The 57671-nt window shown below is 49.4% G+C and carries 47 protein-coding genes, 1 pseudogene, 1 riboswitch and 1 other annotated feature; of the genes and pseudogenes, 13 read left to right on the plus strand and 35 right to left on the minus strand.

All coding sequences use genetic code 11. The features are described 5' to 3' along the window. Positions 1 to 434 precede the first annotated feature (434 nt). The 4 genes from PLA01S_RS16685 to PLA01S_RS16700 form a co-directional block, all read right to left on the minus strand. Positions 435 to 1046: an SRPBCC family protein gene (locus tag PLA01S_RS16685; RefSeq protein ID WP_127593204.1), complete on the minus strand. Its 612-nt coding sequence runs from the start codon at positions 1044 to 1046 to the stop codon at positions 435 to 437. 80 nt (positions 1047 to 1126) lie between these two features. Next, on the minus strand, positions 1127 to 2140 hold the full coding sequence (locus PLA01S_RS16690; protein ID WP_246059621.1) for a helix-turn-helix transcriptional regulator: 1014 nt from the start codon (positions 2138 to 2140) through the stop codon (positions 1127 to 1129). Positions 2141 to 2398: 258 nt separating this feature from the next. Continuing rightward, a complete protein-coding gene (locus PLA01S_RS16695) occupies positions 2399 to 3322 on the minus strand; it encodes an NAD(P)-dependent alcohol dehydrogenase (protein WP_127593205.1) in 924 nt (307 codons plus the stop codon). A 168-nt stretch (positions 3323 to 3490) separates the two neighbouring features. Continuing rightward, complete coding sequence (locus PLA01S_RS16700; RefSeq protein WP_127593359.1) at positions 3491 to 6286, minus strand: winged helix-turn-helix domain-containing protein; 2796 nt, start codon at positions 6284 to 6286, stop codon at positions 3491 to 3493. Positions 6287 to 6508: 222 nt separating this feature from the next. Between PLA01S_RS16700 and PLA01S_RS16705 the strand changes: the two genes are divergently transcribed. Together PLA01S_RS16705 and PLA01S_RS16710 are read left to right on the plus strand one after the other, a co-directional pair. Beyond that, positions 6509 to 7381 carry a helix-turn-helix domain-containing protein gene (locus PLA01S_RS16705; RefSeq protein ID WP_127593206.1) on the plus strand — a complete coding sequence of 291 codons (873 nt, stop codon included), beginning with the start codon at positions 6509 to 6511 and terminating at the stop codon, positions 7379 to 7381. Between the two features lie 166 nt (positions 7382 to 7547). Then, a complete protein-coding gene (locus PLA01S_RS16710) occupies positions 7548 to 8618 on the plus strand; it encodes a right-handed parallel beta-helix repeat-containing protein (protein ID WP_246059623.1) in 1071 nt (356 codons plus the stop codon). Positions 8619 to 8703: 85 nt separating this feature from the next. Here the strand turns inward: PLA01S_RS16710 and PLA01S_RS16715 are convergent, their stop codons facing one another. From PLA01S_RS16715 to PLA01S_RS16825, 23 genes and pseudogenes are all read right to left on the minus strand, one after another. Then, positions 8704 to 9804 (minus strand): NAD(P)H-dependent flavin oxidoreductase, encoded by a 1101-nt coding sequence (locus PLA01S_RS16715; RefSeq protein ID WP_127593207.1) that lies wholly within the window; start codon positions 9802 to 9804, stop codon positions 8704 to 8706. 377 nt (positions 9805 to 10181) lie between these two features. Further along, a complete protein-coding gene (gene tyrS / locus PLA01S_RS16720; RefSeq protein WP_127593208.1) occupies positions 10182 to 11441 on the minus strand; it encodes a tyrosine--tRNA ligase in 1260 nt (419 codons plus the stop codon). Between the two features lie 91 nt (positions 11442 to 11532). Then, positions 11533 to 11763, minus strand: a binding site (T-box leader). Between the two features lie 117 nt (positions 11764 to 11880). Next, positions 11881 to 12696, minus strand: coding sequence for a tetracycline efflux ABC transporter Tet(58) subunit B (tetB(58), locus tag PLA01S_RS16725; RefSeq protein WP_127593209.1), 816 nt, complete (start codon positions 12694 to 12696; stop codon positions 11881 to 11883). After that, positions 12693 to 13724, minus strand: coding sequence for a tetracycline efflux ABC transporter Tet(58) subunit A (gene tetA(58) / locus PLA01S_RS16730; RefSeq protein WP_127593210.1), 1032 nt, complete (start codon positions 13722 to 13724; stop codon positions 12693 to 12695). Before tetA(58) ends, tetB(58) begins: the two co-directional genes overlap by 4 nt. Positions 13725 to 14030: 306 nt before the next feature. Then, a complete protein-coding gene (locus PLA01S_RS16735) occupies positions 14031 to 14978 on the minus strand; it encodes an ArsR/SmtB family transcription factor (RefSeq protein WP_100538681.1) in 948 nt (315 codons plus the stop codon). A 247-nt stretch (positions 14979 to 15225) separates the two neighbouring features. Beyond that, a complete protein-coding gene (locus PLA01S_RS16740) occupies positions 15226 to 16623 on the minus strand; it encodes a family 43 glycosylhydrolase (RefSeq protein ID WP_127593211.1) in 1398 nt (465 codons plus the stop codon). A gap of 89 nt (positions 16624 to 16712) precedes the next feature. Beyond that, entirely contained in the window at positions 16713 to 18455 is a 1743-nt protein-coding gene (locus PLA01S_RS16745) for a glycoside hydrolase family 2 protein (protein WP_127593212.1), read from the minus strand. 66 nt (positions 18456 to 18521) lie between these two features. Further along, positions 18522 to 19526: an aldose 1-epimerase gene (locus PLA01S_RS16750; RefSeq protein ID WP_127593213.1), complete on the minus strand. Its 1005-nt coding sequence runs from the start codon at positions 19524 to 19526 to the stop codon at positions 18522 to 18524. A gap of 11 nt (positions 19527 to 19537) precedes the next feature. Then, on the minus strand, positions 19538 to 21316 hold the full coding sequence (locus PLA01S_RS16755) for a glycoside hydrolase family 2 protein (RefSeq protein ID WP_127593214.1): 1779 nt from the start codon (positions 21314 to 21316) through the stop codon (positions 19538 to 19540). Positions 21317 to 21365: 49 nt separating this feature from the next. Then, positions 21366 to 22301, minus strand: coding sequence for a carbohydrate ABC transporter permease (locus PLA01S_RS16760; protein WP_127593215.1), 936 nt, complete (start codon positions 22299 to 22301; stop codon positions 21366 to 21368). Positions 22302 to 22316: 15 nt separating this feature from the next. Continuing rightward, a complete protein-coding gene (locus PLA01S_RS16765; protein ID WP_127593216.1) occupies positions 22317 to 23288 on the minus strand; it encodes an ABC transporter permease in 972 nt (323 codons plus the stop codon). Positions 23289 to 23317: 29 nt separating this feature from the next. Further along, positions 23318 to 25051, minus strand: a complete 1734-nt coding sequence (locus PLA01S_RS16770) for an extracellular solute-binding protein (protein WP_127593217.1) — start codon at positions 25049 to 25051, stop codon at positions 23318 to 23320. Between the two features lie 603 nt (positions 25052 to 25654). Continuing rightward, the gene (locus tag PLA01S_RS16775) at positions 25655 to 26608 is read right to left on the minus strand and encodes a glycoside hydrolase family 43 protein (RefSeq protein WP_127593218.1); all 954 of its coding nucleotides are present in this window, start codon (positions 26606 to 26608) and stop codon (positions 25655 to 25657) included. 294 nt (positions 26609 to 26902) lie between these two features. Further along, positions 26903 to 27553, minus strand: a pseudogene (locus PLA01S_RS16780) (formylglycine-generating enzyme family protein). A 60-nt stretch (positions 27554 to 27613) separates the two neighbouring features. Next, complete coding sequence (locus PLA01S_RS16785) at positions 27614 to 27982, minus strand: DUF4180 domain-containing protein (protein ID WP_127593219.1); 369 nt, start codon at positions 27980 to 27982, stop codon at positions 27614 to 27616. A gap of 2 nt (positions 27983 to 27984) precedes the next feature. Further along, complete coding sequence (locus PLA01S_RS16790; protein WP_127593220.1) at positions 27985 to 28644, minus strand: TetR/AcrR family transcriptional regulator; 660 nt, start codon at positions 28642 to 28644, stop codon at positions 27985 to 27987. A 288-nt stretch (positions 28645 to 28932) separates the two neighbouring features. Beyond that, entirely contained in the window at positions 28933 to 30390 is a 1458-nt protein-coding gene (locus PLA01S_RS16795; protein ID WP_127593221.1) for an ABC transporter substrate-binding protein, read from the minus strand. A gap of 70 nt (positions 30391 to 30460) precedes the next feature. Further along, on the minus strand, positions 30461 to 31357 hold the full coding sequence (locus PLA01S_RS16800; RefSeq protein WP_127593222.1) for a carbohydrate ABC transporter permease: 897 nt from the start codon (positions 31355 to 31357) through the stop codon (positions 30461 to 30463). Next, positions 31357 to 32283: an ABC transporter permease gene (locus PLA01S_RS16805; protein WP_127593223.1), complete on the minus strand. Its 927-nt coding sequence runs from the start codon at positions 32281 to 32283 to the stop codon at positions 31357 to 31359. The genes PLA01S_RS16800 and PLA01S_RS16805 overlap by 1 nt, the downstream gene beginning before the upstream one ends. A 30-nt stretch (positions 32284 to 32313) precedes the next feature. Then, the gene (locus PLA01S_RS16810) at positions 32314 to 33579 is read right to left on the minus strand and encodes a Gfo/Idh/MocA family protein (RefSeq protein WP_371860425.1); all 1266 of its coding nucleotides are present in this window, start codon (positions 33577 to 33579) and stop codon (positions 32314 to 32316) included. 34 nt (positions 33580 to 33613) lie between these two features. Further along, positions 33614 to 34705 carry a DUF4832 domain-containing protein gene (locus PLA01S_RS16815; RefSeq protein ID WP_127593225.1) on the minus strand — a complete coding sequence of 364 codons (1092 nt, stop codon included), beginning with the start codon at positions 34703 to 34705 and terminating at the stop codon, positions 33614 to 33616. Beyond that, on the minus strand, positions 34668 to 36011 hold the full coding sequence (locus PLA01S_RS16820) for an acyltransferase domain-containing protein (RefSeq protein ID WP_127593226.1): 1344 nt from the start codon (positions 36009 to 36011) through the stop codon (positions 34668 to 34670). Before PLA01S_RS16820 ends, PLA01S_RS16815 begins: the two co-directional genes overlap by 38 nt. Next, the gene (locus tag PLA01S_RS16825; protein ID WP_127593227.1) at positions 35989 to 37353 is read right to left on the minus strand and encodes a DUF4832 domain-containing protein; all 1365 of its coding nucleotides are present in this window, start codon (positions 37351 to 37353) and stop codon (positions 35989 to 35991) included. Before PLA01S_RS16825 ends, PLA01S_RS16820 begins: the two co-directional genes overlap by 23 nt. Positions 37354 to 37709: 356 nt before the next feature. Between PLA01S_RS16825 and PLA01S_RS16830 the strand changes: the two genes are divergently transcribed. Then, positions 37710 to 38732 carry a LacI family DNA-binding transcriptional regulator gene (locus PLA01S_RS16830; protein WP_127593228.1) on the plus strand — a complete coding sequence of 341 codons (1023 nt, stop codon included), beginning with the start codon at positions 37710 to 37712 and terminating at the stop codon, positions 38730 to 38732. Positions 38733 to 38944: 212 nt separating this feature from the next. Continuing rightward, positions 38945 to 40927 (plus strand): DUF4832 domain-containing protein, encoded by a 1983-nt coding sequence (locus tag PLA01S_RS16835; RefSeq protein ID WP_127593229.1) that lies wholly within the window; start codon positions 38945 to 38947, stop codon positions 40925 to 40927. 137 nt (positions 40928 to 41064) lie between these two features. Here the strand turns inward: PLA01S_RS16835 and rpsN are convergent, their stop codons facing one another. The 3 genes from rpsN to PLA01S_RS16850 are packed head-to-tail and all read right to left on the minus strand — an operon-like array spanning position 41065 to position 42555. Further along, positions 41065 to 41334 (minus strand): 30S ribosomal protein S14, encoded by a 270-nt coding sequence (gene rpsN, locus PLA01S_RS16840; protein WP_127593230.1) that lies wholly within the window; start codon positions 41332 to 41334, stop codon positions 41065 to 41067. Between the two features lie 27 nt (positions 41335 to 41361). Continuing rightward, a complete protein-coding gene (locus PLA01S_RS16845; protein ID WP_127593231.1) occupies positions 41362 to 42174 on the minus strand; it encodes an AAA family ATPase in 813 nt (270 codons plus the stop codon). Between the two features lie 48 nt (positions 42175 to 42222). Next, positions 42223 to 42555, minus strand: coding sequence for a DUF3024 domain-containing protein (locus PLA01S_RS16850; protein ID WP_127593232.1), 333 nt, complete (start codon positions 42553 to 42555; stop codon positions 42223 to 42225). A gap of 422 nt (positions 42556 to 42977) precedes the next feature. Between PLA01S_RS16850 and PLA01S_RS16855 the strand changes: the two genes are divergently transcribed. From PLA01S_RS16855 to PLA01S_RS16870, 4 genes are all read left to right on the plus strand, one after another. Further along, positions 42978 to 43685: a response regulator transcription factor gene (locus PLA01S_RS16855; RefSeq protein WP_127593233.1), complete on the plus strand. Its 708-nt coding sequence runs from the start codon at positions 42978 to 42980 to the stop codon at positions 43683 to 43685. Positions 43686 to 43690: 5 nt separating this feature from the next. After that, on the plus strand, positions 43691 to 45142 hold the full coding sequence (locus PLA01S_RS16860) for a HAMP domain-containing sensor histidine kinase (protein ID WP_127593234.1): 1452 nt from the start codon (positions 43691 to 43693) through the stop codon (positions 45140 to 45142). A 96-nt stretch (positions 45143 to 45238) separates the two neighbouring features. Further along, positions 45239 to 46003, plus strand: coding sequence for an ABC transporter ATP-binding protein (locus tag PLA01S_RS16865; RefSeq protein ID WP_127593235.1), 765 nt, complete (start codon positions 45239 to 45241; stop codon positions 46001 to 46003). A gap of 6 nt (positions 46004 to 46009) precedes the next feature. Further along, positions 46010 to 48391 carry an ABC transporter permease gene (locus tag PLA01S_RS16870; protein ID WP_127593236.1) on the plus strand — a complete coding sequence of 794 codons (2382 nt, stop codon included), beginning with the start codon at positions 46010 to 46012 and terminating at the stop codon, positions 48389 to 48391. A gap of 85 nt (positions 48392 to 48476) precedes the next feature. On the opposite strand, the gene PLA01S_RS16875 is transcribed toward PLA01S_RS16870, so the two are convergent. Next, positions 48477 to 48785, minus strand: a complete 309-nt coding sequence (locus PLA01S_RS16875; protein WP_174819226.1) for a DUF5946 family protein — start codon at positions 48783 to 48785, stop codon at positions 48477 to 48479. Between the two features lie 61 nt (positions 48786 to 48846). Here PLA01S_RS16875 and nikA point away from each other — a divergent pair, with 61 nt between their 5' ends. The 5 genes from nikA to PLA01S_RS16900 are packed head-to-tail and all read left to right on the plus strand — an operon-like array spanning position 48847 to position 53724. Continuing rightward, a complete protein-coding gene (nikA, locus tag PLA01S_RS16880; protein ID WP_127593237.1) occupies positions 48847 to 50376 on the plus strand; it encodes a nickel ABC transporter substrate-binding protein in 1530 nt (509 codons plus the stop codon). After that, on the plus strand, positions 50377 to 51324 hold the full coding sequence (nikB, locus tag PLA01S_RS16885; RefSeq protein ID WP_127593238.1) for a nickel ABC transporter permease: 948 nt from the start codon (positions 50377 to 50379) through the stop codon (positions 51322 to 51324). Continuing rightward, entirely contained in the window at positions 51321 to 52169 is an 849-nt protein-coding gene (gene nikC, locus PLA01S_RS16890) for a nickel transporter permease (protein WP_127593239.1), read from the plus strand. Before nikB ends, nikC begins: the two co-directional genes overlap by 4 nt. Beyond that, positions 52166 to 52966, plus strand: coding sequence for an ABC transporter ATP-binding protein (locus tag PLA01S_RS16895; RefSeq protein WP_127593240.1), 801 nt, complete (start codon positions 52166 to 52168; stop codon positions 52964 to 52966). The genes nikC and PLA01S_RS16895 overlap by 4 nt, the downstream gene beginning before the upstream one ends. Continuing rightward, on the plus strand, positions 52963 to 53724 hold the full coding sequence (locus tag PLA01S_RS16900; RefSeq protein ID WP_127593241.1) for an ABC transporter ATP-binding protein: 762 nt from the start codon (positions 52963 to 52965) through the stop codon (positions 53722 to 53724). The genes PLA01S_RS16895 and PLA01S_RS16900 overlap by 4 nt, the downstream gene beginning before the upstream one ends. Before the next feature lie 89 nt (positions 53725 to 53813). Here PLA01S_RS16900 and PLA01S_RS16905 read toward each other — a convergent pair whose 3' ends face one another. The 4 genes from PLA01S_RS16905 to PLA01S_RS16920 all read right to left on the minus strand — a co-directional run bounded on the left by PLA01S_RS16905 (position 53814) and on the right by PLA01S_RS16920 (position 57566). Then, positions 53814 to 54005 (minus strand): aspartyl-phosphate phosphatase Spo0E family protein, encoded by a 192-nt coding sequence (locus tag PLA01S_RS16905; RefSeq protein WP_127593242.1) that lies wholly within the window; start codon positions 54003 to 54005, stop codon positions 53814 to 53816. 196 nt (positions 54006 to 54201) lie between these two features. Beyond that, positions 54202 to 54296: riboswitch (cyclic di-GMP riboswitch) on the minus strand. A 145-nt stretch (positions 54297 to 54441) separates the two neighbouring features. Beyond that, a complete protein-coding gene (locus PLA01S_RS16910; protein WP_371860426.1) occupies positions 54442 to 55098 on the minus strand; it encodes a YitT family protein in 657 nt (218 codons plus the stop codon). A 178-nt stretch (positions 55099 to 55276) separates the two neighbouring features. Beyond that, positions 55277 to 56143, minus strand: a complete 867-nt coding sequence (gene comA, locus PLA01S_RS16915; protein WP_127593243.1) for a phosphosulfolactate synthase — start codon at positions 56141 to 56143, stop codon at positions 55277 to 55279. Between the two features lie 112 nt (positions 56144 to 56255). Next, positions 56256 to 57566 (minus strand): MFS transporter, encoded by a 1311-nt coding sequence (locus tag PLA01S_RS16920; RefSeq protein ID WP_127593244.1) that lies wholly within the window; start codon positions 57564 to 57566, stop codon positions 56256 to 56258. Between the last annotated feature and the right edge of the window lie 105 nt (positions 57567 to 57671).

Genomic DNA, 57671 nt, shown 5'->3' on the forward strand with positions numbered 1-57671 from the left:
TGCAGATATTGCAGATATTGCAGATATTGCAGATATTGCAGATATTGCAGTTCTTGCAGTTCTTGCAGTTCTTGCAGTTCTTGCAGTTCTTGCAGATATCCAAGAGACGAATAAACAAACTAATGGACACTAGATCCGTTATTTCGAAAAAAACAGCCACTTTAGCCGAACTTCCGGACTCAGAATCCGCTATTCACTTTAAATAACACGAATTATCGCCATACTCTATGTAATAGCGGATCTTGTGTCCTCATTTAACCCCAAACCCACCAATCGAGACGTAATAGCGGATCCTCTGTCCTCAAATCATTGGAACAGTCAACACGCTCATGCAGGCGCCTGGTATTCCGCGGACAAACAAATCTCGCCCTATCAATACAATCAATACAATCAATCCAATCAATTCACCCTTAGAACCAAATAACTGAATCTGTTCATTTGGGCACCATCACCTGGCTTTGTAAGGTAGTCAGCATCTCATCCCAATAGCGCCTCATGATCTCTCTCATATAAACGTCATCCAGCATCTCCTGGTGAATTGCAATGGTCGTGTTTCCCGTTTTCGTGGACAACACATAGATTTGAAGCCGGGATGGGTTGTCCCACTCCTTGCGTTTCCAAGTTAAGCGCAGCTTATGGTAAGGTACGACCACCGTGATTTTGCCGGACACGCCTTCCTTCGACTCATACTCATGCCCGACCTGCAGCTCCAGAGAAGAGACATCTCCGATCCATAACGGCAGTCCATCAGAAGACGTGAGGAAATCCCACACTCTCTCTTTCGTCACGGCCATTGTCTTTCTGACCCCGATCTGCACCCCGGCATCTTTGGATACGCCGACCGGCACACGCCCCATGATCTGCTCATACATGACAGCGATCCATTCGCCCCATTCATCGGATACCCGATGCTCCTCAACGATATGGTTTCGGATCTGCTCGTGTGACCAGAGTGTGCCCACTTCCTGCCCAAGGACCACGATCCATTCTTCCCACGAACGTTCCGTCGCCTTCATCACTTCTTGTTTAAAAATAGAGCCTGCCATTGTGCTTTCTCCTCCCTGACGCTTTCTGATGGAGTTTATTATATAATACAAACACTGACAAAGAAGGTCAGTGTTTATGCTTAGGATTGATAATATTTTAATAGGGACTCCGTAATGTCGATCATGCCTGATTTCAGTTCCTCGGGCCCGATGATTCGAATCTTCCCGCCAAACGACAAAAGATAGTAGGCAACTTGCGTGTATAACGTATGCTCATCCAGCCTGAACACCGCATCCTCCGCCGTACGTTCGACGAGGGCTTGACTGAGCAGCCAATGCGCGCATAGATCGTCCAAAGCTTGAGGAATCCCTTGGATATGCACGGAAACCAAATGAGGATTGGATTCGGTGCCTTGCCCCGACAGTAAGCTCTCCAATACATACTCTCGCGGGGAAAACGGCACCGGACGTTCAAACGCGTTGTCGGTATGCCGGATATCGCTCATACGGTCGACACGGAAACAGCGAATTTCACCGCGCAAATGGCAATAGCCCACCGCATACCATTTGCTTTTCCAATGGACGAGCCCATATGGATCTATGGTACGTGTTTGCCTGACACCTTCATAGCCTGTTGCGTAATTGATCACGAGACTGGTTTGCCGGTCGATCCCCGCCTCGATCTCATGCAGCATGGAGGTAAGCCCGGATGCTGCGGGCGGATGGATGGCCTCGATGCTGTTCTCGTGAAGCGCCAATCGCTCCAGCTGCTCCGGATTCGTATATCGTTTTATTTTGGAAACGGCTCGATTCAGCGGCTCTTCGGACGGATACCCCGCTTCCCGTGCGAATGCGGCTGCATGAAGAAGCGCCTTTTGCTCATCGGCATCAAAAAACAGGGGCTCCCGCTTGATATGCTCAGGAATGTAGTACCCTCCATCGCGTCCAATCTCCGAAATGACGGGTACACCCGAAATGCATAGGGCATCGATATTCCGGTAAATCGTTCGGATATGCACGCCCAGTTCCTCCGATAGCTGTTTTGCCGTGATTCTTTTTCGCGATTTCAGCAGCCATAGAATAGCCAGCATATTATCCGCTTTGGACATCGTGTGCAGCAGTCCTTCCCTTGGAATTGCTCTATTTGATCCCATTATATATCACTTCCTGTGGAAGGTTCAGAGATTTCTTCCTGCTCTAATCTGGATGGTAATCACCGATTCCCCACATTCCGATGAGAAAAGCCGACCCTCTCCAGGATCGGCTAGTCAATGAGTACATCGTGTGGCACTGCCCCCTGTGCCAGTTTACCGTGAGTGGTCCGGGGGCATGCTTGGATGGCTGTCTATATCCTTGAATGATGCCTTGCTTCATCTGCTGTCATAATCATGCCCCGCAATGATGACTTTTCCTCAATGATCATGCCCCACCGTGATGACAACGCTGCCCCTCTTACGTCCTTCATCCACGTACCGGTGCGCCTCAGCCATTTGCTCCAATGCATACCTTCTGTCGATGACCGGCTTGATCTTCCCTTTTCCCAGCAGCTCCGCAAGCAATCTCAGATCCTCCATCAGCACCTTGGCCACCCCTTGCCCTTCAACGGTTACATAGCTCCCGCCCGGGGTGAGCAAATGCTTGCATCTGGATTTCGGCAGTTTACCGACCGCATCCAGGATGATGTCGTATCGCGCTCCGCTTGTGGTCAAATCCTCTTTTGTATAATCAATGACCCGATTGGCTCCGAGCGACCTCACCAGCCCCACATTAACGGTACTGCAAACGCCGGTAACAACTGCTCCATAGTGCTGCTTAGCAAGCTGTACGGCTAACGTCCCCACCGCACCGGACGCTCCATAAATCAGAACCTTGTGCCCCTGCCGGATGTTCCCTTTTCTAAGAAAATGCAGGGCCGTCGTTCCTCCGAAAGATACGGCGGCGGCATCGTCATAAGTCACATGATTGGGCTTCATCAGCAAGAATGAGTCTTCGCGCATGCAGATATACTGGGCATACGTACCGAATCGCATTCCCCTGAATGCCAAGACCTGATCGCCTACCTTGAATCGCGTAACATCCTTGCCTATCGCTTCTACTTCACCCGCCAGCTCCACCCCGAGTATCGGTTGTCTTGGCTTTCTCAGACCCAGCACCAATCGCATGGGAATCTTATACAAAAGAGGACTGCGTAATCCCCGTACTCGGCAATCCCCCGAATTGACGGTGGTGGCGTAAATTTTGATCCGAATTTCGCGCTCCTTTGGGATAGGCTTCTCTACCTCTTGCAGCTTTAAAACATCCGGTGATCCATAAGCGGTGCATACCATTGCTTTCATGGGTTTCCTCCAAACTCGCATTTGCAATCAGTATATCTGCCGTCAGGTAGTGGAATGTAGATACTTAAGTATGGTTTTCTTATGAACAGCAGTATGGTTTTCTCATGAACAGCGGTATTGGAAGGGAAATAGCTATCGATGAATATCCATTCTGCGACCGACCGTCACCTACAGTAAACCCAGCTCTCGTGCGCGCGCTACAGCTTCGGTACGGCGCGTGGCCTGAAGTTTATCGAAAATCATCCGGTTATGCCCTTTCACAGTGCTGAGGGCAACAAAAAGCCTCTCGCTAATCTGACGATTCGATAGTCCATCGGCAATAAGCCGCAGAACCTCCAATTCCCGCCGGCTTAGCGGCTCAATCAGAGACTTTGCAGGCTGAACAAACCCTGGAACGAATACTGATGCAACTCTACTTTCTAGTCCTTCAACAATAAATGCATGCAGCAGCCGCTCCAGATAATCATGCATCGGTTTCTTTATAGCTTCTTTTAACAGCTTCTGCTTCGGTTTGTTTACGGCTTCCCTTAACAGCTTCTGCTTCGGTTTGCTCTCGGCTTCCCTAAATAGCTTCTGCATCGGTTTGCTCATAGTTGCTGCGCTTAGTAACTCCCGCATCGGCTGCCCTTCATCGATAAACAACCGGATGAAACCGCCCGGCTCGCTCATCCCCAGCACATCCGCAATAATCTGTGCGGCTTTCAGCTTTTCACCATGGGCTTGAAGGGCCAAAGCCTGCAGCACTTTCACTTTGAGCTGTTCGTCCGCCCATCCCTTAACTTCAAAATCTGCTCGTAAATGTTCAAGTATTACCGGTGCTGCCGCCGTATCCCCCTGTGCGAGCAGCACTCTGGCTTGGCTGAGTTTGAGATCAAACTTCTGGGCAAGCTGCAACGCTGAACTGACATCCCCTTGCTGCAGCAGGGCAAGCACCTGTGCCTCGGCAATATGGGGCAGCTGATGCGTGAAATGATGCTGACGGGCGAAGTGATCGGCCTTGGCTAACATGGCAGCCGCTTCGCTCACAGCTCCCCGTGTAAGCTTCAGCCTTGCGAGAAACACCTCGCAGACCACGCCCCTGTCGATATGCTCGAACTGCCCGGCCAAGCGGAGGGCCTGCTGCCCATGCTGTTCCGCGGCATCCAGATCATTCCACTCGCTGCATATTCGGGCCAGTCCCAGATACGCTTCGCAGGCAGCCGGCAGCGGAGGATCACCCGCCAAATCCAGAACGCGGCGATACGTCTCGGCCGCTGCAAATAATTGATTTTCCGCTTCCTGAATCATTCCGAGTCCGAGCGTCGCCATCATGTTGATCGTGATGTGCCCAATCTTCTGACTGATGGTTACGGCTTCCTGATACGCCTTGCCAGCCGCGGCTCGATCCCCCTGCAGCTGGTAGGCGTATCCCAGCGTCCATATCGTGGCAGTACGGACGGGCAGATTATGCGGACTCAAAAATTCCAAGGCCCGGCGCGTTTCCGCCATGATGGTTTCCGTCTGATGTTTACTGACAGCAATCGTGGCACGAATGGAGGCGATATGCCCTATAAGATCCCGGGTATAATCGTCCTCCGCAGCTTGCAGATAGGTTTCGGCGGCTTGAAGTTTAGGTTCGATACCGGTCATTTGACCGACTATTAACATGGCGGAAGCATGCATGACATGTAGCGCGGGCCTTGCATCCATCTCCTCCTTAGGCAAGGAATCCAACCAATGGAGCACAGGTCCAATGGCTCCACGGAAGATCAAAGGTATCCCCTCCCCTTCAATGAGGCGTGCGGCGCGATCCACATCCTGAGCGGCAATCGCATGCTGGAAAGCTTCCAGCAGAAGATCATGACGTTCATGCCATTCACTTGCACGACGATGCAATTCGGATACATCCCTCTCTCCGTCAACCGCAGAAGTGCCCTTTCGAGATAGACGCTGCCGCAGCGCATCCGAGAACAAGTGGTGATATCGGTACCAGCGCCTCTCCTTGTCGAGCGGAACAATGAATAAGTTAACGCGCTCCAGGTACTCCAGGGTCTCTTGCCCGGAGATGGCGTTCATCGGAGAATTACGCCCTTCGCTCCGAAGAACGTATTCGCACAATGAACCGCACAGCCGGTCAAGGATGGAAGTGTACAGCAAAAAATCCTGAATGCCCTCAGGCTGCTGCTGCAGCACTTCTTCAACCAGATAGTCCAGTACATCACGGTGCTTGCCGCCGAAGGATCGGATGAAGGTGGCCGCGTCTTGATGGCCCTGCAAGGACAACGCCGCTAACTGCAGGCCGGCAATCCAGCCCTCCGTGCGGGATTCGAGGAGCGCAGCATCCTCCGCTGACATATCCAGTCCCATGACGTGGCGCATGAATTCAGAGGTTTCAGCGGATGTGAAGCGCAAGTCCGATGTCCGCACTTCCGTCAACTGGTCCCGGGCACGCAGCCGGGCCAAGGGCAGATCGGGATCTTGGCGGCTGGCGATAACCACATGCATCTGCGGCGGCATCCGCTCAATGAGAAAGCCAAGAGCACTGTCGATCGGTTTGGAATCCATCACATGGTAATCATCAAGAACCAGAATGAAACGGTCCGGTAGGACCGCAATGTGATTAAGGATGGCCGTGACGATAGCTTCAACCGGCAAAGGGAGAGGGGACGGAGTTTGAAGTTTGCTCATGACGCCCTCTCCGATATCAACCCCGATGGTTTGCAGGGCAGCCGCAAGATAAGCCAGGAATCTTGCCGGCTCACGGTCTCCCTCCTCCAATGACAGCCAGGCGGCGGGCAGCGGGGAGCCTTCGATCCATTGGCTGAGCAGCGTGGTTTTACCGCAGCCTGCAGAGGCGGAAATCATAGTCAGCTTTCGTTGCAGAAGCAGCCCCTCGTTCAAACGCTCGATCAAGCGGGGACGAAGAACAGCCTTTGATCGGGGAGAAGGTATATACAGTTTTGTTGACAAAATAGGCGTGGACATCATAACCCCCGTTATGCCGTCATTGCAGCATTTTTTAACATATATATTATGATAAAATGTTCGACGGCTTCCCGAAATTCCCTCTTGTACGTTAAATCCATTCGCTTAGGGTTGAGTATCAGAAGCATGATTTAAAGGGTTAGGCATACGATGTATCCGAAATGCTTGAGGCCCTATAATTGAACCTATCATCCCTATCATTCATGCAAAAGGAGGTTTCAGATGAAAATTCACCATTCGATTCCCTGGCGTGACAATCTGTATCTGTTCAACTATCGAAGCGTACATACAGAGCCGGTGGAATATTTTCATTATCATGAAGGATTGGAGATCCTGTACATTCACGAGGGCGCCGGAAGATATATCGTGAATAATCAAACGTACTCGCTGAAGCCCGGCACCCTGGTGTTGATTAAACCTTTTCAAATTCACCATATTAATGTCATCGTACCGCCGAATTACATTCGCAGCCTGCTGAAAATCAAAGCGTCCGTCATCGAGCGTTTCCTCACCGCACTTCCACAGCTGACAACCGCTGTTTCACAATTGCTGGAGCATCCGTGGTCCAATCAGGTGTTTCATCTGTCGTCCAAGAATGCCTTATATTTGGAAAATCAGTTTTTGCAGCTGCATGAGATGCTGGCCAGCGTTCCGACCAAGGTTCAGAAGGAAGTTGTCGCCTTGTTTTTATTTCATTTCTTCACCTACTTCAATAGCCATATTTACCCGCCGGATTGCAGCGGGGGCTTCAAGTATCATACAGCCGCTGGTTCGATCGAGCCTGTCGGCGCCATGGTAAGGTGGATTGCCAAGCACTATCATCTATCCTTCACGATTAACGAAATGGCTGCGGAGCTTCATTTCTCCCCCAGTTATTTGTCCAAGCTGTTCAAAGAGCAGATGGGCATGACCATCATCGAATATACAAACAACAAGCGTTTGGATGAAGCCAGAACGCTTCTTAGCTTGCCGACTCTGACAATCGAAGACATCAGTAAACAGACCGGATTTAACTACCCCTCGTATTTTATCGCTATGTTCAAAAAAAAGTACGGCATGACGCCCCTTCAGTATCGAATGCAGACGAAATTATGATATTTTCAAGCAGCAATGTGGTATGGGGATTGGATTATAATTAGAGCGCTTAAACAATGATTCTGATCCTTATCAAGCGGGGTGATGTGTTTCGCACAGAAAGAATGCAAGGCAAAAAATGCGACTGTACGATGAATAGTGTCCAAAATAGCGAGGAGGTTTCATGATGATCAAGCCATCATTCAAGTTTGGCATGGTATCCTTATTTTGTTTCATGCTTGTATTCGCATTCTACCCTGGTCATATTGTAAAGGCGGCAACCAAAACGGTCCCCGCCGGTGACGTTGCGACGCTGCGGAGCTACTTAGCCAGTGCGAATCCCGGCGACATTATCGAAGTGTCCGGGACCTACTCGGTGTCGGATGGAACCATTGCAACCTCCAGGAGCGGATCGTCAGGCAATTACATCACGATTCGCGGCACGGGCGGCGGGGCTACATTTCATTTCACCGCATCGGCGGGAAATGCCGCATTCCATATCAAAAACAGCTATTACAAGCTGGAGAATGTGACGATTAACTCCAATGCCAAATCGAACAAAGGTCTTCTGATTGAGGCCTCTCACGGCTACGTTACCAACGTAACGGTCAAAAATACGACGGCTGAAGCGTTCAAAATTCGGAAAAACAGCCAATACTGGCTTGTCTCGAACAGTACCGCACAAAGTGCGGGGCAAGGCGGGAAATTCGGCGAGGGCTTCTATGTGGGGGATGCCGATCAGAACTGGACCACACTGCCGAATCCGGATCGAAGCGGTTATATTACATTCCTGAACTGCAGCGCCATACAAACCAAAAACGACGGCTTTGATTTCAAAGAGGGCACGCATCATATCAAAGTGATCGACAGCACGGTTGACTTTCAGAATACGGTGCCGGAATCAACCGTGGGCAACAACGGAATATTCATGCGGGCCAATGATGTACAGATTATCAACACCACGGTCAAAAACAATGCAGCCACGGGCCAGGCGTTCAGAACAAGCAAAACCACGGCCTCGGACGGAGTGTCCTACGGAAGCAATTTGGAGCTTAAGAACGTAACCGCATCCAATATGTCGGGAGCGATGATTTACACGAACTATACTTCGAACAAATTATATACCGACTATACAATGACCGGGGTTGCCGGGGGACTCTATGCTTCCGGATCCAAAACAGCGACGTCTTCCAATCCGTCCTCCTTCGTGGAGATGACGTGGAGCGGCGAAGGCGGAGATACTTACGGCGGTTTCTAGCTAAAAGCTTTGCAGGCCACCTCAAGGTTTTTCCTTAGGTGGCCTGCTGCTTCATGTTTTCCTAAACGTATAGCATAATCCGCTCTCATTTTAAATGATCGGATTCACGAAATGGGTAGATCAACAGCGCTTCCCGGATCGTCTCGGCCACAATATCCGCTGCCGTTTGTCCCGAAGTCAGTCCTCTTGTGCCTTGCCCCGCCCACAATGACATATACTCCGGATTATCTTGGCGATTAGCCGCGTTTCGTATGTCACGTGTCACCGTATTCTGCGTAGGAAAGGGCAGCGGCTCTATGCCGCTCTCGTCCCATTGCCTGATGAATGCATTGCGGATGCCCCTTGCAGGCCGGCCCGAGAACGCTTTGGTGATCACCGTGCTCTCTTCCGTACTCCGAAGCAGCGCTTGTTTGTAAACCTCATGCGCACCCGATTCAACCGCGGTCAGGAATCGCGTCCCCATCTGAACGCCTTGGGCTCCAAGGACAAGCGAAGCCGCGAGTCCGCGTCCATCCATCACGCCTCCGGCGGCAATCACGGGAATCTTGACGCGATCCACGATTTGCGGTACCAAGGCAAACGTTCCGATTTGGGCACCCATCGGGTGCTCCGAAATGTCAAACGTTCCACGGTGTCCGCCCGCTTCGCTGCCTTGGGCAACGACGGCGTCACACCCTGCCTGCTCAGCCAATAGGGCTTCACGGACCGTGGTTGCCATCGCAACAACCAGAAGCTTAGCCGCTTTCGCTTGCTGCATATGAGGCTCATCCAGAATCCCGAATGTCGTACTGATGACAGGCACCTTCTCTTCGATCAGAACCGCGAATTGCTGCTCGAACCAATCCGGGGTTGTTACGTGATCCTTGCCCGCATGGGGAATGCCAAGGTCATCCCGCATCCGGTTTAGTTCCTGTTGAACCTCTCCAATTCGCTCATGGCGATCCGGGGCACTGGGCGCAAAAAGATTGACGGCAAAAGGCTGATCCGTCCGCTTGCGGATCTCCTGAATGCTCTGGCGAATGGCAGCCGGCTCCATATAAGCCGCACCCAGTGTCCCGAGTCCGCCTGCGTTGGATACGGCGGCGACCAGCTCAACTGTCGTCGGTCCCCCGGCCATTCCTGCCAGAAAGAGCGGATAGCGGATATGGAACCGTTGGCACAGCTCGGTCTGCAGTTGAATATTCATGATATACCTCCTTTAACACTACAGATATTATCCTATTAAAAGAGAGAAACTTCCAATAAATAAGAAAAACGTCGATCGGCGTACTTTCCAAGAAGACAGACCGCATATAGCAGATGTTTTTCTTGCGAGATAAGGAGGACTAGCCTCTGAAGTTTATACTTTCTTATCTCTTAAGAAAAACGCCAATCGGCGTACTTTCTCAGAAGGCAGACCGCATCTAGCAGATGTTTTTCTTGCGAGATAAGGAGGGCTAGCCTCTGAAGTTTATACTTTCTTATCTCTAAAAAAAAGCCGCTAAGCACCTTGAAACGTGTTTAGCGGCTTTTTACGGGTGTTCCGTCCGGGGAGACTCTTCCCTCTGATTGTTACACCGTCTTCTAGGACATTTTCACCAAGCTGTAGTTTTTCTTTCCTTTGCGAATGATGATGAACCGGCCGCCAATGGCTTGGTCGGCTGTCACCTCGTGACCGACGTCGCTGATACGCTCGCCGTTCATCGAGATGGCGCCTTTAGTGATATCCTCGCGAGCTTGCCGCTTGGAAGGCTCGATGCCCAGATCCACAAGCCAGTCCACGATATTCTTCGTTTCCGGCGTGGCTTCGAATGTCGGCATCTCCTTGAAGCCCTGCTCAATCTCATCGGCCGTAAGGGATTTAATATCGCCGCTGAACAAGGCCGCCGTAATGCGTTTGGCTTGCTCCAGCATCTCCTCGCCGTGCACGAATCTCGTCATTTCCTCAGCCAGCATTTTTTGCGCTTCGCGTTTATGCGGCTCGCTCTGCACCTTTTCGGCCAGCTCGTCAATTTGCTCTTTGGTCAAGAACGTGAAGTACTTCAGGTATTTCACAACGTCGCGGTCGTCGGTGTTCGCCCAGAACTGGTAGAACTCGAATGGCGTTGTTTTGTTCGGGTCGAGCCAGATCGCACCGCCGGCCGTTTTGCCGAACTTTGTACCGTCGGCCTTCAGCATGAGCGGAATGGTCAGGCCGAATGCTTTTGCCTCAGGTCCTTCCTTCTTCCGGATCAGGTCCAGGCCGCTTGTAATGTTGCCCCATTGGTCCGATCCCCCGATTTGCAGCTGTACGTCTTCATGCTGGTACAGATGCAAGTAGTCAACCGACTGCAGGATTTGGTAAGAGAATTCCGTGAACGAAATGCCGCTGTCAAGCCGGCTCGCAACCACGTCCTTCGCCAGCATCGAGTTAATGCTGAAGTTTTTCCCGTAATCGCGCAGAAATTCGATAATGTTGATTTTATGCGTCCAGTCGAAGTTGTTGACCATGCGGATTTGATTGTCGCCCTCGGTTACGAAGAGTTTTTTCATTTGTCCGGTCAACGCGTCGACGTTAGCCTGAACCTGCTCCAGTGTCTGCAGCGAGCGCTCGGTTTGACGTCCGCTTGGATCGCCGATGGTGCCGGTCGCGCCCCCGATCAAAATGACCGGACGATGGCCGGCAAGCTGGAAGCGTTTGAGCATGATGAAGGGAATCAGGTGACCGATATGCATGCTGTCGCCCGTTGGATCTACGCCGCAGTACAGCGAGATTGATTTTTCATTCGTAAGCTCCCGGAGGCCTTCGGCATCCGTCTGTTGGTTGATCGCATCGCGCCATTCCAGTTCGTCGATAATATTCACAGTGTTTACACTCCTTCAATTCAGTAATTTCCTTATAACGAAACGTCCAACTCGTTGAAAAAACAAAAAATCGCCCCTTGTCTGTTATAGACATAGGGACGATTGTTAACCGTGTTACCACCCAGATTGCACGAATGATCTGCACGCTGCCGCGCGTCATTCATGCCGCTCATTAGACGAGATATCGTTCGTCGTTTCCGCTCGGCATTACCCGAGATACTCCAGAGTGTAATTCGCCGCCTTGGTGTGTACCGGGTTCCATCACCCCCCGGCTTTCTAGAACAGGGACCAAGCTGCTACTGGGCTCTTTCAACGTATGTCGCTTATAAGATTACAGACAGTATAGTGAATTCATAAATCAATGTCAACTCTGTTCTGGACGGATGTCCTTCTTCGCCCGGCCGCATGGGTAAACACCGTTAGGTGAGCCCCCTTGGTATCAAGTGCGGCGCATGTACGCACGAACCGTAATGGGAGCAAAGATCGCCACGATGACCGCGGCGCCAACCAAGGATATCGTGAGATCCCAGCCCACGGTGCTGGCGTTGGTGAGATCCCGAACGGCTGTCACAAGATGCGAGATCGGATTCATATTGACGAACCACTGCAGCCAGCTCGGCATCGTATCCACCGGTACGAACGCGTTGGAGAGAAACGTGAGTGGAAACAGCACGATCATCGATATCCCCTGCACGCCGGAGGCGGATCTTGCAATCACGCCGCAGAAAGCAAAGATCCAGCTGATGGCCCATGAGCATAAAATGACGACCAATCCGGCAAGAGCAACGTAACCCAAGCCGCCCTCGGGCCGATATCCCATAATATATCCCATCGTAAAGGTAAGCACCGTTGCAATGGTATACCGAATCGTGTCTGCCAGCAGGGCACCAGCCAGCGGTGCGATGCGTGCAATCGGCAGCGATTTGAATCGGTCGAATACGCCTTTATCCATATCCTCGCGCAGCTGAACGCCTGTGACGACGGAGGTTGTAATCACAGTCTGGACGAGGATGCCGGGAATGATGACGGGCAAATAACTCGCCACGTCACCGGAGATGGCGCCCCCAAAAATATAGGTGAACATCAGCGTAAAAATGATGGGCTGAAACGTGACGTCAAACAACTGCTCGGGCGTGCGTCGGAGCTTCAGCAGCCCCCGGTAAGCCATCGTCAACGAATTTCGGACCGTCTGGCCAAAACTCGTGCGGTTCTTAAGCTGACGTTCCGTCCCAGGCTGAATCATGGTGCTGCTCATACCCGTGCCACCTCTCTATCATTGGATTCATAAGACCCTTGGGCAGCGTCTTCCTTCACGCCGTGGCCGGTGATCGTTAGGAATACCTCATCCAGGGTCGGCTTCTGCACGCTCATCTCCGACAATCCGATTCCTGCCGTTCGCAGCTCGATCAACAGGTCTGTAACAAGACCCGCATTAGCCATCGGCGCCGTTATCTTTCCGGCTTCGGGCGATACATTGGCATGGACGCCTAACACTTGTTCCACGGTATGGCGGGCGCGATCCATGTCAACCGAATCCTGGACAGTCAAATGCAGCGAGGAAGTGCCTACCGACATCTTCAGTTCATCGGCCGTACCCTCGGCCACGACCCGGCCGTAATCAATAACGGCGATGCGGTCTGCCAGTTGATCCGCTTCTTCCAGATACTGCGTGGTCAGCAATACCGTTGAACCGGTATTCACCAATCGGCGGATCGTATCCCACATCTGGGAACGCGTCCTGGGATCCAGCCCCGTCGTTGGTTCATCCAGGAAGATGAGCGGCGGCTGGGCAATAAGGCTTGCCGCCAGATCCAGTCTTCTCCGCATGCCGCCGGAGAAATTTTTCAGCGGCCGTTTCGCGGCTTCCGACAAACCGAATTCCTCTAGCAGCTCATCGGCCTTGCGCCGTGCCTCCGTACGCCCCAAACCAAGCAAACGGGAGAAGATAATTAGATTCTCCGTAGCGCTGAGCGATTCGTCCACCGACGCGTATTGGCCGGTTACCCCGATCAACTGACGAACGACCTGCGATTCCGCCTGCACGTCATGTCCGAAGATTCGGGCCGAACCTGCATCCGGTCTTAGCAAGGTCGCCAGCATCCGGATGGTGGTCGTCTTGCCTGCCCCATTCGGACCAAGCACTCCGTAGATCGTTCCGGTACGCACGTTCAGATCCACGCCATCCACGGCACGGTTATCGCCGAATGTTTTGACCAGCCCGTAAGCCTCAACGGCCAAGTCGCCAGGGTTAGGCTCTATTTTCTTTCTGTATCCATGCTCCATTATGATTTCCTCCTCTTTGTTAATGGATGATGTTTGAATCGTAGCACCCCTATTTAAACGGAATGTAAACCGGGAGATGAATAGGCTCTTCTTATGAAATGATCCTCAATCGATAAGGATTCGTGGTGTACTCCGGCTACCTCTAACGGTAAACAAAAAAAATGACAGCACAGAAATACCTTCTGCACTGCCGCTTTTCCCTTTATAAAAACGGGAAACCTCTCCGTCAAAAAGGCTGCCGCCCTGAGCTTGCCTCTTCTGCCTCTACCTCTACACTAAGCCTTCGGCCACTTCCAAAAAGCATGGTTAAAGGTCTTCCCCATCCTGATCCATCGTATATTTTACCTGCATGATGATATTCTGTTCGTGATCTCCAAACTGGCGGCCGAACAGATTCAGCCCTCCTTGATTCACGGCATCGGGCTTGATGCCGATGCGCAGCCGCAATTTGGGGCTCGCGGCAATATTCAGCTGATCCAATGTAACGCTCGATACCTTCTCCATGTCCAGCGTCGTCTTCTCATCATCGACCCGCCATGTTTTGAGAAACCCGTACTGCGTTGCCCAATCGTACCACCAATTCGGGTTCAGCTTGCCGCGCCGATCCCCGAAATCGCCGGGGCTTGTCCACATGCCGATCTCCACGCCATTGACCCACACCGAAATATTCGAAGGCCAGTTATGATCATAATTAGGGGCCTCGGAGCACATCTCCATGGACAGTTCAAGCGACTCGATGCGGGCTCCGGCCGGAATATCCATCGGCATCAAATATTCCAGATATCCCTTGCGAAGCCAGATGATCTGGGCATTGACATGCTTGGGATGGTAAAAGCTCGCCGGCTCGTCTTCCTTGATGATATACCCGTCGGCATTCGCCATTCCGCATGTAGGCGATACTTCGCAATCGCTGTAATGGCCGATCGGCATATCGACTTCATAGACATGCGTGACTCCCTTAGGGACCGAATTCTTCAAATTCAACGCAATATGAATATCATCATAATTCCGGCTGCACACTTTCATGGCCCCGCGCGAAGCCGGAAGCAATTCCGTATTGATTAATTCGGCCGCTTCCAGCACTTTAATGTTGCTCGCCACCGTCGAAACGGGAAGTTTGAGTTTCTCGGCGATTTCGATGATATTCAAATTCTTGGAATTCAAAAGCCTCAGAATATCAACCCGAGAACGCGTTGACAAGGCATGAGCTACCGTGACCAGTCTTTCCGGGTCGTTAAAACCAAGTTCCAGCACAAATCCGCTCTCCTTTAAACATATTCATTACCATTCATCTTATCTCTTAGTGAAATGAAAAACAATCATGCTTGCAAAGGCTTGCACCCGCCATTCCCCCTGCCTTTTGCCATAGGACATAAGTCTGGACTGGTCGAAGAAAACCATTCCTTTCTTAGCCAGAAATGGCTTCCGGGAGAACCGGAAGCCATCCATGATCAAGCTGGTTACACTTTATTTTTTCGGTCCACTAAGCCATCTGCTGCGTCTAATTTACAGGCTTGATGTCGAAAAAGTCGATTTCTCCGTATCCTTCGCCTTTTGAGAAACGTATCTTGTTCACGCCGGCCTTCAACTGAACCCTCGCCGTGGACAGGCCCCAATTCTCCCATCCTTTATTCGTGATATGAAACTTGCCTGCCGTTCCGGCATTCACGCTGAGCATAAGATGGGACCAATCCCCACCGGCCGTTCCGTTCGCCGTGCGGGCCAGCAGAACGTATTCGCCTGCGGATGGGGCATGCACCGAGAATTCCACATAGCTCTCCGGCGTATCGATATGCCCAGCCTTCATGCCTCCCGAGCCGTTAGGGCTTTGGGATGCATAGGCGACACCGCCGAATGTTCCCTCCTCACCCTCGTAGCGGGTATGTGCCGCTTCGCCGGAAGGCAGGGTTATCGGAGCATTCGGATTCGCCGGAACGCCGAGGTTTGGCGTATGGTCGGCATGCCACGTGAATTTCTGCGTTCGAACCTCGCGATTCCACCCGGCATTATTGTATTTGGCGACATGATAGAGCATCCAGTCCTCCATACCGTCAGGTGACTTGGTGAACGAATGATGACCCGGTCCGAACAGACCGTTACCGGACTTGAATATAGGCTGGCTGCGTTTGCTCCATGATGCCGGATTCAGCAGATCGCTGGTTGTGCTGGCCGTTATGAGACCCAGGCAATAGTCGTTGGTCCAGCTTCCGCTTGCCGAGTATACCAGGTTGATGAGACCGTCACGCACAACCACCTGAGGCCCTTCGTTTACATGTGGGGAATGGTTCGTTTCCCAGCTGTGCGTAGGCCTTGCGATTTCAACTCGATTCGAATCGATCGTCCAGGGATTGCTCATGCGGGCGATATACAAATTCTGCCTGACGTTGGTGTCGCCTTCCCAGCCGGACCATATAAAATACAGCTGACCGCCTGTTTGCAGCACCGTGCCGTCAATCGCCCATTTGTTCGTCGGGTCCGTAATCTGGCCTTTGTACTGCCAGGTTCCCTGCGTCGGGTCCGCCGACGTGTTCTCCATGACATACATGCGGTGGTTGACGTTATCCCCGTCATCCTTGGCATAGTAGATGTACCAGGCGCCATTGATGTAATGCAATTCGGGAGCCCAGATGCCACAGCAGCCCGTTTCCACGACCCTCGTCGGAGCTGCATCAATCGTCGTAAGCTGTGCGGACTTCCATATGGTCACATTTCCGCCGGTCGTTTTTGTGAAGTAGTAAAAGCCGTCGGTGTGTTTATATACCCATGGATCCGCGCCCTCCTGCATGACCACGTTGTAGAAGTTATTTTGAAGCGTAGCCGCATGTGTCGCCTGACCCATAGGAAGAATAAGGAATGCGCATATCGTGAGCCATAATTTATTCCGGTAATTCACCTTCATCCTTCGTCACGTTCCTTTCGGATAATATGCAATCATACACCACATCGAAATGTAACACCGCCTACTTCGATAACGGTTATGAAAACGGCTCAATCTTCAATCGCAGCCTTGCGGGAATTGATACGGCGAATCACTTCGGGATCGAATTTCGAACGTCTGTCATAGGTGTACAAGCCGTTCACTTCCTGTTCCACATCGTACAGCTGGGTATAACAGAATCCGAACATCATCGGATGATCCAGCAGCACATTCGTTAAGCCCGCATAACGTTCCAGAAACGCTTCTTCGGACGTCGGCCTGTCGCCGTAACCCCAAGACTTCTCGTCTTTCTGGTCCGGATTCCACCAGATGCCCCCGTATTCGCTGATAAAATAAGGCTGTCCTCCATACTGCTGCCGATTCGGGAAGCTATTGTACACCTCTCCGCCGTTCTTCATCGGCTCATATCGCTGCTTGAACGTCTCCGGGTTCTGGTCGTAATCATGGATATCAAAAATATCCGTTACGACATGGAAGTTGCCGCTCGTATCAATGACGGGACGCGTCGGATCCACCTTTTTCGATACCTCGTACACTATGCGCAGCACTTCGTTATTTTGCTTGGCGCCGTCACGGTCCCATGTCTCGTTAAAAGGACACCAGCCAATGAGGGCAGGATGATTGAAATCACGTTCCATGCCTTCGAGCCATTCCGGCAGAAAATGCGATAGCCCCTCCGTTGTGGTAATGTCTAATCCCCAATTCGCATGCTCTCCCCACACCAGATATCCTAACCGGTCCGCCCAGTACAGAAAGCGCGGTTCAAACATCTTCTCGTGAAGCCTTGCGCCGTTAAAGCCAAGTCCCATCGAAATTTCGATGTCTTTGCGGAGATCCTCATCGCTTGGAGCCGTATAGACTCCATCCGGATAGAAGCCTTGATCCAGCACAAGGCGCTGAAATACGGATTTGCCGTTGATGCGGAAAGCCATTCCGTCCAGCATGACGGTCCGGAGTCCGAAATAGGATTGGACGGTGTCGCTCACCTGATCTCGTCCTTGCAGGGTTAATTCCAGATCGTACAGCCTGCCCTGCCCCGCTTCCCACAAGTGAACCTCCGACAGTGGAATGGTAAGTTTGACGGACGGCCCGGATACAACAGCACTCGCATTCCCTACCGCTTTCCCCTCGTACAGGGCGGAGGCGGACAGTTTATGGCCAGCTGCGTTCCCGTTGATCTTAAGCTCGAGATGAGCACAGCCATTATCCGGGTCACCCACCAGCTTCATGTCGGACAAATAGGCCTCCGGCACTTGCTCCAGCCATACCGTCTGCCAAATCCCCGTCGTACGGGTATAATCACAGCCATGCGAGTGGAAGTGTCCGCTTTGTTTCCCGCGCGGCTGGCGTCCGGAACGGACGTCGTCTTCCGCACAGACGGTAATCACGTTCTTACCCGGTACCACATGCGGCGTGATATCAAAGCTAAAAGGCGTATATCCCCCGCGATGCGATCCTACGGATACACCGTTTAACCATACTTCCGTCTCGTAATCCACAGCCCCGAAGTGAAGCAGGATGCTGCCTTTCCATTCTTCAGGCACGGTAAAATCGCGTTTATACCATACGGCTGCCATGAAATCCTTATATTCAACGCCGGACAGCTTGCTTTCGGGACAGAAAGGAACGGTGATCGTTCCGGACAGATCATGTCCCGGCTCATGGAATCCGCGCTCCTTCCCGCTTCTGCCATGATCGATTTCGAATTGCCAGGAACCGTTCAGATTAATCCAGTCGGGTCTCACCCATTGTGGACGGGGGTACTCAGGACGCGGCAGTGTTAATTCAGACATGTTTAACTCCTTCTTTTATGTTGAATTTGTTTGCATTTATCTCTTGGCTGGCTGTCACTTGCGGCTTTAGCCTCGGCTTTCCTTGACATACAGCCTGCTGGTCTCTTCCCAGATTTCATTCGGCTCCAGGCTGAAACACCCGATTTCTTCGGCTTCCATATCCATATTGGGTGCATTGACCAAATTGATCTGCGGCTCAGGGCAGAAGAAACCCTCGGTCGCTTTGTTATTCCAGATCATCCATTGTTTATAGGAGGTCCCTACGTCATAAACCAGCGTTACCTTCTCCGTCCCATCAGTAAGCTCCATCCGGTTCCTTCCGTTTTGAGGCGCGGCGGTATAGTGATTGTCCATGCTTTCAAAGAATGGATAGACACCGGAACCTTGCATGGCCTGCTCATTCGTGGACAGCTCCTGGTGGGAGCCGGTGGGCAGCATGCGCCCATCCAGCTCCCACCGCTTCCCCACGGTCAGCTTTAAGCGGTAATCCCGGGCGTGGCCTTCCCCGGTAAATGGCGCGTTAACGGACGTATGAAACGCCAGCAAACACGGCATGGCTTCTTGGCCTGTATTGGTAATCCTTACCCGCTGGGATAACCCCTGCTGGCTTAAGCCGTACCGAAGCTGAATATGGAAGCGGAACGGGAAGCTTCGGAATACCGGATGCCGTTCATCCACGCGGACAGACACGGTCACATAAGCCTCCTGCCCGGAATGCCCGTATTCATCGACCTCCCATGGAATGTTGTACAGAAATCCATGCAGATGATGACCGGTTGCCTCTTCATTGACCGGGAGCTGATGGACTTTACCGTTCCACCGGAACCGGCCATCTTGATACCGGTTCGGGGGAAACAACACCGGAATACCATGAATCATCGGTCTTGCTTTGAAGCCCGGCATTTCCTCCAGCGTCGGTTCATGGAGAAACCGGTGGTCCTTATCGAGGTCCCGGAACGATATCAAATTCCCGCCGATATCCGGGAGCATGACCGCTTCATATGCTCCTGCCCGCAGGAATACGGCTTTCTCGTTATGGTATACGCCTTCATAGGCATTCGTCGCGTCCATTTCTCCACCTCCTATTGGCCCGTCATGATGTTGCGAATGGTTTCAAGCGGCGCCTTCGGCTTGCGGTCATACGTCAGCAAGCCGTTGATTTCCTGCTCGACATCCGTCAGCTGCGTATAGCAGTATCCCTGGATTACCGGGGAAGAGAACATCGGATCCACTACGGCCTTGAGCCGGATCAGGAAGTCCTCCTCGTTCTCGGCTCCGGAATACCCCCAGCCTTCCCAATCGCTCTTCTTGAAGGCAATGCCCCCAAACTCCGACACCAGGATGGGTTGACCTTCATAGGAAGCGCCGCCGACAAATATCCTCCGGTTGGCCGGCATGGCTTCCACCGAGGACGAGGCTGTTGCATACCGCTTCTCCAGCACTTCCTGGCGGCTCTCATAGTCGTGAATGGTGACCAGGTCCGTGGTCATATGCTCCCATCCGTCGTTATATACAACCGGTCTGCTATCGTCCAACGACTTGGTTAGATGGTACATGGCGAGCCCATGCTGCTGCTGGCGCTTATCCATCTGAACATTGGGAATTCCCCAGCTCTCATTGAGCGGAACCCAGGTTACGATGCAGGGATGGTTATAGTCCCGCTCGATGATCTCCTGCCATTCCGCCGTGAAGCGGCGAACATACGACTCGGAATATTCATATGCATTGGCCGCCTCGCTCCATAACAGCAAACCTAGGCGGTCGCACCAGTACAGGAACCTGGGGTCCTCCGTCTTCTGGTGCTTTCTTACGCCGTTGAACCCCATCTCCTTCGTCAGCTCTACGTCGCGCTTTAATGCCTCGTCCGACGGCGCCGTCAGGATTCCCTCGGGGAAATAACCTTGATCCAGCACCAGCCGCTGGAAATACGGGCGGTTATTCAGGCACAGTTTGCCGTTCTCGATCGATACCTTCCGCATCCCGAAATAGCTGGATACTTGATCGACGACGTTCCCATCTTGAACAAGGCGGAATTCGATGTCATACAGGTTGGGAAACTCGGGGCTCCACAGGCGTCCCAGACCATGGTCCGTAAAATCGCTGAGGCCGATGGAGCGCAGCTGCTCCGCGCTTCGAATTGCATATTGATCTTCGGCAACACACTCGCCCTGATAGGATACGGTGATCTGCAGCTTGAGGTCCTCCGTCGCCTTGTAGCCCTCAAGGAAGGTCCGGATGCGAATTTCGTTCCGGTCAATGTCTGGTGTCATCATCGTTTTGCTCAGATGTACCGGGGACACCGGCTCCAGCCACACGCTTTGCCAGATCCCGGTCGTACGGGTGTAGAAGATGCTTGCCGAATGCTCAAGCCAGTATTGCTTGCCTCGCGGCAGGGTGACGTCGCGGCTGAAATCCTCCGCCCGCAGCACAACCGTGTTGCTTCCTTCCGCGAGCGCAGCCGTAATGTCCGCTTGAAACGGTGTATGCCCTCCCTCATGCATGGCTACCAAGTGCCCGTTTACCCACACTTTGGCCAAATAATCCACGGCACCGAAATGAAGCACAATCCGTTTCCCGTTCCATTTCTGCGGGATCTCGAACGTTCTGCGGTACCATACCACATCATGAAAAGAAGGATCATCAATGCCGCTCAGCTTGCTTTGGAACGTAAAGGGTACGTTGATTTTCCGAGTAAAGGAAGCCTTCGCTTCCGCCCGATACCACCCTTCATCCTCGCCGATGGCTTCATCATCAAAACGGAAATCCCATTCGCCATTGAGGGTTAACCACGCTTTGCGCTGAAATTGGGGTCTCGGATATTCGTTACGAACCATGGGTGTCTTGCTAACCTCTGTCAACATGATGCAACTCACTCCTAATTATTCAATCTCTATCTATACGGTTGAACCTCTAGCCTTTAATCGAGCCCACATAGACCCCTTTCACAAAATACTTTTGCAGGAAAGGATACACCAGCAATATAGGCACCGTCGAAACCACGATCGCGCAATATTTAACCAGCTCCCGGAACGCGGTCGAGCTTTGTGCGCTGTTGATAACGACCCCGCCCGCGCTGCCGATCGTGGTAGCCGTCGAATCATTGGCAACCAGAATCTCCTTCATTAACAGCTGTAACGGAAACAGTTCCCTGTCCTTCAGCAGAACCATGGCATTAAACCATGAGTTCCAATTGCCAACCAGATAGTACAGGAAGATAACGGCCAGCGTAGCTTTCGACAGCGGCAGGATCACCGTGATGAGGATGTTGGCCTGACTTGCGCCGTCAATCAATGCCGCTTCTTCCAGCTCTCTCGGAATCGATTGGAATCCGGTTCTTAAAATGATGATATTCCAAGTGCTTAAAGCAGTCGGCAGAATCATCGCCCACAGATTGTTGTACAAGCCGATGTCCTTCATTAACAGAAACCAGGGAATCAGTCCTCCGCCGAAAAACATGGTGATCGTAATCAGAATCATGATGAAATTCTTGAAATACAAGTCCCGCCTGGAAAGTACATACGCGCCCAATATCGTCATAACCATATTGACCAAAGTACCCAGTCCCACATAAATGATCGTATTCATGTACCCCTTCAGCAGGCTGTTGTCTTTAAACACCAGCTTGTAACCATCGAGCGTGAATCCCAGCGGTTTTAACAATACCCCTTTATGTGCCATCAAGGCGCTGGGATCGCTGACGGAAGCAAACAAGATATGCAATATGGGATAAAAACACACCAACGTTAACGCGGTTAACAGCGTATAGTTCGTAAAGTCGAATATGCGGTCTCCTATGCTTTTATGCTTCCTGCTTCGTTTCACTTTGAGTTGCTTGATATCCTCCATAACCTTCCCTCTCTCTTACCATAAGCTGGATTCAGATCTGCGTTTTACGATGGTATTTGTCATCCATAACAGCCCGAAATTCACGATGGAGCTTATCAATCCGACGGCAGTGGAATAACTTAGGCTCGCTTCCCTCAAGCCCCTGCGGTAAACATAGGAAGCGATGACATCCGCCGTATCGTAGATTAAAGGATTATAAAGCAGGATAATTTTCTCGTAACCGGAAGCCATCAATCCGCCGATTGCAAAGATAAACAGGATGATGATGACCGGACTGATCTGAGGCAGCGTAATGTACCACATTTTTTTCACCCTGCCGACCCCGTCGATATCGGCCGCTTCATATAATGAAGGATCGATGGAGCTCATCGCAGCCAGGTAAATGATGCTGTCCCATCCGATGCTCTGCCAGATTCCAGAAAAGGTATAAATCGGCCGGAACAAATTGGAATACCCGAGAAGGGATGAGTAGTCTTTTCCCGTTATGAACGAAAGCAGCTGCGTGACGACCCCTTCATTGGCCGTAAAGATGTGAATGATCCCGCACACAACCACCAGTGAAATAAAATGCGGCATATACGTAATGGTTTGTACGGTCCGCTTAAATTTGGAAGAACGAACTTCATTCAGCAGCAATGCCAGGATAATCGGTGCCGTAAATCCAAACACGATGCCCCACACATTCAGCAGGAGCGTATTCTTGACGACTCTCCAAAAATAGGGTCCGGAGAAGAAATCGATGAAATGTTTGAAGCCCACCCAATCGCTATCCGCGAATCCCAGCAAGGGCTTGAAATCCTTGAATGCGATCATGACGCCCCACATCGGCCCGTAGCAGAAGATCAAGAACCACGCCACGACGGGAAGGGCCATCAGATAGACGAACCAATTCTTTTTCAGATCCTTTTGAATCAAGCGTTTGGTATTCTTGGGCTCTGAGGGCGTCCGGACATGGTCTATTTCCCTGTTTTTCCGTAATATCTCCATGAATCAACCACCTGTTCTTATTATGAAAACTATCGTTGGTTATACCGATCCAAGGCTGCCTGATGGAGACTTAAGAATTCGTCCAGCCCCATGCTTTGCGCTTCCTTCAAAAATTTATCGTAAGCATCAACCGGCAATTCGCCCATAATGATCTTCGCAAAGTATTCTCCGCGCAGTGTCGACAACTGGTTTCCAAGCTCGGCTTCGCGCGAGGCTTCTTCTTTCGTGAACGTGATCGGCGGCATCGCCATGCTGGTATCCATGTTTTCCGTCCAATTCTTTCGGATATCGCCGGAATAACTTCCTTTCGCCGAGATCAACGGGTTGGCATGATGCTCATCGCGAATGTTCGGCCAGCTGTGCCAGCGGTATTTCCAAAGTGTGACGTCGACCGGCTGACCGTCCGGATCATTGTAGATGTAACTGTTTTCAGGATAATAAGGCATTCCTTGTTCATCCACCAAATGCACCGTGCCGTACTCGCCGAAGTTAATGAGCTCCCAGCCTTTTTTGCTGAAGTTGAAATCCAGCCATGCCATCGCGGCTTCGACATTTTTGCTTTGGGTGGTGATGGCTGCACCGGTTCCGGTTCTTTTGAAGTTTTTATAGGTGGTTGCGGATTTGTCTCCTTCATTCAGAACAGGATTCAGTGCCCCTACGAAATCAATATCGTTCTGCACTTTCCAATAGCTCCACATCGTATCCGGGGAGTCCATCATGACGGCTGTATCGTCGGATATCGCGCTGGCCATCCGTTGATTGAAATCGGCGGTAGCCCAGTCCCGATTCAGCAACCCTTCCTTGTTCCACTGCTGCATCGTCGCGAGATATTCCTTGGCTTTCGGCTGTGCAGGCCCCCATGCAACCTTGCCGTTCTCATCCAGGAAGGTCCAGTCCCAGACGCCATATGCGCCATTAATGATGCCGGTAAAGATTTGGCCGTACGTCGATCCGTAATTCAGCGGTGCTTTATATCCAACTTCCTTAGACTTCTTCAGGAACTCATACCATTCGTCTATCGTCGTCGGGACTGGAAGTCCCGTCTTATCCAGCGCTTCCTGCTTGATTAACGTGCCGAACCAGATCCATTCGGAATATGGAGCGATCCCGTAGAAGCCCAGCAGCCTGCCATCATCGGTCACGGTCGTTTTTCTTCTCGTTTCGTCCGAGTTGCGCCATGCCGAATAATTCGGGGCATGCTTTTCCATCAATTCGGTCAGATCGAGGTAAGCCCCATCGTTGACCCCCGCTTCCAGACCTCCCGGATAACGCCCCGGGTCAATGATGATGTCTGGCAGCTCGCCGGAGGAGATCATCAAGGTGAAGGCATCCGCTTCCTGCCCGACGGGCGGCGTAATGAAGTTCACTTTAATGCCGGTGAGCTTCTCCACCTGCTTCTGAACCAAGTGATTATTCATATCCGGGATGTTGGAGTTGGCAGGCATCCATACATCCAGCACCACATCGCCTTTGACGGGATAAGCAGAATAATCGCTAGGAATGACTTCGTCAAATACATCACCGAGGTATGTATCATTGAGTGTGCCGTTGACCTCATCGATTTGTTCCTGTGTCGGTGCTTTATTGCCCCGTATGTCCCCGCTGATATCTTCGAATGTCACCTCATTCTTCTCTGCGCCTTCCTCTTGGGCTACGGGGTTGTCTGGCTCGTCACTTGCCTTGCCGCTACATGCGGTTACCGTCGAAATGATCAATATAGCTATGAATAACAGAGTGAAATAACGCTTCATCGTTCTGTTCATGCTTAACCTCCCATGATATGAATAATTACGAGCACCCTCCGCATTAGCGTCGAGAGGATCTATATTCCGTAGTTTTTCAGGGGTGCCAGTTTAAAACTTGCTATCTTTCATTCTTCAATCTTCGTAGTGTCTAAGCACCCCCGGTCCGAAATGCAACTCTTCCTCTTGGCCATTCCAATGGATCCCCTTTCACATGGTAATTGACGAATTTACCAGCCCCTACACATTCATTTAATACAATTATCCTGTATATTTAACCGAATTATAAGCATACAACTCTCCTTTGTCAACGCTTTCATACATAATTTTCGTAACTAAAATTATTCATTTTTTAATATTCGCGCTTTTGATTTCGGATATTGGAAACAATCCATAAGCTAATAACCCTTATACGAAAAGGAATATCCGTTTAAAAACACTATTTTCGTTATGGAATCGTGTCCCCCTCACGATTTTCTCTCATTCGTAATAAACCCCCATTCATTACAGATAATCTGTAATGAATGGGGGTTTATCGAATCCTGTGAATATTCACTTACACCCTTGCGGCATCTGCCGCACCTTTGCCGTCATCTGCTCGTTTACGTTATGAAGCCGCATACATTATTCTCCGGACGGTATCGCTATGGCCTGCGAATCACTGGCCGGGACACCGAAGTCCGGGGTTCCATCTTGCTTCCAGCCGAATTTCTGGATATGGGTCGAGCGTAAGGCCGTATCTGCTCCAGGCTCTGGAAGCGCATGGTAAACAATCCAGTCCTCCTTGCCATCCGGTGATTGCGTGAAGCTGTTGTGACCGGTAGCGTACACCCCGTTCTCCACGCTTTTGCAAAATACAGGCTCCATGGATTTAGACCAGGATAGCGGGTCCATCGGATCCGCAGTTTCATCCATCGTGAGCATTCCCAGCGCATAATCCTCGGACCAGGTGGTGCTGGCCGAGTACACCAGGAAGATGCGGCCGTTCCGCTGTAGGACGACAGGTCCTTCGTTAATGGCCATTCCGCCTTGTTTTTCCCAGGACAGGGTCGGGGCGGTAAGTAATACATGATCTCCCGTTATTGTCCAAGGGTTTGTCATGCGCATGATGTATAGAGCGGACCCATAATCCGGGAAATGACCGTACCCGGCATACAGGAAATAAAGCTGATTCCCTACGGTCATGACCGTACCGTCCAGGCCGGGTACGGGGGTCGGCAGCGCGCCCTTCCATACCCACTCGCCTTCCATCGGATCAGGCTCCCGGTTCTCCAGCACGCATATTTGGCGCGACTCGTCGCCTCCCCCGTCATTTGCCGTGAAATAAATGTACCATTTGTTGTCCAGATGATGGATTTCCGGCGCCCACAGGTTATGGCTATACCTTCCGCCGGCCTCCGGAGACCAGATCGTTTTCTTCCGACCCTCTGCAAGTCCGGTCAAGGTAGCGGATTGCGTCAACTCCAGATAATTGCGTTTCGTCGACATAAAGTAATAATAGCCGTCCGTATGCTTCCATACCCAAGGATCGGCTGCCTGCTCTACAATCGGATTGTTGAATGTTGGTCCATGCAGCATCTTCTTATCCTCCTTAATTCTTCAATTTCTTTACCTGGGCAACATTGCGACGATACCGAATGCCTCCCTCCAGCTCCCCCACACCTCCCGCAAAAAAAGTTAAACTCATCTTACTGATGTCTTCCAGCATTTGTCTATACGTAAAAACAAGAGGTATCGTATGTTAAATTACCTAACATTAAGGGGAGTGGTTCATGAGGAAGGGAACCCGTTCTATTGGGATCGATGCCGATCAGGAGTCCGTGCGGGACGCAATTGTCGAACGCAAAAAAGCCAATCCATAAAGGATCAGCTTTATCGTAAAATGGATCTGGCCAGACGAAACCCGAGATCCTCAATCCGAAACGTCGGGTGGCTTCGCCGGCGGCATGTCGCCCCGCAGCCCCTGGCCTCTTCCGCCCAGCTTCCGCCGCGGAATACTCTGTATGAGCCGTATACGTCCGGATCGTATATATCCCAGCACCACTCCCACACATTTCCGAGCATATCGTAAAGCCCCCACGCATTGGGCCTCTTTTTGCCTGCCTCATGCAGGGCGCCCCCAGAATTCCCTTCATACCAAGCGATGTCATCAAGCTCTCCGTAACGATAGCCTTCACTCCCGGCTCTGCACGCATATTGCCATTCTGCTTCCGTCGGAAGACGGTAGCCATCCGTCTCCCAGTTACACTCCACACGCGCACCATCTTCCGTGACCGAATAACATTCGTTTAGACCTGAACGCCGAGATAGCACGTTACAGAAGTGAATTGCATCATTCCATGATACATCGACGATCGGAACCTGCGTGACGTCAGCAAAACCTGCCCACGGTGGCATAAGCGAGAAATACAGCGCCTTCGTAACAGGAACCGGTGCAAGCTAAAAAGCGTTCACTTCGACCGTCCACGAAGACTTTATACGGTCATCCCTTAATTGAATTGCGCCTGCTGGAATGTTCTGCATCGGATATTCTTTTAGATAAAACCCAGGTACTGACAACCGTCTTCCTCCCGTTTTCGTCTCTTAGCTCATCCTGCTTAACCGTTCTATTCCTTGTTGTTCACTCGGCAAGAAAAAGAAATCGTTCCCCTTATTGCATTCATAAATGAAGTCTTGCAAGCTTTGGCTTGGATAAGCAGAAAAATCTCCGATAATCGCAACCTTCACTTGATAATTGATATACTTCTGAAGGATTTCGCCTGCAAGGCGCGTCTTCAAATCGAAGAAGGCTTCGCTGAATACCGATTGATTCATCACCATACGATGGCTGCCCGTTTCATATTGCACGGTTGCCATAAGATCCAATGCGGATTGCACATCCTCTATTAATATCTCATTGCTGCGTACGACCGCTATCGTTCCTCCATCTGTTTCAATCTTCTCTATATTCATAGTCACCCTCCTGTTGGGGTAAGTCTTCTTACATAATCCTCACATATGTACCGGTTATCCTCGTCCTTGACGGGCGGAACATTCGCTACTCTAAAAAAGCTCAGGCCAATAACCATCGCCATCAGCCCATAGGCGGCATCGCGGGAATCTTCAACGGACATCTGCCCCGTCCGGTTGCCGTATTCCATGATCTTGGCGATGCCTTGGAGATCAGCCTCGTAACTCTTCGATACAACTTCCTGCAAATTGCGATCCAGCATGGTTTTTGAGAAAAACTGTACAAAGAGCTTAGCTTGATCAGCATAAGGGATATACATCTTGTCGACCCCATCCAGCTGCGACACATTAATCATTCGATCCGTGTCATCGCTGAACGGTGGAAGCATAAACTTCAGGGTAAGGTCCATCATTTCCCCCGATGTCATGGTATGCTCAATGCCTGATTCGATCTTCAGTCCATAGTATGCCAAGAACGACTTGAAAGCTTCGATCATCAAATGATCCTTATTCTTAAAATAATACGTGACAACTCCCTTGGAGCAGTTCGCACGATCGGCAACCTTATCCAGGGTCATACCGTCAATCCCATACATGCTGATGCAGGTTAATGTAGCATTAATGACTTCAGCCCTGCGCTTTTGTTCCATTCCTAATTTGGGCATGATTTCTTCACCTGTATCTTTGTTGATTTTATTTATACTGAACAGTCGGAATAAAAAGAGTGTACACAAGAATGGCACATATTGTCAATGGAGGCTTATGATCAGACCCAGTAAGGCAGCCTTTTTTGTTTTAAAACTCACGTGAATGAAATGCTATATATAAAAAAAGAGGTATTTCCTTATTCAGAAAATACCTTTTTAAGTTTAAACATCTGCTATCTCAGTTCATCCTCAAAGCTTGCAGCTTATCCGAGTTAGAAGTAGAACAAAAGCAGATATACGCTTTTTTTATTTCCCCGCCAAAAACTCATCCAACTGACGCTGGATCTCAGCGACATAGTCATCAATGCCCGCCGATTTCAGCTTCTCGATGGCCTTGGGATACTCCGTCTCAAAATCGACGAAACCGGAACGGATAGCGGCTAAATCCTTGCCCGCGACTTCTTTCAGGGCCGTCTCGATTAACTTGACGTTTTCATTGTTAAATCGGAAGCCCAATGAATCGGATCGAATAGCCGTCTCATCCCAGCTCTTATACTTATCGATGGACTCTTGTGCCACATTCGGCCCGAACAATTGGTAATTTTGGTTTCTAAACATCCATTCATAGAAGAATTCGCTAGCGGTGAGTTTATTGATTCTTCCATCCACAATCTCGTAATCCTTGCCTTCAACGCCATAAAGAGCAAACAGATAATTCTCTTGGGATTTATAAATCCAGTTCACGAACTTCATGGCTCCTTCCGGATTAGGAGCATTCACAGGTATGCCCAGCACCTCTCCGCCTGCAGCTGTCACATAACGCGGTTTATCCTCGGCTAACAGGTACGTTTTAACCTCGGCCTCCGGCGCATTGGCTTTGATGGCATCGACAATTTCCATTTCCTTGCCCAAAGATCCTTCAACCCATAAGTATAAGCCTGTCTGCATGCGGGAGTCTCTCTCGTTGTATTTGATGGTCAAATCCTCTGTATATAATCCCGCATCATACATGCCGCGGTTAAACCTCGCGACTTCCTGGAACGCTTCCGTTTCATAGTAGCTGTATGCTTTTTTGCTGTCTTCCCCGAATACAACCAAATCTTCGACGGCGATCCAGTTATATTGTTCATCGGTAAAATATCGGGTTAAGGGTTTAAAGATAATATCGGCGGGCCCCTTCATTTCAGGGAATTTCTCTTTCGCCCTGACTGCGAATTCCTTTAAATCGTCAGCTGTCTTCAAGTCCGTCATCCCCACCGCTTCGAGGATATCCTGACGAACGGCCACCAGCTGGTACATGGCGGAGGATGGTGCATATGCGGATGGAATGCCATGAATCTTCCCATCGATCGTTGCGCCCTGAAGCTGCTCCATCGGCAGGACTTTTAGCATATCCTGACCATATTCCTCGATTAAATCATCCAATACCATGGCTTGTTTCTTGTTGACGATCGTAGAAAGATCCGGGAGGCCATCCCAATATAAATCGATCGGTTCATTTGCGGCCAGCATGATATCTTTTTGTTCCCAATACTGAGCCCACGGCACAAATACGACTTCAACCTTCAAACCAAGATCGGCTGCCATCTTCTCCGCGAATTCGTTATTCAGAAATTCGCTCATCCGATCGCTTCGCTCCCCCGGGTACAAAATCGTGACGGTTTCAAGCTCGGCTGCCCCCTCTTTTTTGCCGCTGCATCCCGCCATTACCGAAACGGACGCAATCAGTAAGACCAACAAGATCAGCATTTTCCTTGCTTTCATGAAAGACCCTCCCTAATAAAATCGTTAATCTATGTTAAAAGCCGGTATCGGCCAGTAACCACGCAGGCGTCTATTCTTTGACCGCACCGGCCATAATCCCGTGCACGAAGTATTTTTGAATGAAAGGGTACAGGAATATGATCGGACCGATCGTAATGACCGTAATGGCCATCTTCACGGTCTCCGCTGGCAATGTGATGTTACCTGACGCCCCTGATGGAATACGTCCCGAGCTTATCGCATTGACGTTCGACAGGATGTTGTAGAGGAAATATTGCAGCGGAAATAAATCGCGTTCGTTAATAAAAATCAGAGCGTGCCACCAATCATTCCAATATTGAAGCGCATACATTAATCCAACCGTCAGCAATGCGGTCTTGCTTAATGGGAGGGCTATTTTTACATAGATCGTAAAATAATTGGCGCCGTCCATCTCGGCAGCTTCATATAAGGATGGAGAGATGCTTGCAAAGTACGTGCGCATCAGAAACATGTTCCATACGCTGAAGATGGAAGGCAGGATCAAGGCCAGAATGCTGTTCTTCAATCCATAATAATTGACGCTGACCATGTACCACGGAATCAAGCCGGCCGAGAAGATGATCGTAAAGTTGCTAATAAATGCGAGCACGTTGCGGTATCTCAGCTTTTTGATCGATAGGGAAAATGCAATCATGCTGGTAATCAGCAGGGCCCCTACCGTACCCACAGTGGTTACAAACAGGGTGACTCCGTAGGATTTGAGCAGTTTCATCCCACTATTAACAAAGATATATTTATAGGTATCCAGGCTGGGACTTAAAGGGATAATCGAATAGCCGTTTCTCGCAACGGCCTGTTCCGAAGAAAAGGATACGCTTAAGGTTAAAACAAGGGGATACAGACACACGAGCGCGAATAAACCGATGAAAACATAGGCAAAGGCTATTACCAATTGATCGCCAAGCAATCTATTCTTTTGTTTCATCAAAATAGACCCTCTCCGTCATTTATTTTCTTAGCCGATTGGTTTGCAGCCGTAATCAGGATCAATCCCATCAAAGACTGGAAGAGCCCGATTGCCGTCGAGTAAGAAAAGCCTAGCGTGCGCATCGACTGATAAACGTATGTATCGATGACCGTTACTTCTTCAGCCAGGACCGGGTTGTTGCCGACGATGCCGTAAATCATCCCAAAGTCCCCGTAGAAGATCCTGCCGACGCTCAGCAAGCTCAAGACGATGATCGTTGGTTTCAGCATGGGCACGGTCAAGTAAAAAATCCGCTGCAATTTATTGGCGCCATCCACCTTAGCCGCTTCGTACAAGCTTCCATCAAAATTGGACATCGCTGCCATATAGACAATGGAACTGTAGCCGCTCCATTTCCAGACGCTTGACAGAATGATGATCCATTTCCAATATTTAGGCTCCGAGTACCATCTTATCGGTTCGGCTCCAAAGAACTCCAGTATGTTGTTGGCAACGCCCACATCCGTGGAGAAGATGCCGTACAGAATCGCCCCAACGACGACCCACGATATGAAATAAGGAAAAAACATCATGCTTTGAGCGACTTTTTTGTAGGTTTTATGCCGGATTTCATGGATCAGAATGGCAATGCTGACGGGAATGATAATACCTAATATGAGACCGAAAAAGTTGATGTACAGCGTGTTATATGTGACCTTCCATCCCATGCTGTTCTCCGAAAAAAAGTATTTGAAATTGTCCAGACCTACAAATTCACTTCCGAAGATGCCGTCAACCACATTGAAATCGGTAAACGCCATCCATATCCCGGCAAACGGGATATAGGAGAACATGATCAGCACGATCAGCGCGGGCACGCACATGAGATACAGGATCCTGTGTTTTTTTATTTCATAAACAAATCCCTTAACAGCCGAACTCATTCCATCACCCCTTTATATCTGATTACACGACTATGCTGTAATGCCGTGTTGCAGTTTCATCTTTAGTTCATCCAGATCGATCACGGTACCGGTAATTCTCGCCTCTTCCGCGGCATAGGCCATGATATGGCTTTCCACGGACATGTCGATGGAGGATCTGCTGCTGAAGTCGGCATTCCCCAGATTCTCCAAAAAGTCGTTCATCAGACCGGTATCGCCGCCGTTATGTCCGCCGCTCACCGTTGCCGGCCGAATGACGGTTTGCTGAACGGGTTCTGCCATATTGGAGTTAAAGCGGGTGACTTCGATAATGTTCAAGCTATCGTCTCCTCGAATTTCCCCATGCTCGCACATGATTTTGAGCGTTCGGTACATTTTGTTGGTGAATCCGCTTAAATTAAACGTTGCCGTAACCCCGTTTTTGAACTCGATCACGGTGACCTGATGGTCGCACACATCATTGTCAAGCCGATATACGCAGTGTCCGTAAGGACTGGTTGCAAGCGCTTGGAGTAGTCCCTCTTCGCTTTGATCCGCCGAAATGACGGTAGCCGGCCATTGGCCCTTTACAGGCAAATAAGCTTTTCTTGCATCGAATCGGCAGTCCGCAGCTACCTTGCAGTCGAGGCAGCGTTCCGCACTGCCTGCCGGTGCATTCTCCTCTTTAAAATAAGTCAGGCTGCCATAGGAAGAAATCCGTTTCGCTTGACTGTCCACCAGCCAGGATAGAATATCCATGTCATGGCAGGACTTCTGCATGATGATCGGACTCGCCAGATCGCTTCTTCTCCAATTGCCTCTTACGAAGGAATGTGCCATATGGAAATTGCCGATGTTCTCGTTGTGCTGTATGGTCACGATCTTGCCGAGCTCTTTGCTATCGATGATTTTCTTGATTTCCGCAAAGAAGTTCGTATATCTCAGCACATGACACACAATCACTTTCCGGCCCGTTTCATTGGCTTTTCGTTGTATTCTCAAGCTTTCTTCCGGACTTGGTGAAATGGGCTTTTCCAGCAAAATATCATAGCCAAGATCAATTGCCTCCATGGTTTGGTTATAATGATCCCGGTCCATGGAAGAAACAATGACGGCATCGCAAATTTTACCGAGTCGATAAAATTCATCCACGGATTCAAATTGTTTCTCCAGAGGAATCTGAAACTCATCCGCCGCTGCCTTTCTTCTGCCGTCATCCGGCTCGATTACCGCCACGATTTCCTCGGTTTGGTATGCATGCCTTGCGTAGATCATGCCTCTTTGTCCTGCGCCGATTAATGCTAACTTCAAATCCATAACCTCCAGCAAACTCGTATTTGTCCTAAACGATCTACTCCTGTTCTGGAACCACAGGATCTTCCAATGGATAATATCCTTCCGGGTAATAGGCATCCCAAATATTCATGAGCGGATCCTCATCGGATAGTTCGACTTGTATTGCGCCTGCCTCATAATACCCATCCTGCTGCGGATTCTGTATATGTAGGGGGATATACGACCGGTCTTCGAAATAGAGTGCTATACTCAGCGTATATTTTCCCGGTAACATATCCTTCAAGGGAACCATCTCGTTATGGACAAGGTCCCCGGTTAACCAGGAATGCGTGGCTGCGTGCAGGGGATATTCATAGGAAACCTCCCTCTGCTTTAATTGCACCCATATCTGAAATTCCCGATAAATTCTCGAACTGCCCCCGTTGACAAACCAGAATCGCAGCGGCAAACTCCCACGGCTATATACCGTTTCCGGATAAGTCAATCTACGTAAAGCCAGATGATATCCAAGCCCTATATTCAGATTGGAGAGGCCGGCGTGCCAGCGATATGCCTCGCGTCTGGTATGAGGACCGCAAATGTCATCAGTCACATGAAGGACCACCTGGTAGCGCTTCCATACCTTCTGCAGCTTATGTATGGCAAAAGCCTCACAACATTCGATCCAATTCTCCTCACTGCACTTCACCAGCAGGCCAAATCCGCGACTGCGTTCTCTTAGATGCTGAATCAGTCTGTCATTCTGCAGTTCGGCTAGCAGCGTCTGCACCTCAAACGACTCCATATAAGCGTTCCATTCTTCCTTACTGTCAGCTAAGGTTGATATCAGAACGGCTGTTAAGCGTTTGTCGGAGTCAATATAGCTCCCGACTTTTCGGATCAAAGCCGCAAAACAATCAGGTGCGTAATCCGGAGCCCAGATCGGCAATTCCGGTACCAGGACAAGAATGGGATTTTGGGCCGTATGCAGTGCTTCATGGATCGCTTCAAGCCTGTATTCTCCTCGAACCGGCTCAAGCGCTCTCCAGGAAAAGGAGACGTATTCGAATTGCCCCTGGCTTGTATCAAACTCCCTGTTCAATAGGGGGTGCGGTCGGATTTTTACGGTTTTATACTTCTCGTAGTTTTCGAGCGAGTATTTCCCCATCCTCTTCCCTCCTTTGCAAATGGCTGTCAACGGTTCTGTGAAATTGCTCGATATCTGCATCGGTTATATACGGCCGGCTGCCAATCCTTTCAATATCTTCCCTTAATACAATCATGCTTAATGTGTTAAAACGAGCTCCCGTTTCCATATACGCCGCTGCTGCTTTTTGCAGTGAGGTTGTATATTCGCCGGGGCTTCGGACCGGATCTGCCTCCCTGTCCCCAAAGGCTTCATAACGCAGCATGCCGTCCCCTTCCATAGTCGGATAGTTATAGAATTGTCGTTGAACGAGGACGATATTGCTTTTTTCATGGTCCAGGATAAGCGACAGCCTTGTATCATAAAGCCAGCTAGAGCTCCAGAAGCCTTTGATGGATAACTCCGGAAAGTACCGGTCATAGAATGCAGCAGCCATCTCCATGGAACTCTTCAGCCTGTCCGGCGTGTACCCGGGGCCGGAGGGGATGTGAAGCGCTAACAGCGTATCCCCTTTTTGAAGTACGGGCTCCCATTCCTTCTTTAGGATCGGCGTTGTTTCTCTTTCAACGAACCCCATGGGATTTATCCGATTAGCAATAACGAACTCGGCATTCTCGTGCCATTCCGAGGTGAAGTTTCCTTGAAGATCATATACATCATTGATTCCGTTCCGCTGTCCATCGCTGCGAAATTCTTCTCCTGCGTGCCGAAGGGCAATGACTTCCTGCGTGTTCACGTGACGGAACATGGTGAAGGGATCCTCAAATCGGTAGGGGATAAAATAAAACCGGTCTAACAGAAAGATGGAGCAGGTATAAAAATTCATCACCCATGGAAAATCATGAACCTTGGCATCGCCGCGGAGCACCAATTTTTCCAATTGAAGCTTCAGGGGCTGTTGAGGGATCTGCTCGTAGTAGGCTTTAGGTACGGAACGCGCCTCCAGCTTGTTCATGGAAGGAACAACGCAGGCCAGCAGCAAAAGAAAGGAGTATAACTCTCCGTATTGCTTCATGCATCCTGGTGTCATATTCGTATAATGAGTCTCATCACAGCGGTTGCGCAAAGAGCACATATCCTCCACTAGAAATTGGGTAAAGTGAAATAATACGGCGTCCTTTTCTATCGCCTCAACCCCATGAACGAGCCATTGGCGGATAGGTTCAGGAATTTGATACTGCTCAAAGATTCCAGACAAGAAATCCCTCGGAATGAGATGGGGCTTGCCATCCGGTTGATAACGATCGTATTTCGCTTCCAATCCTTCCGGCAGGTAATCAAAATCACAAATGGTTGTACACTCTTTAAAATTCATCCGACTCTCCATCTGCCTTCCTCCCTTGTTCAACAAATAGCTTGCCCATCGGGTAATAGCCGTCCTTGTTCCCCTCGATCGCCAGTTGGATATTCCCGATTTCCTTCACACCGGTTTCGATGCCAATCTCCAAACGATATTCACCTTCGGACATATTACCGGATAAACTGAAACTTTCTTCCCAAACAATATCTTCGTCCGGCAGCCACTCCCTGATATCCTCCCTGCTGCGCAGCGTATAGGTTTGATCCTGGCCAGTAAGCCTCACGACCAGTGGGTAGTGATTATAGATCGGGGCTACTCCTACATTAGCCCACAATGCACTGATTTTTAGCTGACCACCCGCATTCACCCTCGAATCGTACGTGAATTTCCTCAATTCAAAGCGGTATCCCATCTTGTTCAGCCAAGCCTTGACCTTCTCTTTCCACGGTTCGGGGACTACCGTTCCTTTGTTGTTAAAGGAAGAGATGTGCCACTTCAGCGTTTCTTGAATGATATAATCCATATCCCAGCCCTGAAGATACCAATCATTCATGTGCCAGCATGCTTCAAATAGAATCGGAGCCTTCTCCCAGGCATCTCCCATCTTGAAATTCTGAATATTTTGGGGATAGAAATCCGTCATATGAGACCACTGATTTCCATGAAAGCCGCCCATATCACCCAAGCAATCGACGCGAAAGCCCACTTTGGCTTTGCGCTCTTTTATAATGCTGATCGATAGGGGATCATGCAGCAGAGCTTGGAGAGGCGTTATTTTAAACCCGTCCAAGTAGGCATCTATAATGCGTTTAATGGCCTCCGGCTTTAAAAACTCCGTTCCGCCGCCTTCTCCCCAGGCCCCTACAATCGTCAAATCAATTGAGCTTATGACCGGGTGTCCGTCAAACCGTGCGGCAAACGCCTGGATAAAGTTAGACCAATACAACACATATGGTGTGGTCTCTGGGTCTACTCTCCAGAACGGAAAGTCGGGCTCCTCCGGATATTCCGCACGATACCAAGCCGGTATATCATCTTCTTCGCTTAACGCGTATGGGGAACAGCGAACCACGGCCGTACAGCCCATCGACTTTGCGTAGTCCAGCTTTTCCTCAAGGACTTCCCACCTGTATTCCCCTTGGCGAACTTCCATGTCCCGCCAGCGCACGCTGCAGAAATACACTTTGCTGTCGGGATGATTGTACGTTCTGCTGTCTGCCGTGAACTTATATTTCTTGTGCTCTTCCCCGCGATTGTCGCAGATTTGATCCAGGTCCCCCATTAACCCCGGTGCTGCTGTAAAACCAATGCCAGGGTTGTTTAGGATGTCTTCTAACATCATGGGGTAAACCGTTACTGCTTTGTTCATGTTCTAATCAGCCCCCCGCTCCGCCTGCTTACCATACGCCGTTGTTTCGTTACGTTAATGTTGCGTAACAAAACAACGTAATCATTTGCAACGTTTCGTGATTTCATGTTATATCATCCCTGTATATCCTTGCAATAACAATTTTTAATTTTTTAAAATTTCAGGTAACATAGCACGACAGAAACATGTTATGATTGATTTTAATCATGAATACATATAAACTTAAGAACGTAACAAACTTACGTAACACATTACGCAACTTAACGATCAACGAGTCCATCATTGTTTACCGTGTAACATTCCTATAAACTCTAAATGGTGACTATTCGTAACTTAAAAGGAGAATGTGTTTATTTATGAGTACCATTCGGGATGTTGCTAAATTAGCAAATGTATCTACTGCCACCGTATCCAGAGTGTTAAACAATGATACAAAATATAAAATCACGGACGAAACCCGGGAACGAGTTTGGCAGGCAGTTACGCAGTTGAACTATAAAATCACTTCAAGTCCCAAGCGAAAAGTTTCAACCAAGGATCATTCCGAAAGCAAGTCGCATATCAAAATCGGTTGTGTACTAAGCGTTACAAAAGATAAATACAACGACCCTTATTTCATGTCGATCTTATCCGGTGTGGAAGAGCGATTGCTGAGTGCGGGATATAATATTTCCTTTATTCGGACTGGAATCGAACTGAATGACAGCAAGATCCTTTTTAATACCTTCAGCGAACCGATTACCGGTCTGATTCTTATGGAATCGTTGAACAGCGAAACCTATGAGTATATACGCAAGCAGGTCCCTTATATCGTGGGGATTGATACCGAGCGCGGGGATATCGATAATGTGGGCTATGATCATTACAATGTTGCTTCGATGGCCGTCAACCATCTCATTGACAAAGGCCACACCCAGATTGGTTATATCGGGGGAAGCGGATTAACGAATAACCTGAAAGACAGCCGTCGTTACCGAGGCTACTACGCCACCATGCATGCTGCCGGAATGTCGGTGAATCCCGATTGGGTTATTGATTGCATGTGGGATGAAGCGGTCTGCATTGAACAAATAAATCATTTATGCAAAACCAAAAATGGCCCGACCGCCTTCTTTGCAGGCAGCGATCTAATGGCCATGGCCGCCCTCAACGGCTTGTATAACAACGGCATTTCCGTTCCTAATGAAGTGGCTGTCATAGGTTTATCCAATATCGAGGTATCCAAGTATTCCAATCCTCCTCTGTCAACGATCGATGTACCGACAAAAGAAATTGGCATGGTTGCCGTCGACAACCTGATCGACAGAATGAACGGAAATCAACTACTCCCCAAGAAGGTGATTTTGCCTACCCGCTTGGTCGTACGCAGTTCCACTTAAAGGGAGACTAGGAAGTCGAAATGAATACATTCATCAACGCATTGCACATGAAGCACCGGATACGGTGCTCTTTTTTTCATGGGGTGTGAGAAGTTAGGAAGCTGCATTGGAAAGGAGGTGAGAGCTTCGGATTCGGTAGAATGAATCCAGCGTTAACAAGACGTTTGGACTTGCAGCTTTATGACATCAATCATTCTGTGAGGAGGTTTGACATGAAAGCATGGGGTATTCACATGAAAATGACGCTCGCTATTTTTACGATGACGGCCATTCTCCTTACCTTGTCCCCTTTTTCCCTCTTTATTTCGACTGCAGAAGCCGTTTCGATCGTTGTGGATGGTGATCCGAGTGACTGGGAAGGGCTTCCGGTCATTTCAACGAATTCGGGAACCGCTAGCGTCTTAAAGGCTTCCCATGATGACAGGAATCTTTATCTGCTTGTGGAAGGCTCAGGCCTTAGCACTACAATGGGGAGCTTCTGGCTGAATACGGACAAGAATGCTTCGACTGGATATCAAGCCTTCGGATGGGGGGCGACCGGCATTGAATGGCTACTCGAAAATCAATCGCTATACCGTTACGCAGGAAATGGCAGCAGCTGGAATTGGGATTGGTCTTCCACCCTCCCTTCTTCTCAGTACGTACGTACCTCATCTACGATTGAAGCTGCACTCCCTCTCGCCACGCTTGGACTTGCTGCAGGCAGCAGCGTGAACATCGGTTATCTGGACAACCATTCGAATGTCAATCGCCTGCCGGCACAGAACCAGCCGCTTCCCGTTTATACGCTTAATGAAGGAAATCCCGAAGAAGAAATGATCGAATTTCACCCAAGCGAGCTGAATGATCCGCTCAATAACCCGTTTAAGGGTTGGGCTCCTTCAGCGAAATCGACCCATTATCCTCAGGACCACCGTCTCGTGTATGCCGGTATCACCTGGAAGGAGCTAGAGCCAACGAAAGGCAACTATGATTTCAGTGCGATTGAAGCGTCCAACCATTTCGACTATTGGCAGAGCCGCGGCGTCAAGGTGGTGCTGCGCTTTATTCTTGACAGTCCTTCGGGCGTGCCTCACCGGGATATTCCTGACTGGCTGTACAATGACATGGTGAGTTTGGGACAATCTCCAGGTAAGGCCTACCAAGATGAAACCGGTGGTATGGGAGCCGGCAACAACACGGGGTTCTCCCCTAATTACAGCTCTGATTATCTGATCGCCCGGCACAAACTTGCGATCGAAGCGATTGCGGAGCATTACGACACGGCTGACAGCCCGATCGCTTTTGTGCAAATCGGTTCGCTCGGCCATTGGGCGGAATTCCACACCTGGCCTTACATCGGACCTAACGGGGAAAGCAACTATACGGGCGCGTTTCCTCCGAACCCCATTTCCAACCAATACATTCAGCACTATATCGATGCGTTTGCCGATCAGGAGGATCATACGCAGCTATTGATCAGACGAAGCGTGGAATTGGCCAAAAATAATAACAAGGGTCTGATTCTGGGCATGTATAATGACGTGTTCGGAGATCAGCCGAGCTTTGATTCCGAATGGGGATGGTATACCGGCACGCAGAACGGTTATTGGGATGATATCGGCCAGCAGCAGCCGAACCATGCCAACTTCTGGGACACTCGCGTCTCTGGCGGCGAATTTTACGGGGGCGCCTATGGTCTGAATGCTGCGCTCACGACAGGGAGCGGCTTTAATGAGACGCTGCGGCAAACCGAGCTTAGCAAACCGAGCTGGCTTGGACCGAATTCTCCAGCTTCCTTGGCGCTGGGCAATCCTTTGCAAGGCAATATGGATACGCTGAAGAAACGAATGGGCTATCACTTCGTTGTGAACAAGGCTGCATATCCGCAAGTGAATACCGGAGACACGCTCGATGTATCCATCGTCGTGGAAAATAAGGGGGTTCAACACTTCCCGTTCAACTGGCCTGTTGAAGTTCAGCTGCGCAGCGGGGGCCATATCGTAGCACGTCAACCCACATCTGCGGACTTAAGAACCTGGAGGACGGGTTTGCATACAGCCACAGGCTCGATCTCCACCAACGCGCTGCCACACGGAACCTATGAGTTGGCCATAGCGATTCTTAATCCGTCCACAAACCAACCCGGGGTTGATTTTGCTAATACGGAACGCCTTTCGGACGGAGCTTATAAGATCGGCACATGGACAAAATAAGGAAAGCTGCAGGCTGATTCGAAACGATGAACAACAGCTATCGGGAATAACCCGATAGCTGTTGTTCACCTAAGATTCCAATAAAACCGTCCCTTTACTGAGTTCTGCACAGATTAGGTAACCGTGAACCTGTCATGTTACCAGCTGGACTTCTTCACGCCCGGAATTTGTCCTTTATGGGCCAGTTCACGAAACACGATTCGGGAAACGCCGAATTTACTGATATAACCTCTTGGTCTGCCGCTGACTGCACATCGATTGTGCAGCCTTGTTGCGGAAGAGTCGCGTGGCAGTTTCTGCAAGGCCTCATAATCGCCCTTTTCTTTCAATTCCCTGCGCTTCTGCGCATATTTAGCAACTATCTCCTGTCTTTTTAGTTCCTTCACTACTTTGGATTTTTTCGCCATTCGTCATCATACCTCCCTTTATTTAAGTTATGAAGTTGCTGCAGCAGGCTTATATTCATCGCAAGATTCTTGGATATGTCTCCTTTGCAGCGGTTGCCGCTCTATAATCGCTTTTCGTTTGGCTTTCAAGATAATTTGCTCAATGTCGGCAAAGCTGCAGCCTTCAAGCTGCTCGCCAACTTCAGTTACAGCTGCCTCATCACATTGAAATTCTCCAATCAGGATTTGGATATATTGCTGCCTCTTCCCATTGTCCGGTAACGAATACGTCATCTTTGTGTCGAATCTGCGCCATATCGCCTGATCCCGATCCTTCTCCAAATTGGTGGCCGCCATCATAATGCTCTTATCCCCAAAGTCATCGAGACATTGCAGTAATGTATTGACGGCACGCGCCATCTCCTTGACTTCATCGTTGTTGTCCCTCGTCCTTGCGAGGGCATCGAACTCATCAAGAAACAGCACGCAGGGGAACATCCCTGCATAATCGAATATTTTGCGGATATTGCTGCCCGTTTCACCCAGGTGGCTATGGATGATCGCGTCCAGGCGAACCAGGACAAGCGGAAGCTCCAAAATGTTAGCCATATAGAAAGCCGTTAAGGTTTTTCCGGTTCCAGGGGGGCCGTACATAACGACTTTGTTAGGAATGGGAACGTGAAACTTCTCAAATTCCTCCCTCATTCCCAAAATCGAAATAAACTCATCCACGATTTTTTGATTAAACTCGGACAAGATCAGATGCCTTGCCCTTTTGGCGCAATCACTAGGCGAATAATAGGTTGCCATATCAATTCCCTTGGCCCGGGGAAGACGCGGGCCTGCACTGCTTTTGCTCATTGTCGGCTGCTGCTCCTTCACTGCATGAATCATGGTATTTAAACGGGGTTAGGTGACCCAGATGACCTCTTGCGTATCCATTTCCACTTGTTCCAGCACATCTTCAAAGTCCTTGCTGGGTGGAATGGAAGATATGGGAGCCCACTCATTGCCGCTGTGTCTGGCGTACACGCGCCATCCATTTTCCTTGAGGCAAAAATGAACCAATTCGGTGGAGTCCCATTTTCGTTGAAGCCAGTCAGGTCTTTCTTCCGATAAAATAACGGTCCTCTCATTGAATCGGTAGGTTAAGCGTACCTCCGCTCTTAAATCACTAGGAACCTTTAGACCGATATAAGCTTCAAGAATGGCGCTTATTCTCTGCTTCGTAAAGCTATCCATTGCTGCCTCCGATCCATATTCGTGACTGGATTACTTTTTATAATGTAATCGCTGCTTAAACCTATCGACACGCCCGCCGATCTCCGCATTCTTCTGTTAATTTATAGCCTACGCTCGCATCCAGAATATGACTTTCTGAAAGGTTGGATGTATTCCTTTTTGCATCGAAATCCTCTTTTCCTTCCGAGTCGCTTGACTCTTTCTTCCCTTAATCGTAAACATTACGAATAAGTATATGAATGAATATAAGATAAATGATCTCCTCTGTCAACCTAATGGCTTGATTCCTGCCTGGAAACGCTTCTTCACTGCATACCAAGCCTTCAACTGGTAAGATTCCCCTTGTTTTCCCTATGCTTCATTCCGGCCCATGCTATAATGGATTCACCATTTCAAGCATACGGAACAGGGGCGACTTATGAATGAATTCTGCTAAAACAGTACTGATCATTGAAGATGAACAGGATATCTCGCGCATTGTGAATGACTATTTGCGTGTTCAGGGATTCAGCACGTTCATCACGGAGAATGCCGGCGACGGATTGCAGGCAGTCCGCCACCGGCAGCCGGATTTTATCATTCTCGATCTGACATTGCCTGATGCCGACGGAATTGAAGTGTGCCGCAAGCTCCGCACATTGACGGCTGCGCCCATCCTTATTTTAAGCGCCCGCAGCAGCGACACGGACAAAGTCCTTGCCCTTGGTTTTGGTGCCGATGATTACATGACCAAGCCTTTCTCACTCAGTGAACTGGTCGCCCGGGTTCAGGCACATTTGCGCAGAATCGTGGATCCGAAGCTCCCGGTATCCCCACAGCAGCGATTGCAATTCGGCGCCCTTTCGATTGATAAAAATGCCCGTAAGGTCATGGCCGGACAGCTGGAAATTTCTTTATCCGCCAAAGAATTTGATTTGCTGTACTTTTTGGCTTCCAACCCTAATCAGGTGTTTACCAAATCGCAGCTGCTGGATCATGTATGGGGGTATTCGGCTTATGTCGAGGATAATACGATCACGGTCTACATTCGGCGCCTCCGTGAGAAATTGGAACGAACCGAAATCAAATCCTCCTACATCAAAACGGTGTGGGGCGTCGGTTATAAATTCACTCCCGATGGAGATGAGTAGCACCTATGGACTGGAAAACTTGGTATTCAAAACGACGCTGGGCTGCTGGTCTATCCATCATCGCGATCCTACTCTCTGTCGTCTGGCTCACTCTTATTAGCTCCTCAAACCAGCCGGCTCTGTCAACAATCATGAAGCAAATTCGCGTGCTGACGAATCCGATCGTCCATACCCTGGAAAATGAGCATGCGGAATTGCTGCTGTCCGATGCCTCGAACCGGCGGCAATTAACCGACTGGATTCAAGAGTCGCGGGTCGGTCTCAAGGTTGTGCTTCCTGATGGAACGGTTACATATGATAGCGAAAATTCATCGAAACAACGAATCCATCCACGCTTCGAACTGGACTATACGCTTCGTATTTCCGATAGCGAACCGCCCCGCTATCATCTCGCCTTTCCTCTGCGCGATGCCGGCACGCAAGACTTGGTGGGTTACGCTCAATTTGCAGTCCCGGCTTCTGCCTTGGTCGAAGTGATGCCATCTTCCGACTCGTTTCGCTTTGTGCCATGGATCATGCTCTCTCTGGCCCTTTTGACGCTGCTTTATTTATTCTTCTCCATCGGACGCCGTGTGCAGTATGACCTGGTGCAGCCTGTTGCCGGGCTTAAGCCCTATACGGAAGCCATATTGAAGGGCGATTACGAGCAGCGTGCCGAATGGACAAGCGGCAACGAGGTTGGGGAGCTTTATGCCGTATTCGATCTCATGCGTGAAGAGATCCGTCATTTACATATGCAGCAAGCTGCGCACAACCAATCGCATAAAGAACTCATATCCAATCTGTCTCATGACTTAAAAACTCCACTGGCGACAATCAAAGCATATATTGAAGCGATTCGGGAAGGGATTTGTCCCGATCTGCCAAGTGCGATGACTTATCTTGAAGTCGTGCACGCAAATACGAGCAAGATGGCCGTGCTCGTTGACGATTTGCTGCTGCACGCGCTGCGTGATCTGGAACAGATTGCTGTACATCCGATCGATCAATACAGCGCTCCAACGCTGGAGCCTATCTTTAGGGCATTGAGCCATTACATACGAACGATGGGCGTGCGCTGCGAAGAGCCTACTGCAATTCCTAACTTACTTGTCCGTTTCGATGCTGTACGGATCGAGCAGGTCATTGCCAATCTGGTCACAAACGCACTGAAGCATACGGAACCCGGGGATACGATTCGTCTCGCTGTTGAAGAACAAACGGAAACATCCTGCTTACACATCATCGTCTCCGATACAGGCAGCGGGATATCCCCGCAGGATATGCCTTTTATTTTTGAACGGTACTACCAGGGTAACGTTTCACAACGAACTGCCGGCCAATTGACCGAGCGCCAAGGGGTCGGACTTGGTTTGTCGATTTGCAAATATATCATGGAGGCGCATGGCGGCGCGATCTCTTTTCACAGCCAACAGCAGCAGGGAACGACCTTCTGCTTAACTCTGCCTCTCAGCTGACTCCTGTCATACTTTATTTATAATTTGATAACAAATGTGCAAGATTCGTCCTCTATACTTTGATGGCAGTGGGAGATAAAGAGAGGAGATCATATTATGCTTTCAAGCAAAACCGTTATGCTCCAAGCTGGTCATTTATGCAAAACCTACACCACCGGCAAGGAACAATTTCATGCCATCCGCAATGTCGATCTGTCCATATATGAAGGAGACTTTACCGTCATCATGGGCGATTCCGGGTCGGGTAAGTCCACCTTGCTGTACTTGCTCAGCGGACTTGATGAAGTAACCACCGGAGAAGTCATTTTGCAGGGACAGCGCCTGGACCAATTTTCAGCCAAGGAGCTTGCACGTTTTCGGGCAAATCGGATCGGCTTTATCTATCAAAACAGCAACCTTGTACCGGATCTGTCGCTGTTCGATAACATTGCCCTCCCTGGATATATCGCTAATCAGGACAAGGAACAAGTACGGCAAAGGGCCCATGAGTTGATGGTTAATCTGTCCCTTGATAAACAGAGCAGCCGGCTGCCTTCCCAAGTATCCGGAGGTCAGCAGCAGCGGGCGGCCATCGCAAGGGCGCTCATCAATAACCCGGACATCATCTTCGCCGATGAACCTACCGGCAGCCTGAACTATGAACAAGGCGTTACGGTGCTTGATATATTGAGCCGGATGCATGCGGATGGTCAATCGATTGTCATGGTCACCCACGACATGAAGGCAGCCTGCCGCGGCAATCGCCTCATCTACATTCGCGACGGCAAGATCGGCGGCACGCTGGATATGGGGCCCTATACGCCGGAACAAGCGTCCGAACGGGAAGCGATGATCTTTGCTTATGTCACCGGGAGGAGGTAGTCAGAGATGCGATCTATATTGGTACTGTGCTGGGGCAACCTGCGCAAAAGAAAAATGCAAAACACGCTGATTGCATTGCTTATTGCCTTATCCGCTCTATTAGTCAGCACCGCATTCACGGTCTTGATGAATACGGAAAATGTATTCAACGATCGCCATACGGCTGCTCAGGGTGCCCATGAAGTCATAAACATGACCCGCGGGCTGCATGACGAACAGATGGTAGCCGACTGGTGGTCCAGCCAAGAAGGCGTAACCGCCTCCAGCTTAATCCCTTACAAGCCGTGGACGGGACTTGTCTTTAACGGGGAAGAGTTGCCCAATCTTTATCTGTATATGATCAATACCCCTCCGATGCCGCATGGGGTCAACAATCCTCTCCCCGGTTCAGGCCCTGAGCATCTGACCGTTCCGGAAGCCGGCGAGATCTGGATCCCCACCTCGCTTGCCTACAAATACGACATGCACATCGGCGATGAATTGATGTTCACCTCAGGGGCGGTACCCGTACCATTCACGATCGGCGCCATTGTCATCGACATATCCCATGGCGGTCCTTTCTCGACCACGGCCCGCATATGGATGAACGAAGCCGACTATCGGTCAACCATGGGCAGCTTGGATACGCCGGAACACTACATGTTGTCGCTTCGCTATGCACATCCCGAACAAAGCGGGCAATACTGGCAGCGCTTTGAGCAGGCGCTCGGATCGCCGTTTTTGGAGGAACGCGTTTCGTTTGCCGAACTGTCGGCCTTTTACTTTATCATGAACAAGGTGATCGGCTTTGTAATGAGTTTCCTCGGGCTGGTCATGATCCTTGTCGCCTTGCTTACGATCGGCTTTACGATCACGGACACGATCCTTGCCAATTACCGCACGATCGGCATTCTCAAATCAATTGGCATGACCTCCGAACGAATCATCGGCACTTATATGCTGCAGTACGGGTTCATGGCGGTTATCGCCTTGGTACCCGCTCTGATTGCAAGCCGCCTCCTTTCAGATGTCATCATCCAGAATTCCCTGTCTTTCCTCAAATCCGACACAGCAACTGTTCCCGTTCAAGCGGCAGACGTTGCCATCTGGACTGGCTTCGGCCTGTTGCTCATCATTCTTCTATACGTCCTTCTGTATGCTGCCAAGACACGCCATATCGAGCCCATTCAAGCGATCCGTTACGGGATGTCGGAGTCTTCGCACAGCCGTACCCATCAGCATGGTGGCCGCATAAGACTGCTGGATCGCTGGTCCGTACCCACGGTTATCGGCTGGAAGCATGTGAGCGGCAACAAAAAAAGCGCAGCACTGATCTTTCTGCTAATGAGCATCACGGTGGCTGTTCTCGTCTTTGGCGCCGTGCTGGTAACCAGTGTCTATCGGATTAGTGAAACGTCGGCCCAGTGGGGTTATGACGATGCGGATATCGCCATTATGGTTATCCATGCGGAAGGTATGGATCGGGCAGAATTGCAAACCTATATCCAAAACGACCCTCGGGTTCTCAGTCTGAACTGGTCCGGGTCAGCCACCGGCGTCATCGCGGATGTCGAAGGGGATAGCGATCATCAACAGACGTTTAGCCTCCCTTTGACGGTCGTGGAAGGCAGCATGGACGAGATGGGATTTGCCTCGCTTGCGGGCCGCAATCCTGCACTGCCTAATGAAGTTTCTATCGGAATCAATATTGCGCGTAAATTGCAAAAAGATATCGGCGACGTACTCACGATCTACATTGAAGGAAAACCACATCAATTGCTGATTACCGGCACCTTTCAGTCCATTTCCAATATGTCGAACGTCGCCAGGGTCACCTCGGACCTTGTGGAGCAGCTAAATCCGGACGCCGGGTTTATTCAACTGAAGAGCAAAACCGATAGCGATGCGCTTGTGGAGCAGCTTAACGAACGTTACGGCCCCTCCATCCAAGCGCTGAAGCAGGAAGTGCTGCTTGATTCCGTATTCAAAGAAGCTGCAGCGGTTTTGCTCATTCCGATGAGCATGCTCGCCCTTCTGTTCATGACTGTCACTTGTCTTATTGTTTATACGACTTGCCGTTTGCACATACGGAAGGAAACAAAAACATACGGCATCTACGCCTCGCTCGGCCTGACCGCAACCGACATCCGTCGCGCTCTGACAAGCGGCATCGCCGGACTTGCAGCCCTCGGAGCATTTGTTGGCATCGCTTGCAGCGTCTACGCATTGCCGGCCGTGCTGCGCAGTCTGCTCTCTACCTACGGGATTGTCAAGCTGCCGCTCATCATGGAATGGCCGCTGGCCATTGGCCTGGCTCTAATCGCGTTTGTTATCGCCGTCAGCGGCTGCTGGCTGGCTTCGCGAATCCTCCGCCGCACCTCCCTTCGTGTGCTGGTAATGGATTCATGAGGACAGTCTGTGAGCAAAAGATGACCTCCGAATTTCGGAGGTCATCTTTTTTACTTCTTGCCTTAGTATCTTAATGTTGTTTCTCTTATTTTAATTCACATCGTATTTGTTCTTTCCACTTGATGATATTTGCGATGGCGTTTGTTTCACCGCCCAAGTAAATATCTTCTATGGTCATTGACCAAAATTTGGATTTTCGTTTTCTTTCGTTATTCGGAAGAGGGTTTGTTATTTTACCAACCTTGGTTACTAACTCTCGATTTTTCTTGAGTATATAGGCGGTATCCCAATCATGATCATAACCATCCGTAAATAAATCAACCAGCAATCGGTAACCTTTTGCCCCCTTATTCCCCGGACACCTTGAAATCCAAACAGAAAATCTTCTTGTCACAACAGGATCATTAAGTTATTATGTAAATCGTAATATTTACGAATAAGGGAGAGGTCATCATATGTACATAAGAAATCACTTTCTGAAGCTTGGCATGCTATTGGTATGCATCAGTTTGATCAGCGCTTGCGCCCAGCCCTCGCAACGTGCCGAGGAGAAAAAGCATATTCATTTTCTCTATAATTTCTCAACGAAGTCTTTAGATCCTCATGTTGATTCAAGTTATGTTCCGCTGCGGGCGGGGATAACGGAAACGCTGGTTCGCCTGGATGAAGAGAATCTATCCATCGCGCCTTGGCTGGCGGAAAGCTGGAAAGGTGAAGATGGTCAGCACTGGACGATTAAATTACGGGAGAATATTACGTTCCATAACGGCAATGTAATGGATGCTGAAGCGGTGAAGGCTTCCCTTGAACGGGCATTAAAAGAGAGTGTAGCTATTCAGAATGCACTCAAAATCGAAAAGATTGAAGCGGACGGTTACACACTGCAAATCACAACGAAGCAGCCGTTTCCCGAGTTTGTCTCTGAGCTTGTTAATCCTAATGTATCCATTATTGATGTAACGGAAGAAGACATGATAAACCGTCCTGTAGGAACCGGCCCTTTCGCATTAAAGTCGTTCTCGCCGGGGAGCAAGCTGGAGCTTGAGCGCTATGACGACTATTGGGACGGGGCTTCCAACCTTGATTCCGTGACGTTTGCCTTTAACGAGGATGCCAATGCCCGTTCGCTAGCGCTCCAATCCGGTCAGGTGGATATCGTGTATCGCCCGGAAACAGAAAGCTTAGAATCATTGCAAGCACAGGGTGGAATTAAAGTGGAATCGACTGCGACATTCCGCGTGCATCAAATGACCATGAATATGGAACGTGAAAGTTTACAGGACGTTCATGTACGCCGCGCGGTGGATGCCTTGATTGATCGGCAGAAGATTGTGGATACCATTCTGTTAGGCTACGCTGAACCCGCTATCGGTCCATTTTTACCTTCATTGCCCTTTGCCCCCACTTACGAACAGAGCAAAACGGGTGCAGACATCGCTGTGAAGCACTTGGAGAAAGCGGGATATTCACAGGTGAACGGGAAAATGCAAAAAGACGGTAAACCGCTGACCTTCGCCTTATTGACCTATAGTGCAAGAGCGGACTTGCCTTTAATCGCTCAAGTTTTTCAGTCGGACGCCAAACAAATCGGAATCGACGTTGAGATTCGCCAGATCGATATCCCCGAGGAGTATATGGCTTCTAACCGCGATTGGGATCTCGCTACGTACAGTAATCTAACGGCCCCGCGCGGAGACGCCGGTTATTACTTAAATGCAACGTATCACCCTACGGGCGCCCTCAACTTTTCCGGTGCTCAAAGTCCTGAACTGACGGCCATTATTGACCAACTCAATCAAACCGTTAACCAAGATGAACGTGCTTCACTTTCGGAACAAGCCGCTGATTACGTTCACAACAACATGATTAACTCGTTCGTTCTGCATCCTTCGACCATTGTTGCCTATAACGAACACAAAGTGAAAAACTGGCTGACTACCCGAAGTGAATATTACATGATTACAAACCGGTTGGATGTGAATTAAATGCTCCGAATCCTTACTCGTAAATTCGCGGAAGTCTTATTTTTTTTGTTATTTATTACGTTTATCAGCTTCTTATTCATTCGACTTGCCCCTGGCGATCCGGTCTTAACCATTTTGAACGTGGATGAATTATCCGTAAGTCAGGAGCAGGTAGAGGCCCTAAGAGATGAAATGGGATTCAATAAGCCGCTGCTTGTCCAATATGGACTTTGGCTGGTTAAATTTGTTCAGCTTGATTTCGGCAGCTCTTATATCACGGGTCAACCCGTCATGGACGTCATATTAACGGGGCTGCCGGCTACACTCGAATTAGCGGTCGGTGCGTTGATCGTTATGCTGGTCGTATCCATCCCGCTCGGATCGCTGTCCGCCCTTTATCGGAATAGCTGGATAGATCAATTGAGCAGAATCCTATCCATTCTTGGAGCCGCCGTACCAAGTTTTTGGCTTGGCTTTATTTTTATCGATTTATTCGGTGTGCGCCTGAACTGGCTGCCCATTATGGGAAGAGACGGATGGATTACCCTGGTCTTGCCGTCATTGACGCTTGGTTTGGCGATTTCCAGTGTATATGTTCGTTTACTCCGCTCCAGCTTGCTTGATTCGCTTAGCCAGGAATTTATCCGTGCCGCGAGAGCGCGAGGTCTGTCGGAGAGGAGAATTTTTTTTGTGCATGCCTTCAGGCACAGCCTCCCTCCTGTCATTACCTTTTTCGGCGTCAGTTTAGGAAGCTTGATCGGCGGGGTGTTGGTCATTGAAGTTCTATTTGCGTACCCAGGGGTAGGAAAGCTTGTCGTGGATGCCATACGCCAACGCGACTATCCCCTTATCCAGGGCTACATTTTAATGATGGCCGTTATTGTTTTTATGGTAAACACAGGCGTGGATTTATCTTACCGGTATTTAAACCCTGAAATGAAGCTCAAAGAAAGGGGGATCCATGGATGAAGGGCATGTCTTCACCATTGCCAAAGATAAAAAAGCCGGGCTGGCAAGGGATCCTCGCACTGGTTAGCCTGTTTCTTGTTTTATTGGTTATCGTTTACGCATTTATTTTTTTAAAACATGATCCAACATTAACAAACCTGGATCATCGCCTTCAAGGATCGAGTCTTCAGCATCCGCTCGGAACAGACCAGCTCGGTCGGGATGTTCTTACCAGGCTTTTACTGGGAGGACAACAAACGATGGGTTTCAGCTTACTGGCTTTGTTGGTTTCTCTCGTGATTGGAGTCCCGTTTGGTCTTATTTCAGGATTTAAACGAGGGGTCGTGGACCGTATTTTCATGCGTATTGCCGATGGATTTCTATCTTTCCCCGATACGATTGTCGCGATTGTTCTGAGCGGATTGCTTGGAGCCGGGATCAGCAACCTTGTGCTTGCCATTGTGATAGTAAAATGGGTCAGTTATGCCCGGCTTGTTCGCAGCACAGTATTATCGGAGTCCCAAAAAGATTACGTTCTGATTGCTCGAACCAATGGTTTATCTTCGGGCAAAATCATGCGCAAGCATTTATTTCCTCATATCGTGGGGCATGTTCTTGTACTTGCAAGCCTTGACCTTGGAAAGATTATCCTGCTCATTTCCGCCTTTTCATACATTGGGCTCGGGGCTCAGCCTCCCACTCCGGAATGGGGAGCCATGCTCAACGACTCCCGGCCCTATTTTCAGTCCAAGCCTGAATTAATGATATATCCCGGTTTATCCATTGTATTCGCTGTACTGCTAACGAATATGCTGGGGGATTATTTACGTGACCATTTTGATGTAAGAAAAGAGGTGCGGTCATGATGCTGTCAGTCGAGCAAGTTTCCATAAGCAGCAAAGACAAGAAGATTATCGATAACGTAACACTCTCCATCCGTGAAGGTGAATGGTACGCATTGGTTGGACAAAGCGGCAGTGGAAAGTCCTTGCTTTCCCTGGCAATCGGTCAAATGCTCCCGCCTAATTTGCGGGTCGAAGGGAACATATACTATAAGGAACTCAATCTTTTGTCTTTATCGCCTAAACAAATGAGAACCGTTCGCGGCTCGAAACTAGCCTATATTTTTCAAGATTACCAGGGTTCATTTACACCCTTCAGGACGATTGGCCAGCATTTTGAAGAATACCAGAAAGCACACGGTATCTCTGATTCCAAAACTCGGCGGCTCAGCGCATTTGCTGCACTAGATTCCGTTGGGTTAGACGAATCCCTGTATCATCGGTATCCGTTTCAATTAAGTGGAGGGCAGCTTCAACGGGTCTCCATTGCTATGGCACTTCTGCTATCGCCGGATTTATTAATTGCCGATGAAATCACCACGGCGCTGGACAGTGTCTCTGGCCATAAGATTTTGGAACTCCTTGCAATGAAGCAAAAAGAGACAGGCTTTGCCATTCTATTCATCACCCATGATTGGCGCCATGTCAAACGTTATGCCAATCGTCTGGCTGTCATGAGGGAAGGCAAAATCGTTGAATCGGGTGAGAAAAATTTTGTTCTTGCGCATCCTCAGCATGAGTATACCCAGACATTGATCCATGCGGCCCCAACGCTAAACCACATACTTTCATCGGGCGCTCGGGAGGCGGAGATTGTATGAAGCTGCTATCCGTTAAACAGCTTACGAAATCATATCAAGGACAGAAAACAGCCATCAACAACCTCTCCTTCGAACTGAATCAAGGGGAATGTCTTGGTCTTGTCGGGGAAAGCGGCTGCGGCAAAAGCACGCTCGCTCGCTGCTTGCTGCGAATCGAGACGATAGACGGAGGCGCAATTCATTTCATGAATGAAGCGATCGAACAGCTTAATGAGCGGCAATTGCACCCTTACCGGCAAAAGATGCAAATCGTGTTCCAAAATCCGTCCGCTGCGTTAAATCCCAAGCTCAAGATAAAGGATTCACTGATAGACCCATACGAGCAGTACCGGAAGAAGCTCAGTCTCCGACATTTTTCCTATACCTCTAAGGAGGCCTTCGTCAAGCAGCTCCTTGACGCCGTTGAACTACCGGAGCGTTTAGCGAATCAGTATCCGCACGAATTAAGCGGCGGACAACGCCAGCGTGTAACGATTGCGCGTGCGATAAGCATCGAACCGGAACTCATCGTGTTGGATGAACCTACGGCAAGCCTGGATGTGATCACACAGGGAGCCGTTCTTGCTTTATTGACAGAGCTTCGCTCTTCTTTGAATCTGTCATACTTATTTATTTCACATGATTTAGCTGCTGTAGCTCAAATGAGTCAACGAATCCTGGTTATGAAAGACGGCAACCTTGTGGATTCATTAAATCGCGATCATTTGTTTTCGGATGAACGGCATCCGTATACCCGGGAGCTCATTTCGATCTATTAGATAGAATAACCCAATACGGCTGCTAACAAAAACACATGAGGCACAGAAGGTATCTTCTGTGCCCATTTCGATTCAAATATGAAGAAGATCTACTTTCTTTCGATATATTCCTCTTGGTTTTTTAATTCCATGTAACGAACAATCAGCTTATCCAACGACTGCGAAATTGCGACAACATCTTGATGCACCAATTCGAAACTGCTGGTCATTTGCTCAAGTTCTTTTCGGAGAATTTCAAGTTTTTTCGATACTTGTTTGAGTTCGCTTTCGATAGAAATCACGTTGTTCGCCCACCCCCGTCGTAACAAGTGATTGATGACAGTTGCTGATAACGCGAATCAGCCTAAAGCTAAGCGATTAATAATGGAATCGATCTCCTATTCATTGCCGCGGCTGCATTCGGCAGCTCCTAGCGAAAAATAAAAAAAACCATCCATTATGATAACCACAACAAAATAGACGGAGGCTTCCGTCGTATTCGGTAACTGGCTGGCATCGCGGTCTTAAGTAGCTCCACATTAGCCCCTGTAGCTTTGCGTCGCCACTTTTCAGTGGGTTTGCTATTATCGTACGAAGTGTGAATTTGTCGAATATTCAAACATGTTATGACATATTCAAACTATAACTTACATTGTTTTTCATTTAATATAGGCCGCACGACCCGAATTTCCATATTTATGTTATATTTGTCAATCACTCTTATGTCCGTACACAGAATCACTTTTTGCGCCAAGCGGGTTCATAGACCGACTTAGGAGGAGGAAACTGATGAATCCAGTTAATGATCCGGGTCGATATCCACTGGCATACAACTGCAAGGATAATAATTTTCCAATCGATCACATAGGCAGTGAAGGCGAATATGATTCCATTCATCCAGAACAATGAGGTACCGGGGTTGATTCTTTTATACTTATAAATGGCTAAGGCAACATAACCGATTCCCCCGTTCGATACCCTCTGCTTTATGAGGATGGCGACACCTGTTCCGAGAATAACCGAGCCGAATAGAAGATCGATCCATACGTTGCCGAACGGGGGTTCTAAGAACACCTCGAAGAAATTAACGGAAACGGACGTCACCGTTATAACAAATATGGTCCCGAAGGCACTGACACCGTCAAGATAAGGGACTGTAAAGGCGAGGAAAATAAAATTGGCCAGCCACAGTCCGAGACTCATTGGGATCTCGAACGCATGGTTCAGAAGCACCGCGATCCCAGCTCCTCCCCCCGAAGGAATGGCGTGAGGAAACAAGAACATGGCCATGGCAAAACCTTGAATGATGGAGCCGGCGGTAATGAAGAAGAGTTTCTTAGAAATATGACGCAAGAAAAAGGGGTTCTTTCGCCCGGGTATGATCTGTAAATTCACACGGAATCATCCTTCATAGATTAGAGTAACAAGCCAGTCCTGCTTTTTTAGTGTATGCTTGTTCCCTGAAGGGGATTCCGGGATAGATCTCATTAACGAAAATATGTATAGGCTGACTCTGGAGATCTCCATAGACAGCCCTCTAGTATTTATCATTCTCTTGTGGTTTGGTCTATGTTTAAATCACGTAACAAAATCCATCTGTATGTTTCTCTCTCACCCCGAGTTCAAACGTATCTTGACGAAGTCCCCGGCGCATCGTTTCAAGGGAAAGCACTTCGGTGGGTTGGATATTTCCCAAATGTACATTCGATCCAAATTTTTGGAGAAGCATCGCTTGCTGCTGCTTAAGAGGTGCCTCCCAAATCAGCTTCCTTGCATCCGACACGTTGTCGATGATATTATTTATCATTTCTTCCTGGCACTCGCCATGCTTATCGAAAATACCGATACCTAGTCCGGACTCGCGAGCTTCAACGATTATAAACTCGGCGCCTACGTCTAAATCCGCTTCCATCGTATACGCGAGCATTTCGGCGTCGATGTAGGAACCGGATTGTTTCTTACCATATTCCGTAAAGACCCGAAGTCCGCGTTGTTTACCTTCCCGGATGAGTTCCGTTCGTTTTTTTCGAGAGATCTCAATCGTGCCGTCAGATACTTCTATAGCGTTAAATCCAAGACGGCAAACGGTATTAAAAAATGCGGGGACGGCATCTTGCTGCACGGCTGTCTCAAGCAAGGTCCCGCCGGGCATGACCGTGATTCCATGTTGTTTGGCTAAATTGATCTTGTATAGCAGCATTTCCGTTTTATACAGCGGAGCCGTCCCAAAACCGAATTTGACGCAATCGATGTAATCCGAGGCTGTTTCGATCACATCTGAAAACATGTTCCTACCCAGGCCTTTATCAATAACCATCGTCATCCCGCGTTCCATGACCCCGTAGGTGTCGTGGTCTTTTTTGCCGTGTTCGGGATTTTCGCGCAGCCCGCTCGGATCACATATTTCCATGGGCCAAACTGTTCGCAGGGAACTGTTCATTCTAGGATCTCCTCAATTCTTTTTGATTTAGTCGTTTAATCCAATGACATTGGCATAATATGCTCATACCCATTGACAGGTGCCCATCTTTTGTCATAAGGGATTTGTCCGGTCATCCGATCTGCCGAGGCGGCTTAATCAAAAAGAACACCAAACCTAAAGTAATCAAGGATAGTGAAGATACTGTTATAAAAACAACATGGTCCGATTTATCCATCATCCACCCGAACAAGGGTGGCCCTGCGGCAACCCCCAAAAATCGCAAGCTATTATAGAGGGACGTAATCATTCCTCGCTCACTTTTCTCAACAGCGCCGGTAATCATCGTATTTAAGCAAGGAAGAAGCATTCCGGTTCCAATGCAGCTGACTGTCAGCAGCCCGATAAACATGTAAATGTTCTTAAAAAAGAAAAGTGTAGCCGCCAGAGAAAGGGTCATGGCAATCAGCCCGATATTCATCAGCCAACGAATCAGCAGACCATTTTTCTTGATCAAGCTTCCGGTCGTATAGGAAGTGATCACCATCCCGAGTAATGGAATCGCCAAAATCAAGCCCTTCATGACCCCGTCAATGTTGTAAGGCTTGTCTTCAAGAATGTTGGATAAATAAAATAGTACGCCAAACAAAATGAATAGCCCTAGCGAACCGGCAAAAAAAGCAGTGATGAGCCAGCGGCCTTTTTCTTTAAAAATGTCTCTGATTTTTCCAAGGTATTTCCTTAGTTCTTGCTTTGAATGTTGTTTCGATTCTTTGATCATAAAAATGACGGCCAGTAACGATAGTGCACAGAACACGGGAAATGCGAAGAAGGAAGCATACCATACGATCAGCATAAGCAAGGAGCCGATGATCGGGCTGAGTACCTTGCCCGCGCCATTGGAGGCTTCGATTAGGCCCAGTGCCTTGCTTTCTGTCCCGCCATCGTATAAATCGCCGACGAGCGCCATGGCAATCGGTGCTGTTCCGGCTGCCGCTAGCCCCTGAATCGCCCTCGCAGTAATAATCACCCCAAAAGAGTTCCAAATAGCACCGAATCCTGCCAGAATACCGGCACCTCCATATATGATCAAGGCGGGGATAATAATAATTTTGCGTCCAAATCGATCGGACAAATAACCAATAATCGGAATAAACAAGCCTGCTGCCAAGGAGAAAATCGTAATGATCAAGCTGCTTTGGAATTTACTGATACCCAGTTCCCTTTGCATTTCAGGAAGCCCCGGGACGAGCATGGAATTGCCGAAAACGAGCACGATCGGGATCGTCGCCAGTGCGATAAATTCCCACACTTGACCCTTTGACCCCTTTGAAGATTTTGATTTTCCGGAAGATTCGCTGTCTTTTGTCTCCGCGGAGTCGGTCTGCAGGTCGATATCGCTATGAAAGCTGATATTCAGTTTTCGCTTTTTGGTCTTTTCCATGGTATCGCTCCTCGGACTTGAAATTCGTATAAAACAGGACATGTTCTTGATTTGTACATGCTTCCTAATTATCACCACATCCGGATTTAATATTCCCTCATTGCT

Origin of the sequence: Paenibacillus lautus NBRC 15380 (genome assembly GCF_004000945.1) — a bacterium.
In the GTDB taxonomy this organism is placed as follows: domain Bacteria; phylum Bacillota; class Bacilli; order Paenibacillales; family Paenibacillaceae; genus Paenibacillus_AQ; species Paenibacillus_AQ lautus.

What these genes read in the sequence shown, in the direction of transcription:
- PLA01S_RS16685 (WP_127593204.1), bottom strand. Translation starts at nt 1,046, where the DNA reads ATGGCAGGCTCTATTTTTAAACAAGAAGTGATGAAGGCGACGGAACGT.
- PLA01S_RS16690 (WP_246059621.1), bottom strand. Translation starts at nt 2,140, where the DNA reads ATGGGATCAAATAGAGCAATTCCAAGGGAAGGACTGCTGCACACGATG.
- PLA01S_RS16695 (WP_127593205.1), bottom strand. Translation starts at nt 3,322, where the DNA reads ATGAAAGCAATGGTATGCACCGCTTATGGATCACCGGATGTTTTAAAG.
- PLA01S_RS16700 (WP_127593359.1), bottom strand. Translation starts at nt 6,286, where the DNA reads ATGTCCACGCCTATTTTGTCAACAAAACTGTATATACCTTCTCCCCGA.
- PLA01S_RS16705 (WP_127593206.1), top strand. Translation starts at nt 6,509, where the DNA reads ATGAAAATTCACCATTCGATTCCCTGGCGTGACAATCTGTATCTGTTC.
- PLA01S_RS16710 (WP_246059623.1), top strand. Translation starts at nt 7,548, where the DNA reads ATGATCAAGCCATCATTCAAGTTTGGCATGGTATCCTTATTTTGTTTC.
- PLA01S_RS16715 (WP_127593207.1), bottom strand. Translation starts at nt 9,804, where the DNA reads ATGAATATTCAACTGCAGACCGAGCTGTGCCAACGGTTCCATATCCGC.
- PLA01S_RS16740 (WP_127593211.1), bottom strand. Translation starts at nt 16,623, where the DNA reads ATGAAGGTGAATTACCGGAATAAATTATGGCTCACGATATGCGCATTC.
- PLA01S_RS16745 (WP_127593212.1), bottom strand. Translation starts at nt 18,455, where the DNA reads ATGTCTGAATTAACACTGCCGCGTCCTGAGTACCCCCGTCCACAATGG.
- PLA01S_RS16750 (WP_127593213.1), bottom strand. Translation starts at nt 19,526, where the DNA reads ATGGACGCGACGAATGCCTATGAAGGCGTATACCATAACGAGAAAGCC.
- PLA01S_RS16755 (WP_127593214.1), bottom strand. Translation starts at nt 21,316, where the DNA reads ATGTTGACAGAGGTTAGCAAGACACCCATGGTTCGTAACGAATATCCG.
- PLA01S_RS16760 (WP_127593215.1), bottom strand. Translation starts at nt 22,301, where the DNA reads ATGGAGGATATCAAGCAACTCAAAGTGAAACGAAGCAGGAAGCATAAA.
- PLA01S_RS16765 (WP_127593216.1), bottom strand. Translation starts at nt 23,288, where the DNA reads ATGGAGATATTACGGAAAAACAGGGAAATAGACCATGTCCGGACGCCC.
- PLA01S_RS16770 (WP_127593217.1), bottom strand. Translation starts at nt 25,051, where the DNA reads ATGAACAGAACGATGAAGCGTTATTTCACTCTGTTATTCATAGCTATA.
- PLA01S_RS16775 (WP_127593218.1), bottom strand. Translation starts at nt 26,608, where the DNA reads ATGCTGCATGGACCAACATTCAACAATCCGATTGTAGAGCAGGCAGCC.
- PLA01S_RS16785 (WP_127593219.1), bottom strand. Translation starts at nt 27,982, where the DNA reads ATGAATATAGAGAAGATTGAAACAGATGGAGGAACGATAGCGGTCGTA.
- PLA01S_RS16790 (WP_127593220.1), bottom strand. Translation starts at nt 28,644, where the DNA reads ATGCCCAAATTAGGAATGGAACAAAAGCGCAGGGCTGAAGTCATTAAT.
- PLA01S_RS16795 (WP_127593221.1), bottom strand. Translation starts at nt 30,390, where the DNA reads ATGAAAGCAAGGAAAATGCTGATCTTGTTGGTCTTACTGATTGCGTCC.
- PLA01S_RS16800 (WP_127593222.1), bottom strand. Translation starts at nt 31,357, where the DNA reads ATGAAACAAAAGAATAGATTGCTTGGCGATCAATTGGTAATAGCCTTT.
- PLA01S_RS16805 (WP_127593223.1), bottom strand. Translation starts at nt 32,283, where the DNA reads ATGAGTTCGGCTGTTAAGGGATTTGTTTATGAAATAAAAAAACACAGG.
- PLA01S_RS16810 (WP_371860425.1), bottom strand. Translation starts at nt 33,579, where the DNA reads ATGGATTTGAAGTTAGCATTAATCGGCGCAGGACAAAGAGGCATGATC.
- PLA01S_RS16815 (WP_127593225.1), bottom strand. Translation starts at nt 34,705, where the DNA reads ATGGGGAAATACTCGCTCGAAAACTACGAGAAGTATAAAACCGTAAAA.
- PLA01S_RS16820 (WP_127593226.1), bottom strand. Translation starts at nt 36,011, where the DNA reads ATGGAGAGTCGGATGAATTTTAAAGAGTGTACAACCATTTGTGATTTT.
- PLA01S_RS16825 (WP_127593227.1), bottom strand. Translation starts at nt 37,353, where the DNA reads ATGAACAAAGCAGTAACGGTTTACCCCATGATGTTAGAAGACATCCTA.
- PLA01S_RS16830 (WP_127593228.1), top strand. Translation starts at nt 37,710, where the DNA reads ATGAGTACCATTCGGGATGTTGCTAAATTAGCAAATGTATCTACTGCC.
- PLA01S_RS16835 (WP_127593229.1), top strand. Translation starts at nt 38,945, where the DNA reads ATGAAAGCATGGGGTATTCACATGAAAATGACGCTCGCTATTTTTACG.
- rpsN (WP_127593230.1), bottom strand. Translation starts at nt 41,334, where the DNA reads ATGGCGAAAAAATCCAAAGTAGTGAAGGAACTAAAAAGACAGGAGATA.
- PLA01S_RS16845 (WP_127593231.1), bottom strand. Translation starts at nt 42,174, where the DNA reads ATGAGCAAAAGCAGTGCAGGCCCGCGTCTTCCCCGGGCCAAGGGAATT.
- PLA01S_RS16850 (WP_127593232.1), bottom strand. Translation starts at nt 42,555, where the DNA reads ATGGATAGCTTTACGAAGCAGAGAATAAGCGCCATTCTTGAAGCTTAT.
- PLA01S_RS16855 (WP_127593233.1), top strand. Translation starts at nt 42,978, where the DNA reads ATGAATTCTGCTAAAACAGTACTGATCATTGAAGATGAACAGGATATC.
- PLA01S_RS16860 (WP_127593234.1), top strand. Translation starts at nt 43,691, where the DNA reads ATGGACTGGAAAACTTGGTATTCAAAACGACGCTGGGCTGCTGGTCTA.
- PLA01S_RS16865 (WP_127593235.1), top strand. Translation starts at nt 45,239, where the DNA reads ATGCTTTCAAGCAAAACCGTTATGCTCCAAGCTGGTCATTTATGCAAA.
- PLA01S_RS16870 (WP_127593236.1), top strand. Translation starts at nt 46,010, where the DNA reads ATGCGATCTATATTGGTACTGTGCTGGGGCAACCTGCGCAAAAGAAAA.
- nikA (WP_127593237.1), top strand. Translation starts at nt 48,847, where the DNA reads ATGTACATAAGAAATCACTTTCTGAAGCTTGGCATGCTATTGGTATGC.
- nikB (WP_127593238.1), top strand. Translation starts at nt 50,377, where the DNA reads ATGCTCCGAATCCTTACTCGTAAATTCGCGGAAGTCTTATTTTTTTTG.
- nikC (WP_127593239.1), top strand. Translation starts at nt 51,321, where the DNA reads ATGAAGGGCATGTCTTCACCATTGCCAAAGATAAAAAAGCCGGGCTGG.
- PLA01S_RS16895 (WP_127593240.1), top strand. Translation starts at nt 52,166, where the DNA reads ATGATGCTGTCAGTCGAGCAAGTTTCCATAAGCAGCAAAGACAAGAAG.
- PLA01S_RS16900 (WP_127593241.1), top strand. Translation starts at nt 52,963, where the DNA reads ATGAAGCTGCTATCCGTTAAACAGCTTACGAAATCATATCAAGGACAG.
- comA (WP_127593243.1), bottom strand. Translation starts at nt 56,143, where the DNA reads ATGAACAGTTCCCTGCGAACAGTTTGGCCCATGGAAATATGTGATCCG.
- PLA01S_RS16920 (WP_127593244.1), bottom strand. Translation starts at nt 57,566, where the DNA reads ATGGAAAAGACCAAAAAGCGAAAACTGAATATCAGCTTTCATAGCGAT.